The organism is Colwellia echini (genome assembly GCF_002843355.2).
Lineage (GTDB): Bacteria > Pseudomonadota > Gammaproteobacteria > Enterobacterales > Alteromonadaceae > Colwellia > Colwellia echini.
Genome location: NZ_PJAI02000012.1, coordinates 1 through 57,671 on the forward strand (window position 1 = coordinate 1; position 57,671 = coordinate 57,671).

Consider the following 57,671-nt stretch of genomic DNA (forward strand, 5'->3'; position numbering starts at 1 on the left):
CGAGTAGATAACTTAGTAAAACAAGCTCTTGATGATTCATTTTGCGTGAACCCCTCGGAACTGGAGCGCATTGTAGAGAGTTCTTAATAATGATCAAGCGTTATTTTCATTTTAATTGCTTTTATTGTTTGTTCGAACGTTTATCATACAATCCGTTGTATTATTGGGCTAGAGATCGAATATAAAGTATTGATCAAGCATGATCCTTTCTTTTTCCTATATTTTTTTGGTGATTTGTAGATTTGTTTTGAACTACGCTATAACGGCATATTTCTTGGTAATATTAAGTTCATAACTATCTATTTACTGTTTCAAAACAAAAAACCGACGCTAAGGTCGGTTTTATAGTATTAATTAAAGGATCAATAAATACTGAATGAGTAGAATTACACTCACTCTGTATCTAAAAAACGTTTTCACTTTTTTCTTGTTCACGTGCAATTGCGCGGTATGCAATATCCGTTCTGAATTCTACGCCTTTCCAACTAATTTGATGTAACAGTTCATAAGCTGCTTGTTGAGCTTCAGTTACTGTATTACCTAGTGCTGTAGCACATAATACACGACCGCCATTTGTTACCACTTCACCGGCTTCATTTAGTTTTGTGCCTGCATGGAAGGTTTTTGCCGATGGGTTATTGTTTGTATCTAAACCTGAGATCACATCACCTTTAGGATAATCTGCTGGATATGATTGTGCAGCAAGTACAACACCAACTGCAGCGCGTGAATCAAATTCAGCTGTTGCTTTGTCTAATTCACCACGAGTTGCAGCTAAGCAAAGCTCAACTAAGTCAGATTGTAAACGCATCATAATAGGTTGAGTTTCAGGATCACCAAAACGACAGTTGTACTCAATTACGTTTGGTGTGCCGTCTGTAGCGATCATTAAACCTGCATATAAGAAGCCACTGTATGGTGCGTCTTCATTAGCCATACCTTCAACCGTAGGCATAATGACTTCGGCCATAATGCGATCATGAATTTCAGGCGTAACAACAGGAGCCGGAGAATATGCGCCCATTCCACCGGTATTTGGACCTAAGTCACCGTTAAGTGCGCGTTTGTGATCTTGGCTAGTTGCCATTGGTAAAACATTTTTACCGTCTACCATTACGATGAAACTTGCTTCTTCACCTTCAAGGAATTCTTCAATAACTACACGATGCCCTGCATCGCCAAAAGCGTTACCAGCAAGCATGTCTTCAATTGCATCTTCAGCTTCTTTTAAAGTAAGCGCAACAATTACACCTTTACCTGCCGCTAAGCCATCGGCTTTAACAACAATTGGGGCGCCTTGAGCACGAACATAAGCAAGAGCTGGTTCAACTTCAGTGAAATTTTCGTAGCTGCCGCTAGGAATTTTATTGCGTGCTAAGAAATCTTTAGTAAATGATTTTGAACCTTCAAGTTGTGCTGCCTTGGCACTTGGTCCAAAAATAGCTAAACCTTCAGCTTGAAATGCATCAACAACACCATCTACTAAAGGTTGCTCTGGACCAACAATTGTCAAAGCAATATCATTACTTTGTGCAAAAGCAACTAACGCTGCATTATCGCTGGTATCAATAGCAACGTTTTCTAATTTATTTTCAATCGCTGTACCTGCATTGCCTGGCGCAACAAATACTTTAGTAACTTGGGCTGATTGTGCCGCTTTCCATGCTAAAGCATGTTCACGACCGCCGCCGCCTATAACTAAGATGTTCATATTTATTCCTATATATTACTTAACGTTAAACCTCTACTAGTAAGCGTTATATAGCTTACTTACCAGGTTTAACAAACTTTAATGTCATGCGATCGCTTTCGCCAATCGCTAAATATTTTTCTTTATCTTCATCACCTAAACGTAAAACAGGTGGTAATGTCCAAACACCTTTAGGGTATTGTGCTGTGTCTTTGGCATTTGCGTTAATTTCACTTGAGCCTGCAAATCTAAAACCAGCAGCTTTTGCTTGTTTAATGGTTTGTGTTTCTGAAACATAACCTTTGGCTTGTGCAGGATCGGCAACTTCAACTGGTAATCTATGTTCTACCACACCTAAAACACCACCTGGTTTAAGCGCGTTAAACGCATCTTTAAATACCTGCTCTACGCCAGCATCTTTCCAGTTATGTAAATTTCTAAAGGTTAGTACTAAATCAGCTGTGCCTTGTGGCGCTAATTCACTTTCTTGATTAGGGGTAAAGTTAGTTAAAACTACTTCACTAAAAACCACATCAGATGAAAGTTTTGCTTCTAATTTTTTACGAGAGTTACTGTAGTAATTATCTTCACCTGTATCAGGGTAATGAGCACCGTATAATTTACCTGTTCCTTTTAAAGCAGGAGCAAGAATTTCAGTGTACCATCCGCCGCCTGGGGTAATTTCTACCACTGTCATGGTAGGTAAAAAACCAAAAAAGGTTAGGGTTTCAACAGGGTGACGATATTGATCGCGCGCTTTATTTTCAGCTGAACGATGTTCGCTAGCAACAGCTTGTTTAAGTGTCATTGGTGCCATTTTTGTAGCTGGAACGGCGGACTCTTTTGCAATAGCAGATAAACTTAATGTACTACAACTTACCGTAACAGCAAGTGCAATTGCTTTAAGTGCGTTTGTTTTCATTGTCATAAGTCTTTTCCTTGTAAACCACGTGTATAACTTAACTAGGTTAAATAGATTGAATTTTTGATGCTCTGTTATACCAGATACAATACCAATAACACTAATTAATTGATAACTTTAAAATAGCCTTACAAATCAATAAAAATACTAGTGCTTTAAACAAACAAGCAGCGTTGATTTTATTTCCATGCTAACTTTCACTTATATGAATGTAAGAAGTAAATAAATCAACACTGCTTTATATTTTACGCTACGTAATATCAAATTAATGAAGTTCCTTTAAGCTGCTTTGTTCAATTTAAAGAAAAAAGCACGGAGCTGACGAATGTCAGTGAGTACTTTTGACGCCTAAATTGGACTTAGCAGCGACAAGGAGCATTATTAATGGCGGAAGTGACGCATACCGGTGAACACCATTGCTATGTTGTGTTCGTCAGCTGCCGCAATAACTTCGTCATCACGCATAGAACCGCCCGGCTGAATTACTGCATTAATACCTGCTTCAGCGGCTGCATCTAAACCATCACGGAACGGGAAGAATGCATCTGATGCCATAACTGAACCTTTAACTTCTAGGTTTTCGTCAGCAGCTTTGATGCCTGCAACTTTTGCTGAGTAAACACGGCTCATTTGACCTGCACCAACACCAATAGTTTCACTATTTTTAACATAAACAATTGCGTTAGATTTAACAAATTTTGCTACTTTCCAACAGAATTTTAAGTCGCGCATTTCATCTTCTGTAGGCTGACGTTTAGTCACTACTTTTAAGTCACTGTCTGCAACACGGCCTTGGTCACGATCTTGAACTAATAAACCACCGTTAACACGCTTAAAGTCTAAGCCTGTTGTTTGTGTATCCCAAGCGCCACATGCTAATAAACGCACGTTTGGTTTAGCAGCAACAACTTTAGCAGCTTCATCAGAAATGGTAGGAGCAATAATAACTTCAACAAATTGACGTGAAACAATTGCTTCAGCAGTATCAGCATCTAGTTCACGGTTAAACGCGATAATGCCACCAAAAGCTGATGTAGGATCAGTTTTATAAGCGCCTTCGTATGCTGCAAAAATGTTTTCGCCAATTGCAACACCACATGGATTTGCATGTTTAACAATAACACAAGCTGGCTCATCGAATTCTTTAACGCACTCAAGCGCTGCATCAGTATCAGCGATGTTGTTATAAGATAATGCTTTACCTTGTAACTGAGTAGCAGTAGAAACTGATGCTTCTTCTGGGTTTGCTTCTTTATAGAAAGCCGCTGCTTGATGAGAGTTTTCACCGTAACGTAAATCTTGAGTTTTGATAAACTGGCTGTTGAAAGTACGTGGGAATTTTACTTTATTATCTAAAGACGCTTCAGACTCAGAGTCGCCGTACGCAGGTAACATTTTACCAAAGTAGTTTGCAATCATACCGTCGTAGCTAGCAGTGTGCTCGTAAGCCGCAATAGCTAAATCAAAACGTGTTTTATAAGTTAATGAATCTTCGTTAGCATCCATTTCAGCTAACACACGATCATAATCGCTTGCGTTAACAACAATAGTTACGTCTTTATGGTTTTTTGCTGCTGCGCGAACCATAGTTGGGCCGCCGATATCGATATTTTCAATAGCATTTTCTAATGAACAGTTTTCATCGCTTACTGCATTAGCAAATGGATACAAATTAACAACAACCATATCAATCGGGCTAATGTTATTTTCAGCCATTACTGCTTCATCAGTACCACGACGCGCTAAAATTCCACCGTGAATTTTAGGATGTAATGTTTTAACACGACCATCCATAATTTCAGGGTGACCTGTGTAGTCAGATGCTTCAGTTACTTTGATGCCGTTTTCAGCAAGTAGTTTAGCAGTACCACCAGTAGATAAAATATCTACTCCTTTGTCGCTTAGTCGTTGAGCAAATTCAACGATACCGGTTTTATCTGAAACACTTAACAGTGCGCGTTTTATAGGACGTGGATCCATCAGTAAGTATACCTTTTTTGTTGTTATTGATTATCTTGTTGTTGCCTAGCCCAATTATTGCGTCAAAATGACTCTCAGACATTCGTCAGAGCCATTACTTTTCCTGATAATTAAACGTTAGAACTTTAAGATAAAAAATACATAAATAAGTTGATTAAACTAGAAAGAGAATAAAATGGTGTTAGTAACCACCCCTTTCAAAACACAAAAAGCACCCGAGGGTGCTTTCAAGAAAAATACGTGCTTAGTTCATGCCGTATTTTTTAAGTTTTTTACGTAACGTACCACGGTTAATACCTAGTAAGTTAGCTGCGCGAGTTTGATTACCGCGAGTGTACATCATTACTTCTTCTAACATTGGTGCTTCTATTTCACTTAAAACAAGGTCGTACATATCATCAACATCGTTGCCGTTTAGTTGTGATAAGTAGTTGCTAATTGCAATTTTAGCTTGGCTACGTAAAGGAGAAGTTTTAGTTTGTGTTTGAATATCGCCAGTGATAAACGGAGAAGATACATTTTGTTCGAACATATGATATAACTCTTTCTTTTGTTAATAAAAATAAAATGAAACACAATGAATTGGACTTATCTCTAAAAAGAGTTAGTCGCAAAATCATCAAAAAATTTGTCTAACGTCGCCAATTGTTCTTCTGGTGACGATAAGGCATTAAAAATCGCTCTAAACGCTTTGCCTTGATCATTATTAAACGCTTCGCTAAAACCTTCATAGGTTTCAACTAGGTTATGTACATACCAAGACACGTGTTTTCTAGCAATCATCACTCCTTTGAAATCGCCGTAAAACTGATGTAATTCCATAACGTGAGCCAATACTATTGAACGAACTTCGCTCAATGTTGGTGCTTGCATCTTGTTGCCCGTAGCCAAAAAATGATTAATTTCTCGGAAAATCCACGGACGACCTTGCGCGCCACGGCCAATCATTATGGCATCTGCACCCGTATAGCTTAAAACCTGCAGAGCTTTATCCGGTGATGTAATATCACCATTAGCCACTACAGGAATTGAAATAGCTGCTTTAATTGCTTTAATAGTGTCGTATTCCGCATTGCCTTTATAAAAGTCATTACGGGTACGGCCATGCACTGCGAGTGATGCTATACCATTATGTTCAGCAATTTTGGCTATTTCGATACCATTACGAGTATTTTCACACCATCCTGTGCGAATTTTTAGCGTGACCGGAATATTTACCGCGTTCACTACTGACTGAACAATACGCTCAACCAATTCTGGCTCTTGTAATAACGCAGAGCCTGCTAATTTTTTATTTACCTTTTTTGCTGGGCACCCCATATTGATATCAATAATTTGTGCGCCGTTATCAGCATTTACTTGAGCAGCAAACGCTAACTCATCAGGGCAGCTCCCTGCAATTTGTACACTGCGAATACCAGCTGCAGCGTCATGGATCATTCTTAATTTAGATTTTTCGGTATTCCATACTTTCGGATTTGACGAAACCATTTCGGAAACCGCTAAACCTGCACCGAGTTGACAACAAAGTTGCCTAAAGGGTTGGTCGGTAATTCCTGCCATTGGTGCAAGCATTACCTGCGAATTAAGTTGATACGTACCTATTTTCATACTGCTGTTTTTTTGAGCTACCTTTCAAAAGGGCGCTAAGTTTACGCGTTTTTTTTTCAATTTAAAAGCATATAATTTGAACAATTTTAAACTTTATTTGCTTTTTTGATATTGACTTTTATCAAACCTTTAAAGTGAGTGTAAATTGCACAATTAACTAACAAATTTGTTGACAAAGCTTTTAAAAAAGTAGAGGCCATTTCAAAGATAAATCCACCTAAACTCACGCTGAGCAATGGCTACAGTTATATAAAGAATAAAGCAATAACTAAATCAGTTGATTTGAAAAAAGCGTTATGAAAGTTTGAATAATTCCAATTAAAGTAATAAATCAATCATCTTCAAGGCTTAATAATGATTTAGCTTAAGATAATAAAAGCAGCAAAGTATACGTGGTGGTGGAAAGTAGAATAGATCCCCGAGAAGATATTTCGGGGATAACTGTTGACGAACATTGAGCACTGTTCGGATTTACTTTCAAACTAATAACGAGCTAAATTATAGCTTTAATCATTAATATGATGTTTTCTGTGGGCTAACTAATATGTCTACTTTCTTTGTCCGTTTAAGCGCACCCATTCTTCTTGTACACTTACCGGCTCCATATCACACCACTGACCATAAATTTCTTGTAGTACCTCTGCTTGCTCTTCTAATACGCCTGATAACGCTAAAAGACCTTTATCACCTACATATTCAATGATCACTGGTGCTAACTCACGTAGCGGCCCAGCTAAAATATTGGCAACTACTACGTCGGCTTTAAATTCTGGTTGGTCTTTTGGTAAAAACAGTTCAAGGCGATCGGCTACATTATTACGTTCAGCATTAGCAAGGCTAGCTTGTAATGCTTGTGGGTCAATATCAATGCCAATTACTTTCTTAGCGCCCAACTTAAGTGCCGCTAATGATAAAATACCTGAGCCACAACCAAAATCGACCACGGTTTTACCCGTTAAATTTAAACCGTCTAACCAGGTTAAGCATAATGCAGTAGTAGGATGTGTTCCTGTACCAAAAGCCAGACCAGGATCTAACATAACGTTAACCGCATCTGGCTCTGGCACATCGCACCAACTAGGACAAATCCATAAGCGTTCGCCAAATTTCATTGGGTGAAAGTTATCCATCCATTCACGTTCCCAGTCTTTATCTTCTAGTTGCTCTAACTTGTATTGCATTTGTTCTTTATCAGGATGAATACTTTTTAAGTAACTGATCACTTTATCCATGTCGTGACTTGCTTCAAACAAGCCCATTACCACAGTATTTGACCAATAAATGACTTCATCGCCCGGTAACGGTTCATAAATAGGTGTATCTTTTGCGTCAACAAAAGTAACCGCTTGTGAGCCACAAGCACTTAGCCAGTCACTATATTTTTCGGCATTATCTTCGTTAGCACTTAATCTAAGTTGTATCCAAGGCATCTGATCTTCTCTATTAATGATGTAGTTTAGTTTCTATTACTTATCGCTAGTTTATCATTCATTAAGCCCATGGGGAGAAAATAACTGCTTTGAGCTGCACTTTCGATAAAGTTTTTTAGCTATTGCTATGGTAATCTGAGCCTATAATTAAACATAGGCTCCAATCTATGTTCTCAACACTAGCAAATGAGCATATTTGATAATGAAGTATTTTCCCGTTTTTCTTGATGGCAGTAAGATAAATGCCATGGTTATTGGTGGTGGCGACGTTGCCGCACGTAAAATTGAATTATTATTGAAAAGCACAACGAATATTACAGTGATGGCGGCAACGGTTACCGACGGTGTTGAACGTTTAATCACTGAAAATAACTTAACGTGGTTAGCCCATAATTACCAAGCAGGTTTGTTAACTAACATTACCTTAGTTATAGCCGCAACAGACGATACTGTCGTTAACGAAGCGGTTTATCATGAAGCCGTACCACTAAATATTTTAGCGAATGTTGTTGATCAACCGACTCTTTGTACTTATATAACACCGGCAATTATTGACAGATCGCCAATGATTATTGCCCTTTCAAGCTCAGGCAGTGCGCCTATTTTAATTCGCATGTTACGCGAGCAAATAGAAAAGATTTTGCCGCAAGGTTATGGTCGTTTAGCCGATTTTTCTTTAAAATTTCGAGATCATGTTAAAGCGCGTATTAAGGGTATTCGTAATCGCCGTACTTTTTGGGAAACCATTTTACGTGGTTCAATTGGCCAAGCATTACTTGATGGTAAACAGCAAGAAGCAGAACAACAGCTAATAGCGAGTTTGAAAGAAGAAATAGCTCCACCACAGGGGGAGATTATTTTTATTCAAACACTTGATGGTAATCCTGATAACTTAACTTTAAGTGCTCACAGATCATTACAGTTTGCCGATGCTGTTTTTTATGACAATGATGTAAACATTGACTTAATAGAATATGTGCGTCGTGATGCTGAAAAATACCCGCAAAGTATTAGCTCAACCATTATGCTTAATTATCAACACGCGTTAGAGTTAGCGCAACAAGGGCAACAAGTAATTTACTTGCTTAACGGTAATGAAGAATTACCTAAAAACTCTGCTATTCTCGCCAGCGGTATAAATACTAAAATAATTACCAGTGGAAACTAGGCTTACGCCAATATTAAAACCTTATGTTACCAACTACTAAACCACGCTATTGGACAGATTTTATTAATGATGTTAGCCACTTAACATTACCCAATAAATTCACATATCCATTTTATTATCAGACACATCCTTTAGCAGTAATCGCCAGCGAAGAATTACAGCATAAGTTAGCCGTATTTCATCCTATTGATTCTTCTATTAGTAAGGCTAATAACACCAAACAACAAGGACGAATGTACGGCGTACTAATTGTTAAAAATATTGATGGCAAAGTAGGTTATTTATCGGCAATTTCTGGTAATGCCAATGAAGCGCCTGAACAACAAAACGATGAAGGTAAAGGCATTAATTTTGTTCCTACTATTTATCAAGCCTATAGTGTCAGTGAATATGAACAAACTATGCAAATTGACATTAATAGTATTAACAGCCAGATCACCCAGTTATCTACTGCACCTGAATTAACTCAGTTAACGCAATTATTAACCGAGGCAGAAAAAAACGCAGCGCAAGCAATAGAAAACTTGCAACAACAAATGCGTGAAAACAAAAAGGCGAGAAAAGAAAAACGTGCTTGGTTAGACTCCCAATTAAGTAATACCGACTTACCTGAAGACTCAGCTAAAGACATATCAAAAAATATATCAGAAGACACGTACAAAGATATTAGTATTAGCCTTTCTCGTGCCAGCGTTACCGATAAAAAAGAGCTACAAGCATTAAAATTACACCATCAAGAGTCAATTAGTTCAATTACAGCTAAGTTAACAGTATTTACCAATGAAATAGCGTTTTTAAAAAAACGTAGAAAGCAGCTTTCGGTCAAGTTACAAAAGCACTTTTTCAAGCAATATAAAATGCTCAATATTAAAGGTGAAAGTAAAGACTTAACCGAGTTGTTCGCTGAAACCATTGTGAAAAAACCACCTGCTGGCTCTGGTGATTGTGCTGCCCCCAAATTATTACAATATGCATTTGAGCAAAACCTAACACCAATTTGTATGGCGGAATTTTGGTGGGGCGCACAGCCTAAGTCTGAAATACGAAAACATCAACACTTCTACCCTGCTTGTCAAAGTAAGTGCTTACCTATTTTAACGCACATGCTAAAAGGCATGGCGGTGGACGAAAATCCGTTATTAGTTAACCCCGCAGAAAACATTGCGTTAGAAATAGTATTTCAAGACGATGATATCGTGGTGGTTAACAAGCCCTCAGGTTTGTTGTCTGTTCCGGGCAAGTCGATTAAAGACTCGGTTTATACCCGTATTCAAGCGAAATTCCCTAACGCAACAGGAGGTTTAATTGTTCACAGGTTAGACATGGCAACTTCTGGTTTATTAATACTTGCCTTAAATGAACGCGCCCATAAAAACTTACAGCAACAATTTATTAATAAAGAAGTGAGCAAGCGTTATGTTGCCACTATTGGTGGATCGTTAGCACAAAAGTCTGGCAATATATCTTTACCATTACGCGTAGATTTAGATGACAGACCGAAACAAGTGGTTTGTTACGAACATGGTAAGCGTGCCGAAACCCATTGGGAAGTTATTGAACCGATTCAAGAAAAAGCTCAAGGAACCGTTAACACCAATTCAACTAAGTTATTTTTATATCCTATTACCGGTAGAACCCATCAACTACGGATGCATTGCGCGCATCCTGATGGTCTGAATTCCCCTATTGTTGGTGATACTTTATATGGCACGCCAGCTGATAGGCTGCATTTACATGCACAGCGGTTGAGCTTTACTCATCCTATTACAAAAGAGAAGCTGACTTTTGAAGTAGATGAAGGGTTTTAGTCTGCGAATAAATACCGAAAGCTCACCATAATTTTTTGCCATCATCCATGATGGCAAAAGCTGAATATGACTTATACATATATTATTTGTGTGGCTAATATCAACTAATAAGCGCCAGCAGCATAAGTTAATTCATAACTGTGGCTGTATATTTCTAGAATATTTCCAAACGGGTCTTCCATGTAGATCATACGATAAGGTTTTTCACCTGGGTAGTAATAGCGAGGTTCTGCCATACGTTTTTTGCCGCCAGCTGCAACTATTTTTTCAACCAACTCTTCTAAATTTGGATCTTGTACACAAAAATGGAACACGCCTGTTTTCCAGTATTCAAAATTATCTTCTGGGTTTTGTTGGTTAGCAAATTCGAAAATCTCAACACCAATTCTGTCACCGGTAGACATGTGGGCGATTTTAAACTTGCCCCAGTTAGCACCAAATACATCGGTACACATTTCACCAATGGCGGTGTTGTCTTCAACAATAATGGTTGGCTTCATAATTTCGTACCAACCTAATACTTCAGTATAAAACTTTAATGCCGCGTCTACATCTGGTACTGAAATACCAATGTGTGAAAATGCTCTTGGGTATGCTTTGCTCATAATTTTTCTCCTTTAAAAGTATGAGTGAAGTTTACGCCGCCACTTTAATTACGTACAATTATTATAAATCATAATAATAAGTACATTTTGTAATGATAAACCTTGTTTGGTTAAAAACCTTCTGCTCCCTTGTTGATACTAATCACTTTACTAAAACTGCTGATAAGTTATTTATGACACAATCAGGTGTTAGTCAGCACATAAAAAAATTAGAACAGTCTCTAGATACACAGTTGTTGGTACGTACGGGTAAATCTTTTTCATTAACCGATGCGGGATTAAAGCTTTATCAGCAAGGACAAAATTTACTTAAAACAACTGAAGAAATTACAACATCAATTAAACAAGATGATCCGTTAATAGGTACAGTGAAAATAATAACGCCTGGTAGTGTTGGTTTAAAACTCTATCCGCAATTATTAAACGAGCAACAGCGCCATCCTACTTTAATTATTGATTACCGTTTTGCACCTAACTCAAGCATAGAGCAAGACCTAATTGAGAGAAAAGTCGATATAGGACTACTAACCCAGCAAACACAAAGCGCTAGTTTATTGAGTACGCCAATAGCAGTAGAGCCACTTGTACTTGTTACTTCACATACAGTTGAAGCGGTTGATTGGCAATCGTTAACAATGCTTGGCTTTATTGGACACCCTGATGGCGAGTATCAATCACAACAACTATTAAGTAAAAATTACCCGCAGTTTGCACATATCAGTCAATTTAAACGGTCTGGGTTTTCGAATCAAATCAGCTTGATTCTTGAGCCGGTTAGCCGAGGATTAGGTTTTACGGTATTGCCTTTACATGCTGTTAATGCTTTTCAAAATCAAGCAGCGATTAAAATTCATCAATTAAAAAATACGGTAAATGAAACCTTATATCTTTGCCAAAATAGCCTGACATTTGAAAGTAATCGCACAAAATATATAAAATCAATTATCGTTAACTCAATTGGCTAGGTACGTATAGTTAATTGTAATACTGTTAATATATGATCTACGTTATTTTTATCTCATATATCGCCGCACCAATAAGTGGCAATTATTTACTGATTTTGCTTGCTCTAAATTGCTAACCTCAATTAATTAAGACAATATAAGACAAGTTAACTCGGCATATAACAGTTTTTGCACTATTATTGAGCAATTGATTTAATTACCTGCACTATGTTTGTATTTTTTTACAACTCTAAAATAATATTTTAAATAAACAAATACATGAATAATCATTATTTTACAGTAGGATAGCTGCTTAATACTGTTTTTAAATAATCATGGCATAAGAGTTGAAACGCTTATATTACTTAATAATTATCAATGGTGAAGAAATGCTTTCAGATTTTATTAAACAACACAAATTGCCCGAAGATTTTCGGCTAACGGTTAAGAACTATTACAAACCTTTGGCTGATCGAATATTTGATAAGTTCAAGCAAAGTGATAAAGCTTATTTTGTAGGTATCAATGGTTGCCAAGGTAGTGGTAAGTCAACGCTTACTGACTTTGTTGCAAGTTATTTGCGAGCTGAATACCAACTTAATGTGGTAGTAATGTCGTTAGACGATTTTTACTTTTCAAGCGCAAAACGTAAACAATTAGCCAACGATATTCACCCACTATTGGCTACACGAGGAGTTCCCGGCACACACGATATGGTGGCTCTTGAAAATGTTTTAACGCAATTAGCAGCGCATGAAACTGGTTTTTCAATTCCTCGATTCAACAAAGCTACCGACGAACCAAAAGCTGAAAGCGAATGGACTTTAGTTGATGAGCCGATTGATATCATTTTATTAGAAGGCTGGTGTTGGGGAGTTCAACCACAAACTCCAGCGCAATTACTTTCTCCTATTAATGAACTTGAGTTACAACATGACACCACTGCTGCTTGGCGCAATTATGTCAATCAACAACTTATAACAACTTATGAGCCTTTGTATCACAAAATGGACTTTTGGTTAGCCTTACAAGCACCTTCTTTCGATTGTGTTTATCAATGGCGTTTAGAGCAAGAACAGAAATTAAAAGCCAGAAATGTTGATTTATGCGATTCTAAAATTATGTCTCCGGCACAAATATTAAATTTCACTCAGTATTTTCAACGATTGAGTGTACAAGGTTGTAATACCATTTCAAACTCAGCCGATGCTATTTTTCATTTAGGATACGATCGTAAAATTACGGATATTCCGTTAACAGATGTCGTAACAGGAAGTCTATGAGTCAAATAAAGCGAATTATATTCAGTGATTTAGACGGTACACTACTCGACCATTTTACGTATCAATCCATTGCCGCAAGTAAAACTCTTGCGCAGCTGAAAAGAGCTGATATTCCCGTTATTTTAAATACCAGTAAAACCTATGCTGAATTAGAAGTAATTCTTCAAGACTTAAAGCTAGACACTCCTTTTATCGTTGAAAATGGCGCGGCCATTTATATCCCAATAGGTACGTTTAGCAAGCAACCTGCAGATACTGATGTTGTAGGAAAGTACTGGGTTAAATCTTTTTGTTTACCTGTAGAGCATTGGTTATCGTTATTGTCTGGTGAAAACAACGAATTTAGCGGAAATTACCAAGGCTTTTCTGCCATGTCTGAATCTGAACTTGCCTTATTAACCGGATTAAGTATTGATGAGGCAGAACGTGCAAAACAAAGACAATATGGTGAGCCTCTGCAATGGTTAGGCGACGAGGCAACTAAAGACACTTTTATAAATCACATGCTTGATTTAGGTGCCAATGTTGTTCAAGGCGGTAGATTTTTACATATTGGTGGTTATTGTGATAAAGGCCAAGCATTGCTTTGGTTAACTGAACAATACCAAGCACAGTTACAAAATAGCCCGATATGTACCATTGCCTTAGGAGATGGTGAAAATGATACCCCTATGTTAGAAGCCGCAGATATTGCTGTGCAAATAAAATCACCTGCACATGAGTTTCCTACATTATATCGTCAAAAAATGACTATCCAAACAAGCCTATATGGCCCTGAAGGCTGGGCTGAAGCAATACAAGACATACTAGCAGAGCAGTTAATTTAACTTACTTTTACTTAAAACTTAAAACTCGAAGAAATATAAAACATATAAGATAAATACAATAACTTAAGAGGTAAATCATGGCTGATTTCTATCAAAACGGTACCGTAACAACTCTTCATAATTTAGCGCAGCGAGATCCTAAGGATATGGCGGCTGAACTATTAACCTTTTCTAAAACACGGCCTTTAGGTCTCATTTTACCGTCTTTATTTTCCGAACTAGAAGGCAAAGCCTTACCTGACATTATTAGTAAACTGAAAGGTGTAGAATATTTATCTGAGATTGTTATTGGTTTAGACAGAGCCGACTTAGCTCAATATAAACATGCTTTATCATTTTTTGGCGAACTACCGCAACATCACCGCGTTTTATGGAACGACGGTCCTCGCTTGCAAGCAATCGATGCAAAATTACAAGCATTAGGTTTAGCGCCTAAAGAGTTAGGTAAAGGCCGTAATGTTTGGTATTGCATGGGTTATATTTTAGCGTCAGGCAAAGCAGAATCTGTTGCCTTGCATGACTGTGACATTTTAACTTATGAGCGTGAACTACTAGACAGGTTGCTATACCCGGTTGCCAACCCATTATTTAACTATGAATTTTCTAAAGGCTATTATGCTCGTGTTGCTGGCGGTAAAATCAACGGTCGTGTTTCTCGCTTATTAGTTACGCCATTAATTAAAGCCTTGAAAAAAACAGTAGGTCATTGCGACTATCTTGAATACATGGACAGCTTTTTATATCCGTTAGCGGGTGAGTTTTCTTTTCGTAGAGATGTATTAAGCGATATTCGAATTCCGAGTGATTGGGGATTAGAAATTGGTGTATTGTCTGAAATGTACCGTAACTATTCTTCAAACCGTATTTGCCAAGTTGATATTGCAGCAACTTATGATCATAAACATCAAGACATGTCGTTAGATAATGACGAGGGTGGTTTATCAAAAATGTCGGTTGATATCAGTAAATCGTTTATTCGTAAACTCGCTACTCAAGGTGAAACCTTTACTGCTGAAAAATTCAGAACGTTAAAAGCCACTTATTATCGTATTGCTTTAGATTATGTAGAAACCTATCGCAATGATGCCATGATGAACGGATTAAAACTCGATATTCATAGTGAAGAAGAAGCTGTAGAAATGTTTGCCAAAAACATAATAACCGCTGGTAATACCTTTTTAGAACAGCCTATGGATACACCATTTATCCCGTCATGGAACCGAGTGATTAGCGCTATTCCTGATATTTTAGAGCAATTAAAAGAAGCGGTAGAATTAGATAATGAAGAGTTTAGCCAATCATTGAAGTAAGTATACCAGCTAAGCAGTAAATTCATTCCTGAATTTACTGCTACATAAGACCAAGCCATTGAATTTAGACTCTGATGGCTTTTCTTGTTTATTTTTATCGTTAAGAACGATAAATATCCCCTTTTCAAATAATGAGGTGAACAATGACAACACCGACCAATCCACAAGAGTATGTATTAAGAGACAAGTTAATACAGCAACTTGCCACTATTTATCAAGGGATTGAGCTTGAGCAATCGTATGAAGATATTGCTCAATCATTGTTAGATATAATGGAGCTATCTAGCACTAGCGAGATCCAAAAGCCTTATACCAACCATTGGTCTGAAAAGGATATTATTTTGATCACTTATGGTGATAGCATCATCAAAGATGAGCAACCACCATTACAAACCTTAAAAACCTTTTTAGATGCCACAATTGCAGACACTATTAACAGTGTACACATTTTGCCTTTCTTTCCGTATAGCTCTGACGACGGTTTTGCCGTTATAGACTACTCATCGGTAAATGAATCCTTAGGTACTTGGCAAGATATTGAAGATATAAGTCGCGATTATCACCTAATGTCTGATTTAGTTATTAATCATTGTTCAAGCCGTAGTGCTTGGTTTGATAACTTTGTAAAAGGCGAAGGACAAGGTAGTGATTATTTCTTTACCGCCCTACCCGATGCTGATCTCTCAGAGGTTGTACGTCCGCGTACTTCACCCTTATTAAAAGAAGTGGAAACAGGTAACGGTAAAAAATTTGTTTGGTGTACCTTTAGCCATGATCAGGTTGACTTTGACTTTAGAAACCCAGAAGTATTAAAAGCATTTACATCGATTATTAAACAATATCTTGATGCTGGTGTTAAAATATTTCGCTTAGACGCAATTGCCTTTTTATGGAAAGTCCCTGGTACTACAAGTATCAACTTACCGCAAACCCATGAAGCAGTTAGATTACTAAGAACACTAATTGAGTCGGCAGAAGAGCATGCCATTATAATAACCGAAACAAATATCCCTAATACACAAAACCTAACTTATTTTGGTAACGCGAACGAAGCGCACGGTATATATAACTTTTCATTACCACCGTTATTATTAAACACCTTACTCACAGGTAGCTGTTTGTATTTAAAACGCTGGTTAATGTGTATGCCACCATCACAAGATGGCACCATGTACTTTAATTTTTTGGCCTCGCACGACGGAATTGGCTTACGCCCTGCTGAAGGGCTATTAGATGACAGCGAAATTAATACACTTGTGCGTACCGTTGAAAATTTTGGCGGTAAAATATCTTGGCGCACCTCTGACGCTGGTGAACAAAAAGCCTATGAAATGAATATTTCATTGTATGATGCGATGCAAGGCACGGTTGAGGGGAAAGATGAATGGAACTTTGAACGCTTCATTTGTGCCCATGCCATTATGTTTGCGCTTGAAGGCATTCCCGGTGTTTACATTCATAGCTTGTTAGGTACACAAAATGATTATCAAAAACTGGCTAATACTCATCATAACCGCTCTATTAATAGACACCGCTGGGATGAAGATGAACTAGCTACAGCACTTGCTGATAATTCTTTGCATCATGCTAAAGTACTTAATACTTTAAAATCTTTATTGAATATTAGAATAAACCAACCGGCTTTCCACCCCAATGCTACTCAGTTTACATTACATTTAGGTTTACAACTATTTGGTTTTTGGCGACAAAGTAGAGACAGAAAACAAAGTATTTTCTGTGTGAGCAATATAACCAACCAACCACTGCAATTACCATTAGCAGAGTTGAACTTGATTATTACTGAATCTTGGATTGAATTGATCAGCAATACTGTTATTTCTGAGTTAACAGAAGAGATAACGCTAGAGCCCTATCAAACAGTGTGGATCGCAAATAATGTGGCTCTAAAATAATATTTGTTACCTGCACGTTAAAGCTATTGTTACAGGGTCGAGTTAGGTTCAGGAGAAATATACAGCATGGCTATTAATTTACCGTGCTGTTTTTAACAACTGCTCGGTTAACATTTTATATAAACTGCCTAATTCCACAGGCTTACCTAAGTGATCATCAAACCCTGAGTTTAAATAGTGCGTAATATCATTTGGCATAACATTAGCGGTTAATGCCACTATGGGTGGACAATGAGCTAACAGCTTAAGCGCTTTACAAGCTTCGATACCGTCCATTACCGGCATCTGAATATCCATCAAAATCAAATCGATAGTAATAGGGTTATCAATTTTATTAGCGGTTGTTAACTGTTTAAAAGTATTCACCGCTAATAAACCATTTTCAACAACAATCAGTTTTGCTTTACTGTCACTAAGCATTTTTTTAATGATCACTTGATTAATCTTATTATCTTCTGCAATCAAAATGGTTTTGTCTGATAAATCTATCGTGCTGTGTTTTGATTTTTCGGCTTTATTTTGCTCAACCTCTTCCAACTTAGATTTTGTTAACGGTAACCTAATAACAAAGCGACTGCCCTTACCTTCAGTACTTTGTGCGGTAATAGTGCCTTGCATTAAATCGACAAGGGATTTACTAATAGCTAAACCTAAACCGGTGCCACCGTATTTACGCGTTGTTGAACCGTCTGCTTGCTCAAAACGAGTGAACAGTTTATTCAACATGGCTTCACTCATGCCAATACCCGTGTCTAATACTTCAATACTTACCTCCTGATCAGCTATGTTATTAATCTTTACTTTTACTGTGCCCCTTTTAGTAAACTTTACTGAGTTTCCTAATATATTCAGTAAGATTTGCCGGATACGAATAGGGTCGCCAAGCCATGCTTGGTCTTTATTGTCATTCAGTAATTCTATTTGCGTACCTTGTTCAACACTGGCTTGAGTTAAATCATAAATCACCGACTGAATCAGCTCTGTTAAATTAAAAGGCGTTACTTCAACCGATAACTTACCCTCTTCCATTTTTGAAAGATCAAGAATATCGTTAATAATAGTTAATAAACATTTTGATGAATACAACGCTTGCTCAATCAGCATTTTATCTTCACCAGTTTTAGATTTTTGATTCAAAATTTGTAAGCTACCGTATATACCATTCATTGGTGTACGTATTTCGTGGCTCATATTGGCGAGAAAAAACGATTTTACTTGGTTCGCTTTATCTGCTTCTGACTTCGATATTTCTAGTAGTTTATTTTTTTGGTTAATTTCTTCAATATTATTGGCCAATTCTTTATTACTTAACGAGAGTGCGTTTGTTTTTTCTAACACCAACCGATTTAATTTTGCATTGAAAATAATAACGATTATCAACACTAACACTAACAGTGCGATCACAGCACATATAACAATCAGTGTTTGGGTATTTAGTTGCTTCGTTTGTTCCCCATAACTTTTTAACGTTAACCCAACCAAGGTATTAGATTTATTAACTAAACCTAATTCTTTATAGATATTAGCAATGCGATTAAAACGTTGTTCATGCATTGTACCTAGCGGCACATAATTTAATTTAATATTGTTTTTAATCCCTGCAGCTTCAAGCAAAAGTTGTTTTCTATCTGACTGGGTATTATATTTTTTAAGAATTAAATCAACCGTTTCTTCGGGATTATCTAGCGCATATTGCCAACCTTTTAGACTTGCTCTAACAAAAGCTTCTACGCGATCTGGCTGTTTTTTTACATTTGCTTCACTGGTAAAAATTAAATCGCCATAAAAATCGATTCCATAACTACTTGGATCAAGAACATTAATCTCGATCCCCAATTCTTTATACCTAATCACTTGGTTGGTTTTATAAGCGGATACTACATCAACATCAGCTCTATTGAGCGCCATATTGTCAAAGCTATGAGGTACTAAGGTATAGTGTTTATCATTAATTCCCGCTAGCATTATCATTGCCATTAAAGCGGCATCGTCAAAGCTACGTTGAAACATAATGCGTTTATTGGCCAAGTCATAAACACTGGAGATATTTTTTTCTTTTAACGACATGAAAACTAATGGGCTTTCTTGAAATACCGTTGAGGCAATAACAACTGGCTTACCTTTTAAGCGTTCTAAAACAATACTTGAGTCAGCAATACCATAATCAGCTCTGCCGCTATTAACATCATCAAAAGGTAAGCTTTTAGGATCACGCTCTCTTATTTCAACTTCAAAGCCTTCTTCGGCATAAAAGCCTTTCTCTTTTGCCATATAGTAACCAGCAAACTGAAATTGATGCATCCATTTTAATTGAAGTGATACTTGTTCGAGCGCCACAGATGAAAAAGAGGCTAATAATAGAAGGGCAACACTGAATGTTTTTATTAAGTAACCTTGATTCAATGACAAAATACAGACCTTACGATAATACAACTAATTAATAGGAACTTACGGATAAATGAATAGTTAAAGGTAGCATATACTTAGACAAGTTATCTTTGATTTTATTCAACCATCTAGATTAATACATAAATAAATGTGCGCTGTTCATTAATGTATAAGCACCAGATTTTCAATAATTTACTTCGTACTCATATTCATGTTTATGTTCATTCTTATGTTCATGAACAACAAAACACTGATTTCCTTTGCTATTTTACCCGCTACTCACCTGATTTTTATAGTAACCTTGCTATATCATTACCTTAGTATAGTCGGTAATATTTATTACTGTAACGCTTGAGCGTTATAGGTATATTGCCTACAATAGCGCACTTTTTATTTATTACAGGTCACTAACATGAATGACATAAAATCAAAACCTGATTTGCCAGATCGCCTATCTGGCAATGCACGTAGCCCACATCATGTGGCAGAAATATTTGAACACGAAATTGGGATTTTATTCAACGGTAAAGAGCGCTTTGATGTAGAGGAGTATTGCATCAGCGAAGGTTGGATTATGGTTCCTGCAGGAAAAGCATTAGATCGTCGTGGTCAACCTTTACTGATGAAAAGAAAAGGTACTGTTGAAGCTTTTTACCGATAAACTCTATCGTTAAGCACTCAAAACCACCTTAAATTCTGATATGTAATATTAGAGATAACATCCCAAATATTGCAAACTCAACTCTGTTTAAAGTATATATTAATGATGGTTTTAGTACCTTATTTTTAACAATCTAAACCGAGCGATTAAAATGGGTCAAATAAGCTTTTCAACTACTGTGACCCATTTCAACAAAATACACGTAAGTTTTACAACCAGCATTTATTAGTGCTTAGCTCAATAAGATACTTCCCATTTATTTATCATTGTTGCTAAACAAAGCTTTAGCATAGGTTAGCTGCATATAGTATTCTGCTTGTGTGACCTAAAAAATTATTATTCGTTGATAAATTAAGTCTATCATTATCATTAATCTGGAGCTTCACAGATGAAAGTTGAACAACCCCTTTTAGGTAAAATAGGCACCTTAATATTTTTAGTGATGATCAGTGCTTTTCCTCCCCTAACTACTGATATTTATTTAGCTGCATTACCAACCATGGTAAATACCCTTAACACCAATGAAACCATGGTTAACTTAACCTTGAGTCTTTATTTTTTGGTTTACGCCATCACTTTGCTTTTTTGGGGGCCGTTAAGTGAAAAATTTGGCCGTAAACCTATTTTATTATTTGGTTTAGGTATTTATGTAACGGCTAGTGTGTTGTGTGCTTTGTCAAATAGTGTTGAAATGCTTATTGCTGCGCGTTTAATTCAAGCTTTTGGTGGCAGCGCAATAACGGTGGTAGCAACAGCCATAGTGAAAGACTTATATGATGGTCGGCAACGAGAAAAAATAATGGCCATTATTATGTCTTTAGTTATTATTGCTCCAATGGTTGCCCCTATTCTTGGAGCATTCTTACTAAAAATAAGCTCGTGGCATATGATGTTTATTGCTCTGGCTATTTTTGGCGGTATTGCTACTGTATTCTCACTTTTATTTAAAGAAACCTTAGCGCAAAAATATAGCGGCTCAGTGTTACATTCTTGGGGACGACTAGGTGTTGTGATCAAAAATAAGCAATTTCTTTCATTATTAGCTATTTTTGCTATTCCTCCTATGGCATTAATGTCATTTTTAGCTGCTGGATCATTTATTTATATTAATGATTTTGGTTTATCAGAGCAGATGTTCAGTTATGCATTTTCGTTTAATGCTTTTTTCGCCGCATTTGGCCCAAGTATTTACATCGCGCTTTCTAAGCGAATAGCCGTAGACAAAATAATAACAGCTTGCTTTGTCATATTGACAATATGTGGCACATTAACCTACACCTTAGGAAATTTATCACCGCTTATTTTTGCTTTAATTACCGCCCCCGTAACAATTATGATAATTATGGTCCGCGTTCCAGGCATAAATTTGATGTTAAACCAACAAGAAAATGATACTGGTTCTTCAGTGGCCATCATTCAATTTTGCTCAATGATGGCAGGCTCGCTGGGAATGATGCTAGTTATGCTACGTCCGCAAACATTAATACAAAACTTAGGCATTATACAATTTTGTATTGGCGCCATTGCTTGCTCATTATGGTTGTTAGTGAGAAGTAAGCCTTATGTGTCTGATAATTTGGCTAAACTTAAAGAGTAGAATATCATCAAGTATTATTGATGATATCGCAATAATATTGCTTCACGTATTCAAGTTAATTATAGAGGTGTTTTTTGGCAAGTATTACACGAGAGTTGAACGAAAATATGCAGCGTGATGTTGCAATGATACTGTACAGCAATGCAGTGTCAGGCATTATGGTTAGTGTTATTACCTCAACTTTACTGGTTTTTGCTTTTGATGATCCTGTAACAAACGCTTTTCAATTAATGTGGTGGTTGGGAATGACAACTCTACTCACACTGAGAATGGTGGATGTTATTTGGTGGAAAACCAAATTAAAGCAGACTGAATTCGACGGCAAAAAAGCGGTTAATCATTTCATTTTAGGTGTAAACCCTACTGCTATTATGTGGGCTATATATTTAGTGTATATGGCGATGCACAATGATGGGATAGAGTTAACCACAACAGTTATTGCTATCGCCTCAATGGCCGGCGGCGCAACCTCAATATTGGCCGCCCACAAAAAAACAGCGCTGTTTTTTTCATTTATTTTACTCGCCCCAGGTTCATTAGCTTTACTATTGTCTGGTACTTTTGCATTTGAACTCCTTGGTGTACTTGGTTTTTCCTTCTGTATTGTAATGGTATTAATTTCAAATAAAGCAGCTAACTTTACGCGACAAACCTTATTTTTGAAAAATGAAAATGCAACCTTAGTTCAGCAAATGGAAGAAAAAGTTAAACAGCGTACCCAAAAAATTTACGAACTATCTAATCTCGATCCACTTACCGGTTTATATAATAGGGCTGCTTTTTTAAGCCACTTAAAATCGGTCATAGAAAAATCTAATGAAACATTTGCTCTGCTCTTTATTGATCTCGATGACTTTAAAAAAATTAATGATAGTATTGGTCATAAAGCCGGTGACCTAATTTTAAGGGACTCTGCAGCCCGACTTAATCAAGATAAACAAAGTTCTCAGCTAGTTTGTCGCTGGGGAGGAGATGAATTTTTAATTGCACTTTTCGATGTAGATGAAGCAGCAGCGATGAAAAAGTCATTACAATTAATAGCGCAACTTTCTGAACCCCATAACTTTGAAAATAGCTTACTTACTGTAGGCGCTACTATTGGTATTGCCCTTTATCCCGATCACGCCACCACTGAAGAAAGCCTTATTCAAGCCGCTGATATGGCTATGTACTTTCAAAAGAAACAGGCTAGATCTACGGTAGGTGTATTTTCTGAGAAAATGGAAAAGCTTTATTCGCATGAGCTACATTTGAAAAATGGTCTAACTAAAGCAAGTGAAAACCAACAATTACGTTTAGTATTTCAGCCTTTAGTATCGTCTAAAAACCATAAAACGGTTGCGTTTGAAGCACTCATTCGCTGGAAAATAAATGGTGAAAACATCACACCTGATGAGTTTATTACTATTGCTGAGCAATATGGTTTAATTCATGAAATTGGCGCTTGGGTATTAAAAAATGCTTGTATAGAAGCGAGCAAATGGGACAAATCACTACAGCTTTCAGTTTGCGTTAACGTTTCAGTCATTCAATTCAAAGAAGATGATTTTATAGACATAATTGAAGAAGCGCTTACCATCAGTAACTTACCCGCAAAGTTATTACATATAGAAATTACTGAATCTGTTTTTTCTGCTGATACCAGCACTATATTAAATCAAGTTAAGCGCTTACAAGCGAGAGGCATTGAAGTATCTATTGATGATTTTGGTACAGGCTACTCGTCGCTTTCTGCGATGCAAGATTTAGGCGTAAACATGGTAAAAATAGACCGCTCTTTTGTAAATAACTTACAAGGGAATGGTCGTGCTATTATTTCTGCGGTAATGGATATTGCTTCATCATTAGACTTTTTAGTCGTCGCTGAAGGTGTTGAAACCGAAGAGCAAGCACAAGAGTTAGCGCTGCTAGGCGTTGATTTTCTTCAAGGCTATTATTTTTCTAAGCCCCTTGAAATAGAAGACATTCCAAGCTTTTTAACAAAATAGTACTTGGTATTAAATAACCGCTGTTCGGGTTAAATATCAACGTATGATTTTATATAAATCAACGATAACTTTATAGGCAAGAACGATGACAAGTTTACAAGAAAAAACCAAAGCTAAAATTGCAGCAGGACGACAAGCAAATCCTGAATTCATGCAAAACGTTGACGAAATTATTGCTCAAGCAAAGCTATTTCAACAAGGCGATAGTGCACTTAAACTTAATGATAATGCACCAAACTTCACCTTAACTAACCCAAAAGGCACACTCATATCCTTAACCGATTTATTAATAAAAGGCCCGGTTGTTGTTACTTTTTATCGTGGTAGTTGGTGCCCATATTGTAATTTACAGCTGAACGCTTTACAGCAACGCATGCCTGATATTACTGCGCTAGGCGCTCAGTTAGTTGCTATTAGTCCGCAAGTGCCAGACGATTCCTTAACAGCCGATGAAATTAACAATTTAGATTTTATTGTATTATCAGATCAAGATGCCAAAGTAGCAGCACAGTATGGCGTAGCGTGGGAAGTACCTGAATACCTTCTTGAACACATGCGCGTAGATCGTAAACTTAACCTTGAAGCGATCAATAACGGCAATAGCAACATTCTCCCTATTCCCGCTACTTTTATTATAAACACTAATGGTGAAGTTAGTTGGCGCTATGTCGATGTAGACTATCGAACACGCTCAGAGCCAGACGATATTATAGAGGCTTTACAAAGCTTAGCGAGCAATTCTTAAAGCGAGTTGAAAGCCTATAAAAAAGCACCTAAATAAGGTGCTTCATATCGTGTTATTTAACTAGCTCTAAATAATCAACTTCTAAACTGGTGCCTGTCAAATTACTATCTACTTCAGCCGTAATTCGTAATTTATCTTTTGATGTGACTGTGATTTCTCTGAAATCTGAATCATCAATTTCCATTTCTACTTCACCGCTAGCATCTTTAAACAAATAAAGATCATCGCCCAGCTGCTTCACAATGAACCCCTCAACTAGTACTTTGGTATCGTCTTTTAATTCAACCGCTTCTTTAATAGAAATTACAGTGTATACCGGAGAACCTTCGCCAACGAATGCCGCATTAGCGGTGAAAGATAATGCTAAAGTCGCTGTTAATAATAATTTTTTCATTGTTGCCTCAAGATGAATATTTAAAAACTTAGTATATTCTATATGTAAAGTATTTGCATATTGTTATGTATAACATGTGTTTAAATTTGTAAATGAACCTATTTTCTATTAAGTAGATAAATTATCTATTTTGCCCATTTGCTATTACTGTTATTTTTCTCCTAATAAAATAGCGGTTAACTTATTTAGTCCTTTGCCCTTATTAGTTATTTTCCAAGCCATAAATAGATCTTGTCTAACTTTATTCTCTGTTAAAGCTATTTCTGTTAATTGTCCTGACATAATATATTGTTGAGCGAGATATTTAGGTAAAAAGCCGATACCAATCCCAGCAATGATTGCATCAATTTTTTGCCCTATGCTACTGACATAAAAACGTTGTTTACCATCAATTACATTGACCGACCAAGGTATTTCATTTTTTGCTGAGTCGTGCACTACAACACTACGATATTTAGTCAATTCAGTTGTTGAAATCGACGTTCTAGCTTTTATGGATTCTTTTGAGGATTGGTTTGATGATTGCTTTGATGACTGCTTTGATGGCGGTTTTGACATTTCTTTTGATGAACTTGTTAATAATTGCGATGCAAATTGATAAGACTTACTAACCACCAAAACACTATCAAAATCACTAATTTTTATGGCTCTAATACCTTTTTGTACAGGAATTGGTGCGGGTGCTCCAATCACTAAATCAACTTTATCTTCAATTAAGGCTTCCCAAGTGCCATTCATTACCTCCTCCCGTACATCAATTTCAATATTTTCATGTTCGGTTAGAAAACGCTGAATGCCTGTAAATATAGGTTTAATATCAATAATTGAATCACAAGCAATACGAATTTTAGGTTCCCAACCATTCGCAATAGTTTGCGTTTGCTCAGATAAAGCATTAAGTGCCAATAAGACTTTACGCCCTTCAATCAATAAATGTTTACCTGCTGGCGTAAGTACAGATCGCCGACCTTGCCTAACAAATATGGTTACATTTAACTGTTCTTCTAGCTTTTGCACAATATAAGAAAGCGCTGAAGGGACTTTGTTTAGCTGCTCTGCTGCTGCAGCAAAGCTACCGCGATGTTCAATGGCGTCTAATACCAATAAAGCTTCAATACTCAGTGGCGGTGTATTCATTGTTTTATCTCATAATTTATTAAAGTTTAACCACAAAAAACTATTCAAATATTTTGAACAGTTCAAACAAATACTAGGGGTTATTCACTTAATATTCAACTTATACAATGGATACATAAAATACTTAACGGATAGAGGTTACGACCATGACATCAGTAAAAAATAGCTGGAACAGCAGTATTAAAAATGGCGAATATCAGCGTAAAGAATCACAATTTAGAAATTGGATCACTTCTGATGGTAGTGCGGGTATAAGCGGGCGTGATGGTTTTAAAGCAGAAGCGGGTCGTTATCATTTATACGTGTCACTCGCTTGCCCTTGGGCGCATCGCACCTTAGTTTTTCGTCAATTAAAAGGTTTAGAAGACTTAATTACCGTCAGTGTTGTTCATCCAGATATGCATGATAAAGGTTGGAGCTTTCATCATGATGAAGAATCAGCCAAGCGGTATGGCACCACAGGTGATGACTTATATAATGATGCTGTCAATACTGATTTAGCTCAAGAAAGTTATATCAGCGAAAAATACCTAGCTCAAGATCCAGATTATAGTGGCGTAAATAGCGTACCTATTTTATGGGACAAAAAAAATAAAGTGATAGTAAACAATGAGTCTTCTGAAATTATTAGGATGTTCAATAGTGCGTTTAACGATATTACAGGTAATACACGCGATTTTTATCCTGAAAGTTTACGAGAAAAAATTGATATCGAAAATGAATTTATTTATCACAACATTAATAATGGTGTTTACAAAACAGGTTTTGCAACAACGCAAGAGGCTTATGATAACAATGTAAGCAAGTTATTTTCAGCTTTAGATCTGCTTGACGATAAGTTATCGAAACAACGTTACTTAACAGGTAACGAGATAACCGAGGCAGATTGGCGTTTATGGGTTACCTTGGTACGTTTTGATTCGGTGTACCATACTCATTTTAAATGTAATTTAAAGCTGATTGAGCAGTACCATAATATTTATCATTACATGGTAGAACTATATCAACTACCTAATATTGCTAAAACCGTAAATGAAGCACATATAAAGCGTCATTATTACGCTAGCCATTTAAGGTTAAACCCTTACGGTATTGTACCCATAAGCCATCAGCAAGACTGGACTGTACCTCATAACCGAGACAAGCAGTTTAGCTAATAGCTACGGCTCTTAGTCATAGTATTATTACTGACTCTATTTGTACTTAATTATATTTACCATCGAGGGATACATTATGCTCAAACACTACTCTTATAAAAGCTTAGGAAATGCTAACCATGGTTGGCTTAAGTCTAAATTTCACTTTAGTTTTGCTAATTACTATAACCCTACCCGCATGGGGTTTGGTAAATTACGCGTGATTAACGATGATTGGATTGATGCTGGCACAGGCTTTCCCGCTCATCCTCACAAAAATATGGAGATTATTAGTTTTATAAGATCTGGCGTTATAACTCATCAAGATAACTTGGGCAATAAAGGTACAACACAAGAAGGAGAAGTACAGGTAATGAGTGCAGGAACAGGCATTGTGCACTCAGAATACAACCAAAGTGCTAAACCATTGACGCTTTACCAAATTTGGATCGAAACTAATAAACATAATGTAGCGCCTCGCTGGGAAACGAAAAAATTCCGTAATCAAGTAGACTCTGCACTAACTTTACTAGCTTCAGGCTACAGTGAAGATAAAGACAAAGCACTTTTTATCAATCAGGAAGCACGACTATATAGTGGCAAATTAGCACAAAGCACAGTTATAGAACATGACATTACCCATCAAGCGTATGTATTAGCTTCAAATGGTATGTTTATCATTGAGGATAATTCTGGTGTTGTTACCATGAATAAAGGCGATGGTTTGGAAGTGACTCAGTCTAAGTTTATTAGATTACGTGCTTCAACTGATTGTGAAATTATCATTATTGATAGCATTTGAAGGTGATAGACTTACTATTTCAATTGGTATTATGGCTATATGAATTAATATTGTTTCTTTAATCCCTAGCAACCCGCTTGGTTATTTCTTATAAACGCACTAAAATTGACTGTTGATCTTTCTTAGCCATGTTGCTAACTACAAGGTTAAATGAGTTATCCATCATGCGCTCAAGTTCCCCCAGCGGGATTGAGCCATCGAGTATAATGGTATTCCAAAGTTTTTTATTCATATGATATCCAGGGATCACCGACGGAAAAATATCACGTAACATTACCGCTTCATCGGCATCGCATTTCAAATTCATCCAATAACAATTACTTTGTGTATCTCCGCTGTCATCACTCTTACCCATTTTACCAACAGACAAGGTAGCAAACATTTTATTTTTAACTTTGAACACTTTGGTTTCTTCGCCGAACGGGAAGGTTATTTGAGCTTCAGGTTTACTTAGTAAATATTGCTCTGCTTGTTGTTGAGTTAAACTGGTCATTGTGGTGTCTTTTTATGGTAACTGGTTATAGTGAGTTAAGGTTGGTCAATAACGCCAGCTTTTCGTAAATGATTACGCACAATTTCAATACGTTCTGTATTCATATTGTTATAACTGTTACGACTGAAATTAAACGCAAAATAATGAACTCCTTGCGAATTTTCAACAAAACCAACATACCAACCTAATTTTAAAGTGCTGCTTTTGGTCTCATCATTAACCATATTATCGATAGTGCCCGTGCCTGTTTTGGCATACAGTAGATAATTATCGGTTGTTTCTACCAGCATTATAGCTTTTAAGGTATCAAGACTTTGTTGGCTCACTCCTAAATGACCTTGATTTAATTTTTGTAAAAACTCGATCTGCTCTATTGCTGATATCTTTAAGCTGCCATTAAGCCAAAAGTTATCTAAGCCCGAAGAAATATCTTCGTTACCATAAGTAAAATTTTCAATATAGGTTTTCATGGTTTCTTCACCTATATCTGTCGCGATTTGTCGATAAATAGGTACGATCGAAAATTTAAATGCGGCGGCAAGATTATATTCAGACAATTGCCAAGTTGATGGCCACCATGCCTCAGTAGGATATTTTTCCTTGTCATAGGTGAGTGACTGTTTAGCGCTCGTGATTAACTTACTGTCGAGTGCAATTAAACTATTAGGAATTTTAAACGTAGAAAACGGTGATAAACGCTCCTTTGCTCTAGCTTCATTGACAATTGACAGTATTTCATTAGCCTCACTAACCGATGAGGTTTGCATGACTTTTTCGCTACTATCACCAGTACGCGCATTTAAGTTTTCGTCGATAATCTCACTAACTGTTTCGCTGATATTTTCACTCAGTAACACGAAAGTACAATCGTTATTACTAGCCAAGCAAAGCTTATCACTTGCCAATAATGATGTGGTAAAGCCACTTAAAACTAATGTACTTATAATACTGAAAATATTAATATTTTTTTTCACGTAAATCTCTTTTAACGTTAATGACTATGTCAGAGTAACAACTACCAACAAACACTCTTTATTATAAAACTATACGTGGCTTCACATAAAGAAACAATAACATACATAAGGTTACTCTATTTATGTCACTGTTTAGGGTGACAAATGTATATTTACTGTCACAATGGAATAATGAATTATCACCAGGAAGATGAATGAAAACTTTTTTTATTTTAGTTTTTATACTATTAAGTTATCGCTGTTTTGCCACCGAACAAGCTGAAGAGATATTTGCTCAATTAACTCCCTCCCTTTACCAAATAAAATTAATTGATAAGGCCAGCGGCGAAAAGTCGTCAATCGGCTCAGGCTTTCAAATAAGTAAAGACGGTATTATTGCGACTAATTATCATGTTATTTCAAGTTATGCCCGCCACCCTGATAAATACCGAATTGAATATTTAGATCACAACGGCAATACCGGTGAAATGGATTTAGTTAGTGTTGATGTAATCAACGATCTAGCTTTGGTAAAACGTCCCACTGTAAGTGATATGCCTTATTTTTTACTCTCAGATAGAGAGCCAATTAAGGGTGAGCAGTTATTTGCCTTAGGTAATCCTCATGATTTAGGCATGATTGTAGTGCCGGGTACTTATAATGGTTTGAAAAAAGAATCTTTTAATGAACGTATTCATTTTACTGGTTCAATAAATTCGGGCATGAGTGGCGGTCCAGTTGTTAATAACAATGAAAAGGTTGTTGGGATTAATGTAGCAACATCAGGCAATCAAATTGGCTTTTTAGTGCCCCATGATAAATTGGTAACGTTATTTAAGGCGTACAACAACCGAGTGCAAACTGCGGTTGAACCAGTAGCTAAAGATCACATTGAAAAGCAAATAGCTGAGCAATTATTTGCCAATCAAAACAAATTAATGGACGCTTTATTGAATAACACTTGGCAAAGCAAAGAGCTGGCAGGTAAAGCAATGATCCCAATTATTGATGTACCTTTTATTCGTTGCTGGGGTGATTCTAATGCAGATAAAACCGATGCCATTATTGAAGCGGTTATCGCCAACTGTTCGTTAGATGAGAGTACCTACTTATCATCACACTTTTTTACTGGTGGTGTAGAGATAGAATTTCGTTATATGCGTGCAAAAGACTTAAGTGATGATAAATTTTATCATTTATATCAACAACAAATTTCACATGCAGGCCCCGGTAATAGGGCAATGAAAGAAGATGTGAGTGAATATCAGTGTCGCCATGATTTAATTATGCCTGAAAGTACAATCAATACCGACAAAGTTATTAATAATAAAACTATTTTCTGTACTAGAGCTTATAAAGACTTCTCAGGCTTGTTCGACGTTCTGTATTTAAGTGCCAGTGTTGATAAAAACCAACAGGGCTTAGTTAGTCACTTTACTATAGCGGGTGTTAATCAAGAAAATGCCATGGCATTCACGTCTAAATTTATGGAGGCGGTATCATGGAAATAAATAACCGCGTCAATAGAGATAATTCAATCAGCTTTGAGGATATTGATAAGCGTTCGAATAAAACTAACGACACCACATTTGTCGACTCCAATCGAATAAATGATGAGATTATTATTGAAGAGATCAGCCGTAATCACAAATTATTGCATCGTCACCGAATTAAGCAAAATAATATTAACATTGGCCGTGATTATCATAATGATATTATTTTAAGTGATCCTTATATTTGCCCAAAACATATATCATTACGTTATTCGCAAGGTGCTTGGTTACTTAGTGATAACGACTCGATTAATGGTACAAAACTAGAAAATAGTAACGATAAAAAACGAAAAAATAAGCGGGAAGTTAAACGAAATTTATCACAAGAGTCGCATCAACAAATCATTCACGACGGTGACATTATAACCTTGGGTAAAAGCCAATTAAGGGTGGTATTTAAAGATCACCACGTTGCAGATACCGTTGCGTTTAGTCCTTTTGAGCATATTATTGATATTATACGCAATCCTTTAGCAGTATTTTTAAGCATTGCTTTGTTTATGTTGATTGCCGCATATAATACTTATTTAAATCAACCGAGCGAAACCAATATAAGTCAATTATTCGTTGGTGCGTTTAGCAAAAGCATACTATTTGCTTTATGGCCTATTTGTATAGCGCTTATTTCCCACCTGACAAAAAATGAACCACGTATATTGGCTCAGCTTGGTATTAGTTTTACCTTTTATATACTGATATGGATTGTTAACTTAATAGAAGAGGTTATTATTTTTAACACTGCGAGCAATCCTGTTATGGATATAGCTAGCACCTTGCTTGCCGTTAGCATGGCTTTTAGTTTGTTTTGGCTCAACTGTTATATTGGTTATCATCTAAGCGCTAAACGAAGAATAAGTGTTGCTCTATGTATCACAATATTATTATTTGGTGGTAGCTACTTATTGCAATACAGTAAAAAGCCGGAGTTTGATCCAATGCCTCGATATGATGCAACCATTATGGCTCCTAGTTATTTGTTAGCGCCAAGTAACAATGTAGCTGACTTTATTGAGGAAAGTAAAAACTTGTTCACTCAGGCGAGTGAAGCAGCACAATCTGAGGACTAGGTGCTAGGTGCTAGGTGCTAGGTGCTAGGTGCTAGGTGCTAGGTGCTAGGTAAAATAAAAGGCTTGTTTTCGTTAAAAAACAAGCCTTTTTTATAACTTATAAATACTCAATTTACGGGCGAGGAATAAAACCAACTGCATCATATACCGAAGTAAGTATTGTTGAAGCTCGTGCAGAAGCCTTTTCGGCGCCACTGCGCATTACTTCATCTAAGAAACCTTGGTCAGCTCGATATTCATGGAACCTAGTTTGAATTGGCTCAAGTAGAGCAACTACAGCATTCGCTACATCACCTTTCAAATGACCATACATTTTATCTTCATACGCGGGTACTAAATCTGCTACTGAAGTCCCTGTTGCACAAGACAATAAAGATAACAAGTTTGAAACCCCAGGTTTTTCTTCAAGATTATAATAAATACGCGCTTGTTCGTCTGAATCGGTTACGGCGCGTTTTATTTTTTTAGCAATCTTTTTCGGGTCTTCTAATAAGCCAATAAAGTTACCCGGATTAACATCTGACTTAGACATTTTCTTGGTAGGTTCAAGTAAACTCATTACACGAGCACCATGCTCAGGAATAAATGGATCTGGCACTTTAAAAATATCACCGTGTAGATTATTAAAGCGCGTGGCAATATCTCTAGCTAATTCTAAATGTTGTTTTTGATCATCACCAACAGGCACACGATCAGCACCATAAAGTAAAATGTCGGCAGCCATTAAGACAGGGTAAGTAAATAAACCTGAATTCATATTCGCTTCAGACTTTTGAGACTTATCTTTATATTGGGTCATGCGGTTAAGCTCACCCATTTGCGTATAACAGTTAAGCACCCAACTTAGTTGGGAATGCTCTGGCACATGTGATTGAATAAAAATGGTACTTTGTTCAGGATCAACACCACACGCTAAATATAAAGCTAAACCATCTAACGTTGCCTTACGTAAATCTTCAGGGTTAGGACGTACGGTAATAGCATGCTGATTAACTAGCATGTAATAACATTCGTGTGTAGATTGCATATTAACCCATTGCTTTAATGCGCCTAAATAATTACCAATAGTTAACTCGCCAGACGGCTGACAGCCACTTAATACAATAGGTTTACTTGTCATTATTTACCCTTAAACTTCTGAATACTCTACTTAATTTAGCTGTGTTCATCACAACTGCTTATTTTCTAATAGCTTACTCGCACAGCGCGTTAATAATTATTGGTTAACTTTCGCCAACTCTGCACGCATTTCATCAATTGCGACTTTATAATCTACTTGTGAAAAAATAGCTGAACCGGCAACAAACATATCAGCACCTGCCGCTGCTATTTCAGCAATATTGTTAGCTTTAACACCGCCATCAACTTGTAATCGAATATCATAACCACTTTGCTTAATTTTTTCTTTAACTAAGCGTAATTTATCTAATGTAGTCGGAATAAAAGATTGCCCGCCAAAACCAGGGTTTACCGACATTAATAAAATAACGTCAAGCTTATCCATCACAAAGTCTAAACATTGTAGAGGCGTCGCAGGATTTAAAACTAAACCGGCTTTACAGCCGCTGTCTTTGATTAGCTGTAAGTTTCTATCAATATGATCACTGGCTTCAGGATGGAAACTAATAATATCCGCTCCAGCTTCTGCAAACTTAGGAATAAGTGAATCTACATTCTTTACCATTAAATGCACGTCAATAGGTGCGTTAATACCATAATCACGTAACGACTTACATATCATCGGGCCAAACGTTAGGTTAGGTACAAAATGATTATCCATCACATCGAAATGAACAACATCTGCACCTGCTGCTAATACCTTAGCAACATCGTCACCTAAACGAGCAAAGTCGGCAGACAAAATAGAAGGAGCAATTAAATAATCAGACATAGAAATAACCGAACAATAAAATTTGTCTTATTTTACCTAATGCTACGCAATTAATGAAGATATAAAGTACCTACTCGTTTAATTAACGAGACGCACCAGCTGCGCGCACCAACTTGGCAACTGTGCACCAAAAAAGCACAAACCAGAGTGACATAAATATTTAATAAAAGTTCAATAAAATTTTAAACTATCGTAAGTTATTGTTTATTAGTTATATAATTTTATTTATGTTGTTTTTTTTTAATAGGCACTCAAATTGCTATATTCATACCAGACACATAACTTTAATAAAACTATCTTTAACTTTAAAAACATAGGAAATATTATGAAAAAATTATCATTTACTCTTGCCGCTTTATCTTTAGCAACAAGCGCTGCTTTCGTTTCAACTACAGCTTCTGCTGAGGTTTCTGCTAATGTTGCAGCAACTAGCAACTACTTATGGCGTGGTCTTGAACAAACAGGTGGTGCTCCAGCTATTTCTGGTGGTATTGACTATTCTGCTGATTCTGGTTTTTATGCGGGTACTTGGGTTTCAAACGCTTCTTGGGGCGATATGGAAACTGAATTAGATCTATACTTAGGTTTTAGCGGTAACTTCACAGAAGAATTATCATATGATGTTGGTTATATCTACTACGCTTACCCTGATTCACTTGCAAATGAAAATGACTTTTCTGAAATTTACGGTAGCCTTTCGTACAGCGGTTTATCTTTTGGTTTAGCTGTATTAGCAACAACTGAAGCTGGTGGTGAAGGTGGTGAATTTGGTGATTCAATTTATGCCAACCTTGATTACGGTTTTGATTTAGGTAACGACACAGAGCTTACTTTACATGTTGGTAACTACAGTGGTGATTTTTCAACTGAGTCAACAGACGTAAGTGCTGCAATCAGCAAAAGTAACTTCACTTTTGGTGTATCTAAAACAAGCTTTAAAGAAACTGTTAATGATGACAGTGAAGATTTAAAATTCTATGTTTCTTACTCTGTAGATATTTCATTATAATTTTAGATTTATAGATTAAATTTTTAATCGTTTATGAAAAACCTGATGGATAAAACCTTCAGGTTTTTTTTGTCTTTCTTTAAGTTCACCTCCATTTTCCTTCCCTATCAGTCAGAAAAGTGCCTTATCTCGCCTGATTATTAGCCACCTAAGCAAAATAATTAATTCAAAAGAATAATATGATTAATTAATACTGCTGATATTATAACCAAAAGAGGTTATTGCTAAGTTAAACTAATCAATGCATTCTTAATTAATAAGGTTTTCAGTAAGGAAATATCAATGAATTTTATTTCAACATTGAAGAGTGTTGCTGCTGCATTTTTCGGGGTGCAAAGTGATAAGAACAGAGCGCGTGATTTACAAGATGGGAAACTAAGTCACTTTATTATTATTAGTATAATAGCGGTTTTTATTTTTATTGCTGTCTTAGTTACTGTAGTAAGTTTAATTATCCCTTAGTAGCGTTACAAGTGGCAGCAAGCATCAGAGTGATTGAAACTCTTAATCATTTAACCTGAGCACTAAAACATTAATTTTATAGGTTATTTATACAAAGCCAGTAACTCGGCTACTTTTTTACGCTTCGTGGCACTCTGACTTATAGTTCGTGCAACCTTTATAGACTTGATTTTTGTTGCGTGCTCATAAATTTTACGCGTCCAAATCGTATCATGATTTGAAATAACCACAGTTACCTTACCGTTTTCACTGACTTCTTCGGCCGCATTAGCAAGATCGGCTTGCTCATCTAAACCAAAACCATTACCTGAATAACTAGTAAAGCTGGCCGTTTTACTTAGCGGTACGTATGGTGGATCGCAATAGACTACATCGCCAGCTTGAGCTCGCTCAAAAGTTGCTCGATAACCTTCACAGACAAAAGTTGCTTTTTGTGATTTTTCAGCGAAATAGTTAAGTTCTTTTTCAGGGAAATAAGGTCGTTTATATTTACCAAAAGGGACATTGTAGCCGCCTTTTTTGTTATAACGACATAAGCCATTATAACCATGTCGATTCATGTATAAAAAAACTAATGACCGAAAATAACTATCTTTACTTTCATTAAAATCACTACGCAGTTGGTAGTAAGTTTCAGCGTTATTATACTCTGGGGTAAAGAACTTTCGGGCGTCTTCAATGAAAGTCTCTGGTTGTTGTTGAATTATTTTGTAGAGATTGATTAAGTCTTGGTTAATGTCATTAAGAATATATTCATCATAGTCGGTATTAAGAAATACCGAGCCTGCGCCAACAAAAGGCTCAATAAGGCGGCTTTCTTTTGGAAGTATGTTTGAAATGACATCGCATAAGCTATATTTCCCGCCAGCCCACTTTAAAAATGCTCGATGTTTATTATTCATACTACCGACTAAATCCACGATTTCACTTAATAAAATTAAAGGCGGATTGTAGCTTGAATTACCCTTTAAAGGTATTTATTTCATTAATTACTGCTGAAATATCCTTAAGCCAAGGTTTACGAGCACTAAGGTTAGTGGGTAATAACCTTAGTGCTTCCTTAGCTGCAGCTTTGTTTGGATAAACTTGCGAAGTAACTACAATAAAGTTTTTCTCATTTAATAAGCGTTTATAACTATGAAGATTGTTTTCTCGGTTATCGTTTATAAAACGCTGCCAAAGTTGCTTGTCTGAAAAACCAGCAATCTGAATGACATAACCTTGATCATAAACAACCATTTGGTTTTTATAATAATGACCATCTATAGTAGTTAGTTTTTCCGACGATTTGTTTGTTATGCCCAAATCACCGATAACAGCATTACTTTCAGTGAAGCTACTTCCTGGAGCTTCTGCTGAGTTATTATTACTTGCCGCTAAGTTTAATGCAGACATTACATCTGCCGTTTCGGCTAACACTGGCTCAATGTTATTAATTTCTTCTGTTACTAATATTGCTGAGTTTATTTCTGCGCTCGAAGCTTGTGTGTTTATACTTGGTTCAAGCGCTGTATTTAATTCTGTTTGAGTTATGGCGGCGTTAATAATTTCCTGAGTACCGTTATAGCTTATTGACGACTCTGGCTTTATAACCATACTCGCTGTATTTTTCTTAGCTAAAACGTTGCTTTGCTTATTTAGCTCCGCAGTGACCAGTTTAAAGCCTAAAAAGATTAACCCAATCAAAACAAATATAACCGTCCCTAAACTTAATTTTTGAAATAATGTTAGGCTGATTTTAGTTTTTTTAGGTTTAATTTTATTATCAGTAAAGCTAATGATCTGTCCCGATTCAGCATCAATTACCGCTATTTTATTCTTAAATAATCCTTTATTTATTGATAACTGTTGTGCCGCTTCCATTAAACCAAAAATAACAACATTCACGAGTAAGTTATGCTTTTTAGCCTGATCGACTAATTGACATAGCTCATATTTAATTTGTAATGAAAGTGCGTGCGCATGGTCTATAACAATTGTAATAGCTTCACCATGTTGCTTAGCAAATTTTAAGACGCTGACCGCAAGCGATTGCTCAGGATCGAATAAGGTATTAACAAAAAGTTGTTCAATCAACCGACATCTTATTTGAATATCGTTAAGCTTGGTTGAGGCTGAAACAAAAGCAACATTAATTTGACTATTGTTTGCTGCAGAATTTGCATCACTAGAACTTGAGCCATTAGACAAGCTAACAAGATATTGACTAGCGATTTGGGAATATTGCGCAGCGTTATCGCCAACAACTAATACGGCTTGCTTAGCAAAACGTAGGTTGTAATCTATACGAGTAGTAACACTAATATCTGAAATAGAATTAGCTGAGTTTTGTTTAGCGGTAGTCATCCGTTCATCTTCCGACAAGTTTTTGCTACTGCGATGTGATGATAAAATGTTTGCTAATGCAGACATGTTCAATCCTTCTATACGTATACTCTTATTACTGTGTACTACTACACAGTAATAAGAAAATAATTATAGAATTTGTTGAAGTGTCTCTGGCGTTACATCGTCACGAATTTCAGACTTGCCTATCGCGGTAGGAATGATAAATCTAAGTTTACCAGCGATATTCTTTTTATCACGACGCATATGTGGCATAAATTCAGCAAAGCCCATATTTTTTGGGGCATCGATAGGGAGATCAAATGCTGAAATTAAGTTTTCCATTCGTCGTAAATCTGACACTTCAAGCAAATTCATTGCTACTGCTAACTTAGCAGCAAGTACCATGCCAGTAGCAACAGCTTCGCCATGTAACCAAACACCGTATCCCTGTTCCGATTCAATAGCATGACCGAAAGTATGACCAAGATTTAGTAACGCTCTATTACCAGCTTCTTTCTCATCATTAGCAACGATATCAGCCTTACACTGACAACATGTTTCTATCATTTTGGCTAAGACTGTTTTATCACCTGCCTTTATCGCGGTAATATTTTCTTCTAACCAGATGAAAAAATCTTTATCACCTAAAATGCCGTATTTAATTACTTCGGCCATGCCTGCATTAAATTCTCGAACTGGTAATGTAGATAGACTGTCAAGATCGATAAAAACCGCTTTAGGTTGATAAAAAGCACCCACCATGTTTTTACCCAAAGGGTGATTAATCGCAGTTTTACCGCCTACTGAAGAGTCTACTTGTGAAAGTAGCGTAGTAGGTATCTGGATAAAGTTAATACCACGTTGGTAACATGCGGCAGCAAAGCCGGTAATATCACCGATAACACCGCCACCTAATGCAATTAATGTTGTATCTCTACCGTGCTCATTTGCTAGGAGGTGTGACATGATAACATCGAAATTAGCTAAGCTTTTCTCTGCTTCACCATCAGGTAATATCACTTCATCAACCGCGAAGTTTGTTAACTTAGCTTTTAATGATTCAAGGTATAATGGCGCAACGATATCGTTTGAAACAATACAAACTCGTTTAGCGTGGATATGTGATGACAACAAGTCTGTATTATTTAACAAACCTGAATCAATATAGATCGGATAACTACGTGTGCCTAAATCAAGATTAAGAGTTGCCATAACAGATCGCTAAGTGTTCCAACAGAAGGTATTTGTGATTGAATTAGTTGAAGCTCGAATATTAGAAATCGAGCTTTTCAATAATTTTATGTGCGACAACTTTCGCGCTTTGATCATCAGTTTGTACAATAACATCTGCAATTTCTTCATAAAGAGGATTGCGCGCTAAGGCAAGGCTTTCTAATACCGTTCTAGGTTCTTCTTCTGTTTGCAATAAAGGACGGCGACGGTCTCGTTGAGTACGAGCCACTTGCTTATCAATTGTTGTTTCAAGATAAACAACAATACCACGTGCAGATAAATGATTACGAGTATTAGTGCTAATAACTGAACCACCACCAGTAGCTAAAACAATACCTTGTTTTTCACTTAAATCTTCAATAACGGTTTCTTCACGTTTACGAAAGCCTTCTTCGCCTTCTAGATCAAAAACCCAAGCAATATCTGCACCCGTACGACGTTCTATCTCTTGATCAGAGTCAAAAAATTCAAGATGTAATCTGTCAGCTATTTCTCTACCGATAGTACTTTTACCGGCACCCATAGGGCCTATAAGGAATATGTTACGTTTTTCTGCCATTAGATTTACTTAATACTCAATTTGTTATCGGAATAGTCAAAAGCTTTAAGATGATATAATTAGCTTTAAACTCAAGAGAGGTCTCCCTCGGAAATTTCAAGGGCGTAATTATCGCAATTGTTCACTATAAATTGCAAGTAACAATAACATTAAGTTAGTTAAAAACGCGCTGAAAACTAAAAAATCCATCAAATGCCGCGATAAAACGTCATTTGATGGATTTTTACAATTATTTCACTTAGAACTGTTCAGTAACAATTCTAGGGGTAACGAAAATTAATAGCTCTTTTTTCTCGTTTAATTGGCTAGTATTTCTGAACAACCAACCTAGGTACGGAATATCACCTAGTACTGGGATTTTTGACACTGTACTGATTATTGCTTGTTGATAAATACCACCAAGTACAACAGTTTCGCCATTACTTACTAATACTTGCGTACCAATGCGCTGAGTATCAATTGCCGGAGCTAAACCACTTCTGATTTCAGATACTGTATCTTGAGTTACCACTAAGTCTAAGATTATTTTATCATCAGGAGTGATATGTGGTGTTACGGTTAAACTTAAAACCGCTTTCTTAAATTGCGTTGCTGTTGCACCACTTGATGAGGCCTCTTGATAAGGAATCTCTACACCCTGTTCAATATACGCTTCTTTTTGGTTTGCTGTAGTAATACGTGGACTTGCAATTACTTCACCTTTACTTTCTTTTTCAAGAGCAGATAATTCAAGGTCTAAGATTGTACCATTAGCAAGTTTGGCAACTTGGAAAGCAATTGTACCTGCAGCACCAGTAACAGGAAGGTTAACATTTAGTCCATCAACGCCGGAAGGTGCAGCACCAACTCCACCATTACCAATTCCATTAGCAGCATTAGTTCCTTCGATAGTACCTGAGGTTGCGAATTCACCATCTGTATTCGTAACACCCCAACGAATACCAAGTTCTTCATTCATGTTATCTTTTACGGTAACCATACGTGCTTCAATCACCACTTGGCGTACAGCAACATCAAGAATAGTTACCATTCTTTTAATATCTTCAATGCTGCCTGCGGTATCACGAATTAATAACGTGTTAGTACGTTCATCAACAGACACGCTGCCACGTGCTGATAATATACTGGTATCTTCATTCTTAATTAATTCTGCGAACTCTGCTGCTTTAGCATAATTAATTTGTACATATTCAGAATATAAAGGCGCTAATTCTTCTACTTGCTGCTTAGCTTGTAAAGTTTGCGCTTCTCGAGCGGCTAATTCATCGCTAGGGGCCACCATTAAGATGTTACCTTGCATACGCTTGTCTAGACCTTTCACTTTAAGAATAATACTTAATGCTTGATCCCAAGGTACACCGTCAAGACGCAAAGTAATGTTACCTGTAACGGTATCACTGATAATTAAGTTAAATTCATTGTAATCGGCAATAATCTGTAAAACTGTACGTACAGGAATATCCTGGAAACTTAACGAGATATTACGACCATTAAAATCATCAGTTTCACCTAAGTAAGTTGGTGCTTTTACTGGTTTAGCCTTAACAGTTAAAATAAATAAGTTATCTTCTTGCTCTTGAGTAAAAATAAAATCACTTTCTACATCAATAACAAGACGAGCATTACGCCCTTCTCTAAATGTTTCGATATTAGTTACTAAGGTACCAAAATCTGTTACATCTAGCTTATAAAGCATGTCATCGATGATTTCAGTATTATGAAATTCAACATTTAATTTACCTAATTTGTTATTAACATCTGCAGCTAACATATTGTCTTTTAAGTAAACTAAAACTTGACCTTCATTATCTTTGTTCAATCTAAAGTCAATCGACTCTACGTGATTGATAAACTGCTCACCCGCTGGACTTAAGGTTTCAACAATTTCAGCGGTTTCACCATAATTAAAGGTAATAGCAAACTCTTTATCATTATTTAATGAAACATCAAATACGCCCAATTTCTCTAAATTAATGAGCGCGACAACTTGACCTGACTTAGCATCTAAATTGATATCTTTAACACCCGCAAAATTAACCAAGGTTGCCTTTAAGTCTTTCTTAAATGCAGTAGCGTCAAAAGTTACTTCTACAAAAGCTGGTGTCATTGATGTTTTAACTTCAGGGAGTGCTTCAATCTTTTCTGCAAAACTGAAAACAAGAACAACTTGGTCGCTTTGAATAGTATTGTAAGAAATACCAACCACTTCATTATTATTTACGCTTGCGGCATGAGCCGACAATGACAACATTGTTGTTGATAAAATAAAAAAGGTTGTTAGCCAAATATTTTTAATAGCAATAAAGCCTTTATAATTTTTCGTTGTATTAAATAGCATTATTAATTCCTTTACTTATTTGACTCTTCAGATTGTACAATATTTAAAGTAGCTTCACGCTCTACCCAACACCCTGCACCATCTGGAGCTAATTCAATTATTTTCACTGTTTTTGCACTCACTTGAGTTATTCGGCCGTTATATAAGCCTAGATAATTTCCTACCGCTACACGATGTAAGCTTAAGTCTGAGGCTTCTAATAAAGCCCAAAGCATACTCGCATCACCTAAAGTGCCGCGCATAGTTAAATCACTTAATGCGTATTTCTCTAATGGTTGTTTGCGGCGATTACTATCGGGACTTAAACATCCTGCCATTTGTTGCATTTTTTGCTGAATAGCTTCAGGTTTCGGCAGTACAAAGGGACTACGTAAATCATCAGCAGAATAAGCGATATGAATAAAATCTTTAACTTCTGGCATAGGGTCAATATAACTAGTGGTAGTTGCTTTAACCTGCGCCATATGTGCTTTAATTTCTGTGGTATCATCAAAACAGCCTGAGATTAAAGTCAGTGCTATGACTCCAAATCCCATTGCAACTTTAGAAGTGGATGTATGCTTACTCATCGCTCAGCCTCCTCTTGATAACGATATGTCTTCGCTTGTAATTTTAAATTCAAGCTAGCAATATCATTTCTCTCAATCTTAATCTTAAAATCATGTAAGGTCACAATACGTGGTAAACCCGCAATTTTACTTACAAACTGACCAAATGAGTGGTAAGGACCAATAACTTCTATATCAATTGGTAATTCAATATATATTTCTTTACTGATTTCCGGTTGCCATTCTAACTTAACAAAATCAAGTCCACTGGTGGTGCCCACAAAAGTTATATCATCTAATAAACCAGGAATTTCATGGCTGTTAGGTAAGCTTCTTAATTGATTAGCAAAAGTGTCTTCAGCTTCAACCATTTGTGCACGAAACAAATCTAAATTTGCAGCAATATGATACTTAGTTTTATAAGACTGTTTAAGTGTGTTTTCTTCAGCATAACTCCGTTCAAGAGCTTCCATCTGATCGCTAATAAGCCCCATGTAGCCTAAAAACATAATCATAACTGCTAAAAATATTGCCAGCATCAACTTAGCGGCGGCAGGCCATTGCCCTATATTATCAAGTTCTAGATTGTCAAACTGGGATGCATCAAATTTCATTATTTGCCCCCCTCGTCATCAACTAAGCCTTTTATTTTTACTTTCATTTTAAAGCTACTCAGTAATTTAGGTGAACCATCATCTGCAGTGATAGATTCTGGCGTAGCATCAACAAATAAATCTGATAACTCAACCGCACGAATCATATTTGCTAAATGATTGTTTGACTCACTTTTACCCGTCAATTGTAGTGTATTACCTTGCTTTTCTAATTCAATGATGTAAATACCATTGGGAATTATTTTAGCTATTTCATCAAGTACTTGTGTACCTACATTTCGACTGCGTTGTAATTGCTCAACTACATTAATACGTTTTTGTAGTTCGGCTTTTTTATCATTCAATGTTTTGATTTCGGCAATCTGAATATCTAATTGCGCTATTTCATTCTTCAAATATTGATTTTTACTCGTTTGACCATCAATACGTGCTTGATAATAAAAATTAGCAGAAAGGACAAGCGCAAAAGCAATAATGCCAATTGCGGCAAGTAGGGTGAAATATTCTTTTTGTTGTGCCTTGAGTGCAGCTTCGCGCCAAGGAAGTAGATTTATATGTGCCATGGCGAGAAACTCCTTAAAGCCAAACCAGTTGCTACCATTAATTGTGGAGCAATTTTATCAAGTTTATCTTTATCAACTGATTCGCTAATAGTCATTTCATGAAATGGATTAGCTATTACGGTATGGATCCCAAGTTCATCAGTCAGTAAGCTGCCAATACCTTCCAAAGCTGCTGTTCCACCTGAAATTAATAAGTAATCAACTTTCTCTTGTCCACTCGTTGTTAAAAACATTTGAATAGCACGGCGAATTTGTTGCATTAGCACAGTATGAAAAGGGGCTAGTACTTCGAAGGTGTAATTAGGAGGTAAATCGTTAGAGGTTTTAGCTTCTTCAGCTTGCTCAAATGATTTGTTGTAATATGAAACAATAGAGCGAGTATATTGTTCACCACCAAACATTTGGTCACGACTATAGATGTGCTTTCCAGCATCAGTCGCAGAAAAAAGCGTTACTGTTGAACCAATATCAACAATAGCGACAACTTTATCTTTAGCATCTTCAGGAAGTTGAGTTAAACATAAATCGTATGCTCGACCGACCGCGTAAGACTCAACATCAATGACTTTAGCATGAAAGTCTCCTGCATCTAAGGCAGCAACACGTGCTTCAATAGATTCAGTACGTGCAGCACTAAGCAGCACATTAACTTTACTTGGATCAGACTCATTCACATCGAGAGTTTCAAAATCTAAACTTACTTCATCCAGTGGAAATGGAATTAAACTGTCAGCTTCAATTTCAATTTGACTCGCGAGTTCCTCTTCGGTTAAAGCGACATCCATATATATCACTTTAGTAATAACAGTTTGGCCAGAAACAGCGGCGGCGGCATCAATTGCTTTGGCTGAAATATTTTTTCTCAGTTTAGCAATTACATTACCTACAGCTTCTATATCTTGAATTTCGCGATCGACAACCGTTCCTCTCGGCATTAACTCGATTGCAAAGTCTTCAATTACAAAGCCTTCACTTCCCTGACTCAACAATACGGCTTTTGCCGAATGGGAACCAATATCAATTCCAACCATCATTGGGTTTTTATTTTTAAACAATTTGTCTAGCATAACGACCTACAATTTTATTTTTGTAATTATTTTAGACGCAAAATACGCATAAATACATTTATTACATGCTTTTACACTATATACTAGCATTATCTTAAATTTCTAACCACTTATTGGTCTTTTGCTGTGTTTTCAATCAAAAATTTACTAAAAGTAACATTTATACTCTTTATTTTATCATCAATTGCTGTATACGGTTTATACCTATCAATGCGTTCTGACTTACCAGATGTTGAATCACTCAAAGATTTACAGTGGCAAACTCCATTACAAATATATAGCAAAGATAGACTGTTAATTTCACAATTTGGTGAAAAAAAACGAATTCCTCTAACGCTTGATGAAGTTCCGCAACAATTAATTGATGCCTTGCTAGCAACAGAAGATGATCGATTTTACATGCACTTTGGTGTTGATCCTATTGGTTTGGGCCGTGCAGTACTTGCAAAGTTAATGGGTCAAGACAAAGGCGGTGCCAGTACTATTACCATGCAGGTAGCTCGTAATTTTTTCTTAACTCGGGAAGTAACTTATACCCGTAAGATAAGAGAAATATTTTTATCTTTTCATATTGAACATTTACTGACCAAAGATGAGATTTTAATGCTTTATATTAATAAAATCCCTCTCGGTCATCGTTCCTTTGGTTTTGGCGCAGCTGCTCAAGTGTATTATGGTAAAAACCTGAACCAACTTGACCTCGCACAAATTGCCGTTTTAGCAGGGCTGCCTAAAGCACCTTCCACCCTGAATCCTATTCGTTCGCCTGAACGAGCTAAAGCTCGTCGCTCAGTAGTATTAAGTAGAATGCTAGTTAGTGGTTATATTACCCAGCAACAATATCTACTGGCAAGAAATGCGCCTATAACAGGGAAAAGACATGGAGCAGAAATTGAGTTAAGCGCACCTTATGTAGCAGAAATGGCTCACCAAGAAGTTCTTGAACGTTATGGCAAAGATAAAGTTTATACTGAAGGTTATAAAGTTTTTACAACAATAACGGCTAAATTACAAACGGCAGCGGAGCAAGCCTTAGTAAATAATTTATTAAGTTATGATCAGCGTCACGGTTATCGCGGCCCGATAACATCTATCAGACCACAAGCCAATGGTTCACATAGTGATAAGTCATTAACACAACCGTTATCACATGATGAGCTTGATGCCGCATTAGACAAGGCTGTACATTATCAAATGTTAGAGCCTGCCGTCGTTGTCGCTCTTGAAGATAAATCGGTTAGTATTCATCTTCGTAATAATGTCACTGCAACTATTAACTGGGACGGGTTATCTTGGGCTCGTCCATACATCAATGACCAAAAACAAGGTCTTCCGCCTAAAGCAACGCACGACATTCTTAAATTTGGTGATGTTATTTTAGTGCAAAAGATGAACGATGGTGAATATCGTTTAGCACAGCTACCAACCGCCAGTGCAGCCATTGTTTCACTTTCTCCGGATGATGGCGCTATTAAAGCTGCGGTAGGTGGTTTTAGTTTTGAGCAGAGTCAGTTTAACCGTGTTACCCAAGCTAAACGCCAAGTAGGCTCTAATATTAAACCTTTTATCTATTCTGCAGCCTTAGATAATGGTTTTACGCTAGCTTCACTAGTTAATGATGCCCCTATCAATCAATGGGATAAGAGTTCCGGCGTTGTTTGGCGTCCAAAAAACTCACCAGAAACTTATGTTGGTCCTTTAAGAGTGCGTTTAGCCTTAGCACAATCTAAAAACGTTATTGCGGTTCGCTTATTAAAAAGTATTGGCGTTAATGAAACGGTAAATCATTTAACCAAATTTGGTTTTAAAGATAGCGACTTACCCCGTAATGAATCTTTAGCGCTTGGCTCTGCTTCATTGTCACCACTTGAAGTTGCTACTGGTTTTGCTGCATTTGCTAATGGTGGCTTCTTAGTTAAGCCTTATTTAATTGAGCGAATTGAAAATAGTAATGGCGATATAATATATCAAGCGAATCCAGCTTTAGCTTGCGATCCTTGTGTTGATGATGAACAAGTTGACGAGTCAGCCGTACCGTCAATTAACACCGATGATTTTTTCAGTAGCTATGGCAATACTGATACACAGACATTAGCAACAGAAGACATTGATACCGTTACCGCAATAAAACAAGCACCTCGTATTATCAGTGCTCAAAATGCCTTTTTAATAACACAAGCCCTTAACAGTGCTATTTGGGGAGCTGATTGGTCTGCCAAACATGGTTGGCAAGGAACAGGTTGGCGAGCAAGAACGCTTAAAAGACGTGATCTTTCAGGTAAAACTGGAACAACCAATGAAGCAAAAGATGCTTGGTTTTCAGGTTTCAGTCGGCGCCTAGTTACTACCTCATGGATTGGCTTTGATGATCCAAGTCATGTTCTAGGTAGGACTGTTTACAACAATAACCTAGGTAAAAATCAAACAACTGGTAATGAGTTTGGCGCAAAATCAGCTCAACCTGCTTGGATTGATTTTATGCAAGTAGCATTAGAAGATATTGAGGAAGAGTCTTTTCAACCTCCTGTAGATATGGTGTCGATACGTATTGATAAAGAAACAGGAAAATTAACCACAAAAACAGACAATAGTACTGAATTTGAATATTTCCGTTATCGTAATGTACCAACTGAATTTGTGATTGAAGATACTACCCGAGAAATTCTTTCTGGTGGCAGTGTCGAATCAGAAGAGGAACTCTTTTAACTTTTGCTGCTATATTATTCATAATAATAGCTAATCAGTTTTTTTAAATAAAAAAGCAGCTAGGCATATCACCTAGCTGCTTTTTTATTTAACCGCAATTTGGGCTAACGGATTTTTTGAGTCAGTTATTAGCCTGTTATGAGTCAGTATAAATAACCACATATTTAATGAGATTAGGATTGCTATTATATATATTTCATTAACACATTAGATAACCTGAGTTCGGGATAATGAAAGTGAATAGAATAATAATATCAATCACTTAGGATTTTACCTTTACAATAGTTTTAATTATTCGTAGTACAAGGCAGGAAAGCGAAGCCAATAACGGGTTATTGGGAGCTTTCATAACGAAGTAATACGGGTAATTAAGGCTGTTGTAGCATTTTGCTTATCCCGAACTCAGGTTAGATATTAAATATCTTTCATAAATACTTTAGAGTTACGCTGAAAGTTGTACATTTGTTTCTTCCCTTCCGGCAATCTTTCCAGTGACGTTTCAATGAAGCCTTGTTCTCTGAACCAATGACCACTCACTGTGGTTAACACGAATAATGACGTTAACCCCTGGTCTTTTGCATTAAATTCAATAGCTTTAATAATTCGCTCACCGCGATTACCTTTGCGATAATCAGGATCAATAACCACACAAGCTAGCTCCCCCGTATTTGCTTCTGGATAAGGATATAAGGCAGCACAAGCGATGATCACATCTTCTTTTTTAAGTACTGTAAAGTAATCAATCTCCATTTCAAGCAATTCTCTAGAACGCTTTACTAACACCCCTTCCTCTTCAAGTGGTTGAATTAATTCCAAAATACCGGCAACATCGTCAATAGTAGCTGTAGCAATTAGTTCTTGATGATCTTTTGCGATTAACGTCCCTGCACCATCTCGAGTAAATAGCTCTTGTAGTAAGGCCGTTTCACTTTGATAACTTACGCAATGACAACGTTCAACCCCATTTTCACCACTTTGGATAATAGATCTAAGCAATAATTGACGAACATGATCATCATCAACATCAAGCAATGTTTTTACCGTTCGTACACTACAACTACGAATTAACTGCCCAGATTTATCAATTAAACCATCATCTTCTGTAAAGGCAATTAATTTATCAGCTTTGAGTGCTATAGCGGTTTGCGTGGCAACATCTTCTAAGGCAAGGTTAAAAACTTCACCTGTTGGTGAATACCCCATAGGCGACAATAAAACAATTGAGCCATAATCAAGCTGCATATTTATACCATCAGAATCTATGCGTCTAACGCTACCGGTATATTTATAATCAATACCATTGCGTACTCCCATAGGCTTAGCAATAACAAAATTACCTGTGCTAACCCTAATTTGTGAACCGTGCATTGGTGAGTTCACCAAACCTGTAGAAAGTAATGCTTCAATATGAAGACGCAAAGAGCCCACTGCATCAGTCACTGCAACTAAGGTTTCAGAGTCGGTAACACGCACATTATTAACCACATTCTCAGTGATATTACGTTGATTAATTCTATCTTCAATTTGTGGACGTGCGCCATGTACAACCACTAACTTAACACCTAAGCTACGCAGTAATGAAATATCATGAATAATATTCGCAAAATTAGGATGCGATACGGCTTCACCACCAAACATAAGCACGACAGTTTTTCCACGATGTGCATTAATATACGGTGCAGCGTTTCTAAACCATTTTACGTAATTTTGATCACTGTTATTCATAGTTTCCATTTTATAACTCAGGTTTTTTAGTTTTATAAAGATGACTAAATTGTCATTAAAAAAAAGGCTGTTAAACTCCGCAATAAGCAGAAGAGTAACAGCCTCTTATACATTTATAGCGTAATACTATTTGCTTTGACCAACAATGTATTCCATTGCGACTTCATCTTCAGCATTTTTATTTGCACTTGGCGCACTATCTTCAATAATATTCTCAGCAAGTGAGTTTTTATCAATTTTTGTAAAACCAAGTTGTGCAAAATACTCAGGAATATAAGTTAACACGATAACTTGCGTTAATTCCATTTGATGTGCAAATTCAAGTAAGTACTGAACAAGTGCTTCGCCTTGACCTTGTTTTTGTGCTTCATCTTTAATAACAACAGAGCGTATTTCAGCTAAGCCTGTTTCATAAATATAAAGTGATGCAGTTCCAACAACTTCACCATCAATTTCGGCAACAACAAAGTTTTGAATGCTATGAATAATTTCATAACGTTCGCGTGGAAGTATCTCGCCTTTATCAGCCCAGTAGTTAGTTAACTGATGAATACTATCAACATCAGACATTCTTGCTCTACGAACTGACATTGCTGCTGCACGCTGTGCATTTAAACGTTGCTTAACTTGCTTTAAGGCAACTTTAATTTGTTGTTTACCTGGCGCACCAACCACCTGTTCGTTTAGGATTTCTTCGTTACCCGTAGCAAGTGCTTTTTGCACTTGTGAACGAGACGTTCCACCAAGCGCAACTCGTTTGTCTAGTGTTGATTCAATAGATAAATGTTGATAAACATCTTGTTCTATTTTGTCACTAAACTCTTGTAGTTGAGTAATAGTTAAATCTTCTAATGGAACAGATTTAGCGATTGCCGCAAGCACTACTTCACCAACAATATGATGTGCTTCACGGAACGGAATATCTTTACCTACCAAGTAGTCAGCAAGTTCAGTTGCGTTTGCGTAACCTTGCTGTGCTGCAGCTAAAGTACGAGAACGGTTTACTTTTAAGCCATCAGCTACAAGTACTGCCATTTCCATACATTCTTCCCACGTATCAAGTGCGTCGAATAAGCCTTCTTTGTCTTCTTGCATATCTTTGTTATACGCAAGCGCCAATGCTTTCATGGTTGTTAACATACCTGTTAATGAACCAAAAACACGACCCGCTTTACCACGAATTAATTCACAAGCATCAGGGTTTTTCTTTTGCGGCATTAATGATGAGCCAGAGCTAACTAAATCGCTCATTTCAACAAAACCCGCTTCGCCTGAGTTATAAAAAACTAAATCTTCAGCAAAACGTGATAAATGCACCATTGAAATACTAGCAGTCGCTAATAACTCAATCACGTGATCACGATCAGAAACCGCATCAAGGCTGTTCATAGTCGCTGTTCTAAAACCTAAACGACCCGCTAAAGCATTACGATCGATTGGATAAGCAGTCCCCGCTAAAGCGCCTGAGCCTAATGGCGAAACATCTAAGCGATAAAGGGCATCTTTAAGACGACCAATATCACGGTTAAACATCTCAACATATGCTAAACACCAGTGGCCGAAAGTAACAGGCTGTGCACGTTGTAAATGTGTGTAACCTGGTAAAACCGTGTCTTTCTCACGTTCAGCTAAGTTCATCATTGCTTGTTGTAAGTTAACAAGGGCTAGTAATAAATCACCACCTGTTTCTTTACACCAAAGTTTTAAATCGGTAGCAACTTGGTCATTACGGCTACGACCTGTATGGAGCTTCTTACCTAAATCACCAGTTTTTTCAATTAACTGAATTTCTACCCAGCTATGGATATCTTCGGCATCAGATAACAAAATTTGCTTAGGATTCTCTTCTACCGACACTTTTAATTCTTCTAAAGCTTCAGTTAAACGAACTAATTCACCATCGTTGATAACGCCTACTTCATGAATAGCTTGTGCCCATGCAATTGACCCAACAATATCTTGTACTGCCATACGGTAATCTACTGGTAACGAGTCATTGAATTTTTTAAATTGTAAACTCGCTTTTTCTTTAAATCTTCCGCCCCATAACGCCATTATTATTCGCCTTTACTTTTTGAAGAATCTTGTAATGCAGTTTTTTGAGAAAGCGCTGTAATGCGACTTGATAAACTAAATAAACGGATAAAGCCTTCAGCATGTTTTTGATCGTAAACATCATCAGCACCAAATGTTGCAAACGCTTCTGAGTACAAGCTATTTGGTGAACGACGTTGTACAACTTGCGCCATACCTTTGTATAATTTAACCACTACATCGCCTGTTAGTTTCTCAGCAAAAGACGCTGCAGAAGCTAGCTGTGCTTTAGCAAGTGGTGTAAACCAACGACCATCATAAATTACATGTGAGAATTCATGGCCTACAGATTCACGATATTTCAGTGATTCTTTATCAAGGATTAATGTTTCTAAACCTTTGTAAGCAGCCATTAAGATTGTGCCACCAGGAGTTTCGTAACAACCACGAGACTTCATACCTACTAAACGGTTTTCAACAATGTCGATTCTACCAACACCGTGTGCAGCACCTTTAGCATTTAAGTACATTAGTGCATCGTAAGCACCAGATTCTGTTGAAGTAAAATCTTTGCCATCAACAGCAACTAATTCACCTTCTTTAAAGCTTAATTGTACTTTTTCAGGAACGTCTGGAGCATCCATAGGATCAACCGTCATAGTCCATACTTCTTTAGAAGGCTCACACCAAGGGTCCTCTAACTCGCCACCTTCGTGAGAGATATGCCATGCGTTTGCATCACGGCTATAAATTTTAGTTAGTGATGCTGAACATGGGATGTTACGCTCTGCTAAGTAATCAAGTAAATCTTCACGAGATACCATATCCCACTCACGCCATGGAGCAATAACAGTTAGCTCTGGTGCAAGCGCAGCAAAACAAGCTTCAAAACGTACTTGGTCGTTACCTTTACCAGTACAACCGTGACAAAGTGCATCAGCACCTACTTTAAGCGCAATTTCAACGTGTGCTTTAGCAATTACTGGGCGCGCCATTGACGTGCCTAAAAGGTATTGACCTTCGTATACTGCACCCGTTTTTAAAATTGGGTAAACGTATTCTTTGATGTATTCTTCTTTTAAGTCAACAACGTGACATTCAGAAGCACCAGAAGCGATAGCTTTTTCTTGAATACCTACAAGTTCTTCTTCGCCTTGACCAACATCAGCACAAAACGCAACAACTTCACAACCTTCGTAGTTTTCTTTCAACCATGGAATGATTGCAGAAGTATCTAAACCACCTGAGTACGCGAGTACTACTTTTTTAATTTTTTTCTTTGCTAAAGCCATTTTTAATCTCTCTTAAATGTTAGATCTGACTAGGTAACCTGAACTCGGGATAATAACTTGCTTTCTAGCTACTGTTTTTCCTTAATACTGCGTTAAATTTAATTGCAATAGGCTCGCTATTGGCGCTTAAATTTGCCTTGTACTAAGAAAAAACATCAAGCTAGAATATGTGAAATATCATAAAGTACCTTTATTTCATATTGTTAGCTAATTTCTTATCCCGAGCTCAGGTTAGGTAATATTACTATCACGCTAGTCTAAATTATTTCGTTATTTTGTCTAATAAATACTAGTTCTATTTATTAGTTATTTTCTTACAAATTATTAAATCGATTTTTGTTCGTACGTTAGTTGCTGCAAGAGCAAGGCAAAAGCACGGAGCTGACGCATGTCAGTGAGTACTTTTAACGCCGCTATTGTGGCAAATAACTAGTACAAAATTTAATTTGAAAATAAGGCGACTAAAACTGCATTTTGCGCCCACATTCTGTTTTCCGCTTGTTGGAATACTTTTGACAGTTCACTATCAAATAATTCCGTTGTTATTTCTTCTTCCAAATGCGCTGGCTGACAATGTAATACTGTTGTCGCCTGGGCTTTTGCCATTAAGGCATGATTTACTTGATACGGCGCAAACTTAGCTAATACGGCGGCTTTTTTGCTTGGGTCTTCATCACCCATAGAAACCCAAGTATCTGTATAAATAACATCTTGTTGACCAATAGCATCAATATCATTGGTTAAGATAAATTTACTGCCTGATGCTTGCGCTAGCTTTTGTGTTTTTTCAATAAGACCTTGTTCAGGCTCACAACCTTGTGGGCAAACTAAAGTAAAGTCTACTCCCAGTGTTGCGGCCATTATCATCAATGAATTAGATACGTTATTACCATCACCTACGTAAGCTAATTTCACTTGGCTTAAGTCTGGATAATTTTCGCTTAATGTTACAAAATCAGCCAGTGCCTGACAAGGATGATATAGGTCACATAATGCGTTAACTACAGGTACACTAGCGTGTTCTGCTAAGCCTTTAATTGACTCATGACTAAACACACGGGCAACAATGGCATCAGCAAAACAAGATAAGTTTTTAGCGTAATCACTTACTCGTTCACGTTCGCCTAACTTGCCGTTTTGTTGGCCTAAGTAAAGCGCATGACCACCCAATTTATTAATACCCATATCAAAACTTACATGAGTTCTTAGTGAGGGTTTTTCAAAGATCATCGCAACCGATTTACCGGCTAATACTTGGTTGTAGTCTTCTGGATTTTTCTTAATATTAATCGCCAATTCGATTAACGCTAATAATTCACTTTTAGTTAGCTGATCGTCAGCTAAAAAATTTGATAATTGTATTAATTCTTTCGACATAAGTCTGGTCTCTAAAATTGAGTTCGAGTGCTGTAATGGTCGTATTAATGATTTAATATTGTAACTATATTAGTCACATAATTGCACCCATTTAACCAAGCTAAATCAACTTGGGCTAATTTAGCTAGGTTATTAGGTTAGCTTGGCTGTATCTGCGTGCCAATACCTTGACCATCAAGTAATTGAGTAATTTGTTCAGGCGATTGCCAGCTGGCAACCGCGATACTTCGACCTAATTGCTGGGCAGCTTGTAATGCAGCGTTTACTTTCGCCGTCATACCGCCAGCAATAACACCTTGTTCGATAAGTTTGTCAGCTTCTTCGCCATTTAACGAGGTTAAATACTCGCCATCAGCACCTTTTACACCATTAACATCAGTTAGTAGTAATAATTGGGCATTCAATAACTGACAAATAGCAACAGCGGCATCATCAGCATTTACATTAACTAAATCACCATTATCTAATGCGCCGATAGATGAAATCACAGGTAAAAACTCACATTGAAGTAATGCGTTTAGTAATTTACTATTTTTAGGTTGTGGAATACCTACTTGACCTAAGTCTTGGGTAGATAGAGTACAGCTAATCATTTCGCCATCATTTAATGACAAACCAACAGCCGTTAACGACATACTGTTTGCGGTTGCAACAATAGACTTATTCACAGTACCCGCTAAGGCACCACTAATTAATGGTATTTGTGTTTTAGGCGTTACACGTAAACCATGTTTCTTTTCAGTTGTAAAACCGGCTTGCGCTAACATTTCATCAACCACGCAGCCACCGCCATGCACTAACACCACTTGTTTATCTTTTAACGTTGCAATAACAGCTAATAAGGCACTAAGGGCTGATTCTTTTTCAAGAATGGCACCACCAATTTTAATCACTAATGGCTTTACTATTTGTTCCACTTCTTGAGTTGAGAAGGAGTTGCTCATTTATATGCCTTATTTTTTAACGTGTTTTATAACTAAATGTGTTTGCTTGATTTATGCCAAATAACTTAACTGTTAATCAATGAATATTCGCTTGGTAAACCTAATGAAAGATTAAAACATTGCATTGCTTGTGATGACGCACCTTTAAGTACGTTATCAATAGCACAACTTACCACAACAACATGTTTTTCTTCATCATATTGCCAATGTACATCCGCGAACGGTGTATACGCAACATTACCTATTTCAGGCCATTTTTTAACGATTCTAACTAATGGCGTATTTGCATAAGCGTCTTGAAAAGCTTGGTCAACTTGTGCGCTAGTTACGCCAATTTTAAGCTGTAAAGTAACCGTTGACAACAGTCCACGCTTATAAGGAGCTAAATGTGGGTTAAATATTACCGAAACGTTTGATTCTTGTGATATTTCAGGTTGATGTCTGTGTTGTAAAATATTGTATGGCTTTAAGCTAACTTCATTAAAATTAGTCGCTAAAGAAGCATTTCTACCTGCGCCACTAACACCACTAATACCGTTTACAACTACTAATGAGTTTTCTACGTGTAAGTTATTCGTAGTAATTGGTTTTAAGCAAAGTAAACTTGCTGTTGGGTAGCAACCTGGTACCGCCACTAAGTTAGTATTAGCTATGTTATCTGCTTCCCATTCAGCTAGACCATAAATCGCTTTTGCTAAAGCATTGGTATCAGCATGTTCAAAGCCGTAATATTTAGGATAATCACTCGCATCTTTTAATCTAAAGCCACCTGATAGATCAAAGACTTTTACGCCAGCGTCTAAAAAGGCTTGTGCCCAATCAGCACTAAAGTCATGTGGCGTTGCAAAAAACACTACATCTAGATTAGCTGCACACTTGTCAAACCAGTCTTGTGAGAAGGCTTCAAGAGCTAAATCACACACACCTTGGAAGCGTCCGTGTAACTCGCTGAATAATTTACCTTCTGAATCGCTGTTTTCTGAAACAACAAGATGAGAAATTTCTGCGTGAGAATGCTTGCTTAATAAGCCAACAAGTTCAGCACCTGCGTAGCCGCTAGCGCCAACAATAGCAACTTTTTGTACACTGTTATTCGAATCTGTTATAGCCTTTGTCATATTGGAGGTAGCCTTATTTGAGCATGTTATTTACACTTAAAGAAGTAAGGTAACACCAAGTGGGTAGTTATGCAACTTATCAGCATAACTATTTAATTAAATATTATTAAATATTCACATACATAGGTCAACAATGACAAAACTGCCTGATTTTAGTCAAAGCTTAAGTCAATTAATCGCCTGTCCATCAATCAGCTCTACGCAAGCGAGTTGGGATCAAGGTAATAAAGAGGTTATCCATTTACTGGCAAGCTGGTTTGAGCAGCTTGGTTTTAGTATTGAGATTCAAGCTGTACCCGACACTAACAACAAGTTTAATTTACTGGCAAAATTAGGTAGTGGCGAAGGTGGTTTATTATTGGCAGGCCATAGCGACACAGTACCTTTTGATGAAAACCGTTGGGAGTCTGATCCGCATAAAGTGATCAACCAAGATGATAAGTTTTTTGGTTTAGGTACCTGTGATATGAAAGGTTTTTTCGCCTTTATATTACAAGTATGTAAAGATTTAAAAGCTGCACAGCTTAAAAAGCCTTTATATATTCTTGCCACCGCCGATGAAGAAACCACCATGGCAGGTGCACGTTTTTTTGCAAAAAAACAAGTGATAAAACCTGATGTTGCCATTATTGGTGAGCCAACTAACTTAGTACCTGTAGTTATGCATAAAGGTCATATGTCACACCGTATAAGTGTTGAGGGTAAATCCGGGCATTCAAGTAACCCAAATTTAGGCGTTAATGCCATTGAAATAATGTATAAAGTTATTGGGCAATTACTTGAACTAAAAGAACTATTGTCTCGAAATCACAATAACACCGCCTTTGATGTACCTGCACCAACCTTAAACCTCGGTGCTATTTCAGGTGGAGATAATTCCAACCGTATATGTGGCCACTGTCATTTAGATATAGATTTGCGCTCTTTACCCGGTATGAATGATAGCGAAATGATCACTTGGTTAAGTGACGCACTAAAAAACTTAGCTGAACATTACCCTGGTAGAATAACTTTTACAGAACTACACCCTAGTTCCCCCAGTTTTGAGCAAAAAAAGCCCAGTACCTTTATTGATATTGCCGAAGAAATAAGTGGTCACAAATGTTGTGCTGTTAACTACGCTACCGAAGCCCCATTTATTCAACAACTAGGCTGTCAAACTATAGTATTAGGGCCGGGTTCAATTGACCAAGCGCATCAACCTAATGAGTTTTTAGCACACAGTGAAATTGATAAAACAGAAAAGTTATTAACAAGAATGATCCAACAGTATTGTTTGTAGCACTTTAGCGAATAATGTTAAGCCTATTAGACTCTTCTTATTCAAATAGCTTGATTAAGTAAAATAGGCTATTCCGAGCTGAGGTTAGGTTTACAAATACTTCAACCAAACCGAATCGGGGTGTTTTGCTTTAAATCCTCGATACCACAAACAAAATGGGTACAGTAGCAATAACA

At 36.8% G+C, this 57,671-nt stretch carries 49 protein-coding genes (1 of these 49 running past the window's edge); 19 read left to right on the top strand and 30 right to left on the bottom strand.

Going from position 1 to position 57,671, the window contains the following annotated elements:
* Positions 1–403 precede the first annotated feature (403 nt).
* The 6 genes from purD to prmA form a co-directional block, all read right to left on the bottom strand.
* Positions 404–1,711 (bottom strand): phosphoribosylamine--glycine ligase, encoded by a 1,308-nt coding sequence (purD, locus tag CWS31_RS11165; RefSeq protein WP_101345686.1) that lies wholly within the window; start codon positions 1,709–1,711, stop codon positions 404–406.
* 55 nt (positions 1,712–1,766) lie between these two features.
* Positions 1,767–2,618 carry a class I SAM-dependent methyltransferase gene (locus tag CWS31_RS11170; protein ID WP_425457527.1) on the bottom strand — a complete coding sequence of 284 codons (852 nt, stop codon included), beginning with the start codon at positions 2,616–2,618 and terminating at the stop codon, positions 1,767–1,769.
* 375 nt (positions 2,619–2,993) lie between these two features.
* Positions 2,994–4,595 (bottom strand): bifunctional phosphoribosylaminoimidazolecarboxamide formyltransferase/IMP cyclohydrolase, encoded by a 1,602-nt coding sequence (purH, locus tag CWS31_RS11175; RefSeq protein WP_101345685.1) that lies wholly within the window; start codon positions 4,593–4,595, stop codon positions 2,994–2,996.
* Between the two features lie 241 nt (positions 4,596–4,836).
* Positions 4,837–5,124, bottom strand: coding sequence for a DNA-binding transcriptional regulator Fis (fis, locus tag CWS31_RS11180; protein WP_011041412.1), 288 nt, complete (start codon positions 5,122–5,124; stop codon positions 4,837–4,839).
* Positions 5,125–5,186: 62 nt separating this feature from the next.
* Positions 5,187–6,203, bottom strand: coding sequence for a tRNA dihydrouridine synthase DusB (gene dusB, locus CWS31_RS11185; protein WP_101345684.1), 1,017 nt, complete (start codon positions 6,201–6,203; stop codon positions 5,187–5,189).
* A 548-nt stretch (positions 6,204–6,751) separates the two neighbouring features.
* Positions 6,752–7,633: a 50S ribosomal protein L11 methyltransferase gene (prmA, locus tag CWS31_RS11190; RefSeq protein WP_101345683.1), complete on the bottom strand. Its 882-nt coding sequence runs from the start codon at positions 7,631–7,633 to the stop codon at positions 6,752–6,754.
* Between the two features lie 202 nt (positions 7,634–7,835).
* Between prmA and CWS31_RS11195 the strand changes: the two genes are divergently transcribed.
* Positions 7,836–8,801 (top strand): NAD(P)-dependent oxidoreductase, encoded by a 966-nt coding sequence (locus CWS31_RS11195; protein WP_101345682.1) that lies wholly within the window; start codon positions 7,836–7,838, stop codon positions 8,799–8,801.
* 23 nt (positions 8,802–8,824) lie between these two features.
* Positions 8,825–10,609 (top strand): RluA family pseudouridine synthase, encoded by a 1,785-nt coding sequence (locus CWS31_RS11200; RefSeq protein WP_101345681.1) that lies wholly within the window; start codon positions 8,825–8,827, stop codon positions 10,607–10,609.
* Between the two features lie 104 nt (positions 10,610–10,713).
* Here the strand turns inward: CWS31_RS11200 and CWS31_RS11205 are convergent, their stop codons facing one another.
* Complete coding sequence (locus CWS31_RS11205; protein ID WP_101345680.1) at positions 10,714–11,214, bottom strand: lactoylglutathione lyase family protein; 501 nt, start codon at positions 11,212–11,214, stop codon at positions 10,714–10,716.
* A gap of 92 nt (positions 11,215–11,306) precedes the next feature.
* Between CWS31_RS11205 and CWS31_RS11210 the strand changes: the two genes are divergently transcribed.
* The 5 genes from CWS31_RS11210 to CWS31_RS11230 all read left to right on the top strand — a co-directional run bounded on the left by CWS31_RS11210 (position 11,307) and on the right by CWS31_RS11230 (position 17,491).
* A complete protein-coding gene (locus tag CWS31_RS11210; RefSeq protein WP_101345679.1) occupies positions 11,307–12,179 on the top strand; it encodes a LysR family transcriptional regulator in 873 nt (290 codons plus the stop codon).
* A gap of 368 nt (positions 12,180–12,547) precedes the next feature.
* On the top strand, positions 12,548–13,441 hold the full coding sequence (locus CWS31_RS11215; protein WP_101345691.1) for a kinase: 894 nt from the start codon (positions 12,548–12,550) through the stop codon (positions 13,439–13,441).
* Entirely contained in the window at positions 13,438–14,268 is an 831-nt protein-coding gene (locus CWS31_RS11220; protein WP_101345678.1) for an HAD-IIB family hydrolase, read from the top strand. Before CWS31_RS11215 ends, CWS31_RS11220 begins: the two co-directional genes overlap by 4 nt.
* A 77-nt stretch (positions 14,269–14,345) precedes the next feature.
* Positions 14,346–15,578, top strand: a complete 1,233-nt coding sequence (locus tag CWS31_RS11225; protein WP_101345677.1) for a glycosyltransferase family protein — start codon at positions 14,346–14,348, stop codon at positions 15,576–15,578.
* Between the two features lie 143 nt (positions 15,579–15,721).
* The gene (locus CWS31_RS11230) at positions 15,722–17,491 is read left to right on the top strand and encodes a sugar phosphorylase (RefSeq protein WP_101345676.1); all 1,770 of its coding nucleotides are present in this window, start codon (positions 15,722–15,724) and stop codon (positions 17,489–17,491) included.
* 78 nt (positions 17,492–17,569) lie between these two features.
* Here the strand turns inward: CWS31_RS11230 and CWS31_RS11235 are convergent, their stop codons facing one another.
* Positions 17,570–19,900 (bottom strand): ABC transporter substrate-binding protein, encoded by a 2,331-nt coding sequence (locus CWS31_RS11235; RefSeq protein ID WP_101345675.1) that lies wholly within the window; start codon positions 19,898–19,900, stop codon positions 17,570–17,572.
* A gap of 391 nt (positions 19,901–20,291) precedes the next feature.
* Between CWS31_RS11235 and CWS31_RS11240 the strand changes: the two genes are divergently transcribed.
* The 4 genes from CWS31_RS11240 (at position 20,292) to CWS31_RS11255 (ending at position 24,870) form a co-directional block, all read left to right on the top strand.
* Positions 20,292–20,540 carry a DUF3297 family protein gene (locus tag CWS31_RS11240; RefSeq protein WP_101345674.1) on the top strand — a complete coding sequence of 83 codons (249 nt, stop codon included), beginning with the start codon at positions 20,292–20,294 and terminating at the stop codon, positions 20,538–20,540.
* A gap of 388 nt (positions 20,541–20,928) precedes the next feature.
* A complete protein-coding gene (locus tag CWS31_RS11245) occupies positions 20,929–22,137 on the top strand; it encodes a multidrug effflux MFS transporter (protein WP_101345673.1) in 1,209 nt (402 codons plus the stop codon).
* A 74-nt stretch (positions 22,138–22,211) separates the two neighbouring features.
* Complete coding sequence (locus CWS31_RS11250) at positions 22,212–24,125, top strand: putative bifunctional diguanylate cyclase/phosphodiesterase (RefSeq protein ID WP_246143495.1); 1,914 nt, start codon at positions 22,212–22,214, stop codon at positions 24,123–24,125.
* A gap of 85 nt (positions 24,126–24,210) precedes the next feature.
* Positions 24,211–24,870 carry a peroxiredoxin-like family protein gene (locus CWS31_RS11255; protein WP_101345672.1) on the top strand — a complete coding sequence of 220 codons (660 nt, stop codon included), beginning with the start codon at positions 24,211–24,213 and terminating at the stop codon, positions 24,868–24,870.
* A 52-nt stretch (positions 24,871–24,922) separates the two neighbouring features.
* On the opposite strand, the gene CWS31_RS11260 is transcribed toward CWS31_RS11255, so the two are convergent.
* A complete protein-coding gene (locus CWS31_RS11260) occupies positions 24,923–25,264 on the bottom strand; it encodes a NirD/YgiW/YdeI family stress tolerance protein (protein ID WP_101345671.1) in 342 nt (113 codons plus the stop codon).
* A 150-nt stretch (positions 25,265–25,414) separates the two neighbouring features.
* The gene (locus tag CWS31_RS11265) at positions 25,415–26,401 is read right to left on the bottom strand and encodes a LysR substrate-binding domain-containing protein (protein ID WP_101345670.1); all 987 of its coding nucleotides are present in this window, start codon (positions 26,399–26,401) and stop codon (positions 25,415–25,417) included.
* Positions 26,402–26,547: 146 nt separating this feature from the next.
* Between CWS31_RS11265 and CWS31_RS11270 the strand changes: the two genes are divergently transcribed.
* Positions 26,548–27,558, top strand: coding sequence for a glutathione S-transferase family protein (locus CWS31_RS11270; RefSeq protein ID WP_101345669.1), 1,011 nt, complete (start codon positions 26,548–26,550; stop codon positions 27,556–27,558).
* Between the two features lie 76 nt (positions 27,559–27,634).
* Entirely contained in the window at positions 27,635–28,339 is a 705-nt protein-coding gene (locus CWS31_RS11275; protein WP_101345668.1) for a pirin family protein, read from the top strand.
* A gap of 88 nt (positions 28,340–28,427) precedes the next feature.
* Here CWS31_RS11275 and CWS31_RS11280 read toward each other — a convergent pair whose 3' ends face one another.
* Entirely contained in the window at positions 28,428–28,832 is a 405-nt protein-coding gene (locus tag CWS31_RS11280; RefSeq protein WP_101345667.1) for an MmcQ/YjbR family DNA-binding protein, read from the bottom strand.
* A gap of 35 nt (positions 28,833–28,867) precedes the next feature.
* On the bottom strand, positions 28,868–29,806 hold the full coding sequence (locus CWS31_RS11285; RefSeq protein WP_101345666.1) for a penicillin-binding transpeptidase domain-containing protein: 939 nt from the start codon (positions 29,804–29,806) through the stop codon (positions 28,868–28,870).
* Between the two features lie 194 nt (positions 29,807–30,000).
* On the opposite strand from CWS31_RS11285, the gene CWS31_RS11290 reads away from it, so the two are divergent.
* Together CWS31_RS11290 and CWS31_RS11295 are read left to right on the top strand one after the other, a co-directional pair.
* Positions 30,001–31,296 (top strand): S1 family peptidase, encoded by a 1,296-nt coding sequence (locus CWS31_RS11290; protein ID WP_101345665.1) that lies wholly within the window; start codon positions 30,001–30,003, stop codon positions 31,294–31,296.
* Positions 31,287–32,405: an FHA domain-containing protein gene (locus tag CWS31_RS11295; RefSeq protein ID WP_101345664.1), complete on the top strand. Its 1,119-nt coding sequence runs from the start codon at positions 31,287–31,289 to the stop codon at positions 32,403–32,405. The genes CWS31_RS11290 and CWS31_RS11295 overlap by 10 nt, the downstream gene beginning before the upstream one ends.
* A gap of 112 nt (positions 32,406–32,517) precedes the next feature.
* Here CWS31_RS11295 and trpS read toward each other — a convergent pair whose 3' ends face one another.
* Together trpS and rpe are read right to left on the bottom strand one after the other, a co-directional pair.
* Positions 32,518–33,525: a tryptophan--tRNA ligase gene (trpS, locus tag CWS31_RS11300; protein WP_101345663.1), complete on the bottom strand. Its 1,008-nt coding sequence runs from the start codon at positions 33,523–33,525 to the stop codon at positions 32,518–32,520.
* A 96-nt stretch (positions 33,526–33,621) separates the two neighbouring features.
* The gene (rpe, locus tag CWS31_RS11305; RefSeq protein WP_101345662.1) at positions 33,622–34,296 is read right to left on the bottom strand and encodes a ribulose-phosphate 3-epimerase; all 675 of its coding nucleotides are present in this window, start codon (positions 34,294–34,296) and stop codon (positions 33,622–33,624) included.
* A gap of 325 nt (positions 34,297–34,621) precedes the next feature.
* Between rpe and CWS31_RS11310 the strand changes: the two genes are divergently transcribed.
* On the top strand, positions 34,622–35,305 hold the full coding sequence (locus tag CWS31_RS11310) for a TorF family putative porin (protein WP_101345661.1): 684 nt from the start codon (positions 34,622–34,624) through the stop codon (positions 35,303–35,305).
* Positions 35,306–35,587: 282 nt separating this feature from the next.
* On the top strand, positions 35,588–35,767 hold the full coding sequence (locus tag CWS31_RS11315) for a DUF2970 domain-containing protein (RefSeq protein ID WP_101345660.1): 180 nt from the start codon (positions 35,588–35,590) through the stop codon (positions 35,765–35,767).
* A gap of 83 nt (positions 35,768–35,850) precedes the next feature.
* Here the strand turns inward: CWS31_RS11315 and CWS31_RS11320 are convergent, their stop codons facing one another.
* The 9 genes from CWS31_RS11320 to CWS31_RS11360 all read right to left on the bottom strand — a co-directional run bounded on the left by CWS31_RS11320 (position 35,851) and on the right by CWS31_RS11360 (position 45,017).
* On the bottom strand, positions 35,851–36,669 hold the full coding sequence (locus CWS31_RS11320; RefSeq protein WP_101345689.1) for a Dam family site-specific DNA-(adenine-N6)-methyltransferase: 819 nt from the start codon (positions 36,667–36,669) through the stop codon (positions 35,851–35,853).
* Positions 36,670–36,727: 58 nt separating this feature from the next.
* Positions 36,728–38,179: an SPOR domain-containing protein gene (locus tag CWS31_RS11325; protein WP_101345659.1), complete on the bottom strand. Its 1,452-nt coding sequence runs from the start codon at positions 38,177–38,179 to the stop codon at positions 36,728–36,730.
* 63 nt (positions 38,180–38,242) lie between these two features.
* Positions 38,243–39,307: a 3-dehydroquinate synthase gene (aroB, locus tag CWS31_RS11330; RefSeq protein WP_101345658.1), complete on the bottom strand. Its 1,065-nt coding sequence runs from the start codon at positions 39,305–39,307 to the stop codon at positions 38,243–38,245.
* A gap of 61 nt (positions 39,308–39,368) precedes the next feature.
* Complete coding sequence (aroK, locus tag CWS31_RS11335) at positions 39,369–39,887, bottom strand: shikimate kinase AroK (RefSeq protein ID WP_101345657.1); 519 nt, start codon at positions 39,885–39,887, stop codon at positions 39,369–39,371.
* 238 nt (positions 39,888–40,125) lie between these two features.
* Positions 40,126–42,225, bottom strand: coding sequence for a type IV pilus secretin PilQ (locus CWS31_RS11340; protein WP_101345656.1), 2,100 nt, complete (start codon positions 42,223–42,225; stop codon positions 40,126–40,128).
* Between the two features lie 11 nt (positions 42,226–42,236).
* Positions 42,237–42,794 (bottom strand): pilus assembly protein PilP, encoded by a 558-nt coding sequence (locus CWS31_RS11345; protein WP_101345655.1) that lies wholly within the window; start codon positions 42,792–42,794, stop codon positions 42,237–42,239.
* A complete protein-coding gene (locus tag CWS31_RS11350) occupies positions 42,791–43,387 on the bottom strand; it encodes a type IV pilus inner membrane component PilO (RefSeq protein WP_101345654.1) in 597 nt (198 codons plus the stop codon). The genes CWS31_RS11345 and CWS31_RS11350 overlap by 4 nt, the downstream gene beginning before the upstream one ends.
* Positions 43,387–43,950 carry a PilN domain-containing protein gene (locus CWS31_RS11355; RefSeq protein ID WP_101345653.1) on the bottom strand — a complete coding sequence of 188 codons (564 nt, stop codon included), beginning with the start codon at positions 43,948–43,950 and terminating at the stop codon, positions 43,387–43,389. Before CWS31_RS11355 ends, CWS31_RS11350 begins: the two co-directional genes overlap by 1 nt.
* Positions 43,938–45,017 (bottom strand): pilus assembly protein PilM, encoded by a 1,080-nt coding sequence (locus CWS31_RS11360; protein WP_101345652.1) that lies wholly within the window; start codon positions 45,015–45,017, stop codon positions 43,938–43,940. Before CWS31_RS11360 ends, CWS31_RS11355 begins: the two co-directional genes overlap by 13 nt.
* Before the next feature lie 126 nt (positions 45,018–45,143).
* Here CWS31_RS11360 and CWS31_RS11365 point away from each other — a divergent pair, with 126 nt between their 5' ends.
* Positions 45,144–47,723: a penicillin-binding protein 1A gene (locus tag CWS31_RS11365; RefSeq protein WP_425457528.1), complete on the top strand. Its 2,580-nt coding sequence runs from the start codon at positions 45,144–45,146 to the stop codon at positions 47,721–47,723.
* A 414-nt stretch (positions 47,724–48,137) separates the two neighbouring features.
* On the opposite strand, the gene argA is transcribed toward CWS31_RS11365, so the two are convergent.
* From argA to argC, 6 genes are all read right to left on the bottom strand, one after another.
* A complete protein-coding gene (argA, locus tag CWS31_RS11370) occupies positions 48,138–49,448 on the bottom strand; it encodes an amino-acid N-acetyltransferase (RefSeq protein WP_101345688.1) in 1,311 nt (436 codons plus the stop codon).
* Positions 49,449–49,574: 126 nt separating this feature from the next.
* Positions 49,575–51,503: an argininosuccinate lyase gene (gene argH / locus CWS31_RS11375; RefSeq protein WP_101345650.1), complete on the bottom strand. Its 1,929-nt coding sequence runs from the start codon at positions 51,501–51,503 to the stop codon at positions 49,575–49,577.
* 2 nt (positions 51,504–51,505) lie between these two features.
* Positions 51,506–52,774: an argininosuccinate synthase gene (locus tag CWS31_RS11380; RefSeq protein WP_101345649.1), complete on the bottom strand. Its 1,269-nt coding sequence runs from the start codon at positions 52,772–52,774 to the stop codon at positions 51,506–51,508.
* A 441-nt stretch (positions 52,775–53,215) separates the two neighbouring features.
* Positions 53,216–54,151: an ornithine carbamoyltransferase gene (locus tag CWS31_RS11385; RefSeq protein WP_101345648.1), complete on the bottom strand. Its 936-nt coding sequence runs from the start codon at positions 54,149–54,151 to the stop codon at positions 53,216–53,218.
* A 137-nt stretch (positions 54,152–54,288) separates the two neighbouring features.
* Positions 54,289–55,095 carry an acetylglutamate kinase gene (gene argB / locus CWS31_RS11390; RefSeq protein ID WP_101345647.1) on the bottom strand — a complete coding sequence of 269 codons (807 nt, stop codon included), beginning with the start codon at positions 55,093–55,095 and terminating at the stop codon, positions 54,289–54,291.
* Between the two features lie 65 nt (positions 55,096–55,160).
* Positions 55,161–56,213 carry an N-acetyl-gamma-glutamyl-phosphate reductase gene (gene argC, locus CWS31_RS11395; protein WP_101345646.1) on the bottom strand — a complete coding sequence of 351 codons (1,053 nt, stop codon included), beginning with the start codon at positions 56,211–56,213 and terminating at the stop codon, positions 55,161–55,163.
* 133 nt (positions 56,214–56,346) lie between these two features.
* Between argC and argE the strand changes: the two genes are divergently transcribed.
* Positions 56,347–57,495, top strand: coding sequence for an acetylornithine deacetylase (gene argE, locus CWS31_RS11400; RefSeq protein WP_101345645.1), 1,149 nt, complete (start codon positions 56,347–56,349; stop codon positions 57,493–57,495).
* Positions 57,496–57,585: 90 nt separating this feature from the next.
* Here argE and CWS31_RS11405 read toward each other — a convergent pair whose 3' ends face one another.
* Positions 57,586–57,671, bottom strand: the end of a protein-coding gene (locus tag CWS31_RS11405; RefSeq protein ID WP_101345644.1) for an acetyltransferase domain-containing protein. 1,042 nt of this gene lie beyond the right edge of the window; the window shows 86 of its 1,128 coding nt (coding positions 1,043–1,128); the start codon falls outside the window, past its right edge — the gene reads right to left on this strand; its stop codon occupies positions 57,586–57,588.

What these genes read in the sequence shown, in the direction of transcription:
- purD (WP_101345686.1), bottom strand. Translation starts at nt 1,711, where the DNA reads ATGAACATCTTAGTTATAGGCGGCGGCGGTCGTGAACATGCTTTAGCA.
- CWS31_RS11170 (WP_425457527.1), bottom strand. Translation starts at nt 2,618, where the DNA reads ATGACAATGAAAACAAACGCACTTAAAGCAATTGCACTTGCTGTTACG.
- fis (WP_011041412.1), bottom strand. Translation starts at nt 5,124, where the DNA reads ATGTTCGAACAAAATGTATCTTCTCCGTTTATCACTGGCGATATTCAA.
- dusB (WP_101345684.1), bottom strand. Translation starts at nt 6,203, where the DNA reads ATGAAAATAGGTACGTATCAACTTAATTCGCAGGTAATGCTTGCACCA.
- prmA (WP_101345683.1), bottom strand. Translation starts at nt 7,633, where the DNA reads ATGCCTTGGATACAACTTAGATTAAGTGCTAACGAAGATAATGCCGAA.
- CWS31_RS11195 (WP_101345682.1), top strand. Translation starts at nt 7,836, where the DNA reads ATGAAGTATTTTCCCGTTTTTCTTGATGGCAGTAAGATAAATGCCATG.
- CWS31_RS11200 (WP_101345681.1), top strand. Translation starts at nt 8,825, where the DNA reads ATGTTACCAACTACTAAACCACGCTATTGGACAGATTTTATTAATGAT.
- CWS31_RS11205 (WP_101345680.1), bottom strand. Translation starts at nt 11,214, where the DNA reads ATGAGCAAAGCATACCCAAGAGCATTTTCACACATTGGTATTTCAGTA.
- CWS31_RS11210 (WP_101345679.1), top strand. Translation starts at nt 11,307, where the DNA reads ATGATAAACCTTGTTTGGTTAAAAACCTTCTGCTCCCTTGTTGATACT.
- CWS31_RS11215 (WP_101345691.1), top strand. Translation starts at nt 12,548, where the DNA reads ATGCTTTCAGATTTTATTAAACAACACAAATTGCCCGAAGATTTTCGG.
- CWS31_RS11220 (WP_101345678.1), top strand. Translation starts at nt 13,438, where the DNA reads ATGAGTCAAATAAAGCGAATTATATTCAGTGATTTAGACGGTACACTA.
- CWS31_RS11225 (WP_101345677.1), top strand. Translation starts at nt 14,346, where the DNA reads ATGGCTGATTTCTATCAAAACGGTACCGTAACAACTCTTCATAATTTA.
- CWS31_RS11230 (WP_101345676.1), top strand. Translation starts at nt 15,722, where the DNA reads ATGACAACACCGACCAATCCACAAGAGTATGTATTAAGAGACAAGTTA.
- CWS31_RS11240 (WP_101345674.1), top strand. Translation starts at nt 20,292, where the DNA reads ATGAATGACATAAAATCAAAACCTGATTTGCCAGATCGCCTATCTGGC.
- CWS31_RS11245 (WP_101345673.1), top strand. Translation starts at nt 20,929, where the DNA reads ATGAAAGTTGAACAACCCCTTTTAGGTAAAATAGGCACCTTAATATTT.
- CWS31_RS11255 (WP_101345672.1), top strand. Translation starts at nt 24,211, where the DNA reads ATGACAAGTTTACAAGAAAAAACCAAAGCTAAAATTGCAGCAGGACGA.
- CWS31_RS11260 (WP_101345671.1), bottom strand. Translation starts at nt 25,264, where the DNA reads ATGAAAAAATTATTATTAACAGCGACTTTAGCATTATCTTTCACCGCT.
- CWS31_RS11265 (WP_101345670.1), bottom strand. Translation starts at nt 26,401, where the DNA reads ATGAATACACCGCCACTGAGTATTGAAGCTTTATTGGTATTAGACGCC.
- CWS31_RS11270 (WP_101345669.1), top strand. Translation starts at nt 26,548, where the DNA reads ATGACATCAGTAAAAAATAGCTGGAACAGCAGTATTAAAAATGGCGAA.
- CWS31_RS11275 (WP_101345668.1), top strand. Translation starts at nt 27,635, where the DNA reads ATGCTCAAACACTACTCTTATAAAAGCTTAGGAAATGCTAACCATGGT.
- CWS31_RS11280 (WP_101345667.1), bottom strand. Translation starts at nt 28,832, where the DNA reads ATGACCAGTTTAACTCAACAACAAGCAGAGCAATATTTACTAAGTAAA.
- CWS31_RS11290 (WP_101345665.1), top strand. Translation starts at nt 30,001, where the DNA reads ATGAAAACTTTTTTTATTTTAGTTTTTATACTATTAAGTTATCGCTGT.
- CWS31_RS11295 (WP_101345664.1), top strand. Translation starts at nt 31,287, where the DNA reads ATGGAAATAAATAACCGCGTCAATAGAGATAATTCAATCAGCTTTGAG.
- trpS (WP_101345663.1), bottom strand. Translation starts at nt 33,525, where the DNA reads ATGACAAGTAAACCTATTGTATTAAGTGGCTGTCAGCCGTCTGGCGAG.
- rpe (WP_101345662.1), bottom strand. Translation starts at nt 34,296, where the DNA reads ATGTCTGATTATTTAATTGCTCCTTCTATTTTGTCTGCCGACTTTGCT.
- CWS31_RS11310 (WP_101345661.1), top strand. Translation starts at nt 34,622, where the DNA reads ATGAAAAAATTATCATTTACTCTTGCCGCTTTATCTTTAGCAACAAGC.
- CWS31_RS11315 (WP_101345660.1), top strand. Translation starts at nt 35,588, where the DNA reads ATGAATTTTATTTCAACATTGAAGAGTGTTGCTGCTGCATTTTTCGGG.
- CWS31_RS11320 (WP_101345689.1), bottom strand. Translation starts at nt 36,669, where the DNA reads ATGAATAATAAACATCGAGCATTTTTAAAGTGGGCTGGCGGGAAATAT.
- CWS31_RS11325 (WP_101345659.1), bottom strand. Translation starts at nt 38,179, where the DNA reads ATGTCTGCATTAGCAAACATTTTATCATCACATCGCAGTAGCAAAAAC.
- aroB (WP_101345658.1), bottom strand. Translation starts at nt 39,307, where the DNA reads ATGGCAACTCTTAATCTTGATTTAGGCACACGTAGTTATCCGATCTAT.
- aroK (WP_101345657.1), bottom strand. Translation starts at nt 39,887, where the DNA reads ATGGCAGAAAAACGTAACATATTCCTTATAGGCCCTATGGGTGCCGGT.
- CWS31_RS11340 (WP_101345656.1), bottom strand. Translation starts at nt 42,225, where the DNA reads ATGCTATTTAATACAACGAAAAATTATAAAGGCTTTATTGCTATTAAA.
- CWS31_RS11345 (WP_101345655.1), bottom strand. Translation starts at nt 42,794, where the DNA reads ATGAGTAAGCATACATCCACTTCTAAAGTTGCAATGGGATTTGGAGTC.
- CWS31_RS11350 (WP_101345654.1), bottom strand. Translation starts at nt 43,387, where the DNA reads ATGAAATTTGATGCATCCCAGTTTGACAATCTAGAACTTGATAATATA.
- CWS31_RS11355 (WP_101345653.1), bottom strand. Translation starts at nt 43,950, where the DNA reads ATGGCACATATAAATCTACTTCCTTGGCGCGAAGCTGCACTCAAGGCA.
- CWS31_RS11360 (WP_101345652.1), bottom strand. Translation starts at nt 45,017, where the DNA reads ATGCTAGACAAATTGTTTAAAAATAAAAACCCAATGATGGTTGGAATT.
- argA (WP_101345688.1), bottom strand. Translation starts at nt 49,448, where the DNA reads ATGAATAACAGTGATCAAAATTACGTAAAATGGTTTAGAAACGCTGCA.
- argH (WP_101345650.1), bottom strand. Translation starts at nt 51,503, where the DNA reads ATGGCGTTATGGGGCGGAAGATTTAAAGAAAAAGCGAGTTTACAATTT.
- CWS31_RS11380 (WP_101345649.1), bottom strand. Translation starts at nt 52,774, where the DNA reads ATGGCTTTAGCAAAGAAAAAAATTAAAAAAGTAGTACTCGCGTACTCA.
- CWS31_RS11385 (WP_101345648.1), bottom strand. Translation starts at nt 54,151, where the DNA reads ATGTCGAAAGAATTAATACAATTATCAAATTTTTTAGCTGACGATCAG.
- argB (WP_101345647.1), bottom strand. Translation starts at nt 55,095, where the DNA reads ATGAGCAACTCCTTCTCAACTCAAGAAGTGGAACAAATAGTAAAGCCA.
- argC (WP_101345646.1), bottom strand. Translation starts at nt 56,213, where the DNA reads ATGACAAAGGCTATAACAGATTCGAATAACAGTGTACAAAAAGTTGCT.
- argE (WP_101345645.1), top strand. Translation starts at nt 56,347, where the DNA reads ATGACAAAACTGCCTGATTTTAGTCAAAGCTTAAGTCAATTAATCGCC.